The 57,126-nt window shown below is 64.4% G+C and carries 50 protein-coding genes, 2 tRNA genes and 4 pseudogenes (1 of these 56 only partly in view); 37 read left to right on the top strand and 19 right to left on the bottom strand.

Going from position 1 to position 57,126, the window contains the following annotated elements; translation table 11 throughout:
• Positions 1-1,158: the 5' portion of a polyhydroxyalkanoate depolymerase gene (gene phaZ, locus PI86_RS05335; protein ID WP_039319520.1), read on the bottom strand. It extends 66 nt beyond the left edge of the window; only the first 1,158 of its 1,224 coding nucleotides appear in the window; its start codon is at positions 1,156-1,158; its stop codon lies off the left edge, out of view.
• A 192-nt stretch (positions 1,159-1,350) separates the two neighbouring features.
• On the opposite strand from phaZ, the gene PI86_RS05330 reads away from it, so the two are divergent.
• Together PI86_RS05330 and PI86_RS05325 are read left to right on the top strand one after the other, a co-directional pair.
• Positions 1,351-1,980 (top strand): glutathione S-transferase family protein, encoded by a 630-nt coding sequence (locus tag PI86_RS05330; RefSeq protein WP_039319518.1) that lies wholly within the window; start codon positions 1,351-1,353, stop codon positions 1,978-1,980.
• Positions 1,981-2,300: 320 nt separating this feature from the next.
• The gene (locus PI86_RS05325) at positions 2,301-2,501 is read left to right on the top strand and encodes a hypothetical protein (RefSeq protein WP_039319539.1); all 201 of its coding nucleotides are present in this window, start codon (positions 2,301-2,303) and stop codon (positions 2,499-2,501) included.
• 109 nt (positions 2,502-2,610) lie between these two features.
• Here PI86_RS05325 and proP read toward each other — a convergent pair whose 3' ends face one another.
• Complete coding sequence (gene proP / locus PI86_RS05320; protein WP_039319515.1) at positions 2,611-4,095, bottom strand: glycine betaine/L-proline transporter ProP; 1,485 nt, start codon at positions 4,093-4,095, stop codon at positions 2,611-2,613.
• A 530-nt stretch (positions 4,096-4,625) separates the two neighbouring features.
• Here proP and PI86_RS05315 point away from each other — a divergent pair.
• Positions 4,626-4,958 (top strand): YnfA family protein, encoded by a 333-nt coding sequence (locus tag PI86_RS05315; protein ID WP_014897441.1) that lies wholly within the window; start codon positions 4,626-4,628, stop codon positions 4,956-4,958.
• A 33-nt stretch (positions 4,959-4,991) separates the two neighbouring features.
• Here the strand turns inward: PI86_RS05315 and dnaQ are convergent, their stop codons facing one another.
• Genes dnaQ through PI86_RS05300 form a run of 3 tightly spaced genes read right to left on the bottom strand, consistent with a single transcriptional unit; the run spans position 4,992 to position 7,026 of the window.
• Positions 4,992-5,726 (bottom strand): DNA polymerase III subunit epsilon, encoded by a 735-nt coding sequence (gene dnaQ, locus PI86_RS05310; protein ID WP_014897440.1) that lies wholly within the window; start codon positions 5,724-5,726, stop codon positions 4,992-4,994.
• Between the two features lie 38 nt (positions 5,727-5,764).
• Complete coding sequence (rnhA, locus tag PI86_RS05305) at positions 5,765-6,217, bottom strand: ribonuclease HI (RefSeq protein WP_014897439.1); 453 nt, start codon at positions 6,215-6,217, stop codon at positions 5,765-5,767.
• Positions 6,214-7,026, bottom strand: coding sequence for a class I SAM-dependent methyltransferase (locus PI86_RS05300; RefSeq protein WP_014897438.1), 813 nt, complete (start codon positions 7,024-7,026; stop codon positions 6,214-6,216). Before PI86_RS05300 ends, rnhA begins: the two co-directional genes overlap by 4 nt.
• Before the next feature lie 18 nt (positions 7,027-7,044).
• Between PI86_RS05300 and gloB the strand changes: the two genes are divergently transcribed.
• From gloB to PI86_RS05260, 8 genes are all read left to right on the top strand, one after another.
• Positions 7,045-7,851: a hydroxyacylglutathione hydrolase gene (gloB, locus tag PI86_RS05295; protein ID WP_039319510.1), complete on the top strand. Its 807-nt coding sequence runs from the start codon at positions 7,045-7,047 to the stop codon at positions 7,849-7,851.
• A 151-nt stretch (positions 7,852-8,002) separates the two neighbouring features.
• A complete protein-coding gene (locus PI86_RS05290) occupies positions 8,003-9,562 on the top strand; it encodes a transglycosylase SLT domain-containing protein (protein ID WP_039319507.1) in 1,560 nt (519 codons plus the stop codon).
• Between the two features lie 168 nt (positions 9,563-9,730).
• Complete coding sequence (locus PI86_RS05285; protein ID WP_039319504.1) at positions 9,731-10,963, top strand: MFS transporter; 1,233 nt, start codon at positions 9,731-9,733, stop codon at positions 10,961-10,963.
• Positions 10,964-11,324: 361 nt separating this feature from the next.
• Complete coding sequence (gene carA / locus PI86_RS05280; RefSeq protein ID WP_039319502.1) at positions 11,325-12,470, top strand: glutamine-hydrolyzing carbamoyl-phosphate synthase small subunit; 1,146 nt, start codon at positions 11,325-11,327, stop codon at positions 12,468-12,470.
• 37 nt (positions 12,471-12,507) lie between these two features.
• Positions 12,508-13,179: a leucine efflux protein LeuE gene (gene leuE / locus PI86_RS05275; protein ID WP_039319500.1), complete on the top strand. Its 672-nt coding sequence runs from the start codon at positions 12,508-12,510 to the stop codon at positions 13,177-13,179.
• A gap of 49 nt (positions 13,180-13,228) precedes the next feature.
• Positions 13,229-16,483: a carbamoyl-phosphate synthase large subunit gene (gene carB / locus PI86_RS05270; protein ID WP_039319498.1), complete on the top strand. Its 3,255-nt coding sequence runs from the start codon at positions 13,229-13,231 to the stop codon at positions 16,481-16,483.
• A gap of 118 nt (positions 16,484-16,601) precedes the next feature.
• Positions 16,602-17,078: a transcription elongation factor GreA gene (greA, locus tag PI86_RS05265; RefSeq protein WP_014897431.1), complete on the top strand. Its 477-nt coding sequence runs from the start codon at positions 16,602-16,604 to the stop codon at positions 17,076-17,078.
• Between the two features lie 14 nt (positions 17,079-17,092).
• Entirely contained in the window at positions 17,093-17,551 is a 459-nt protein-coding gene (locus PI86_RS05260) for a DUF4149 domain-containing protein (protein WP_014897430.1), read from the top strand.
• 49 nt (positions 17,552-17,600) lie between these two features.
• Here PI86_RS05260 and PI86_RS05255 read toward each other — a convergent pair whose 3' ends face one another.
• Positions 17,601-18,128: a YhbY family RNA-binding protein gene (locus PI86_RS05255; protein WP_014897429.1), complete on the bottom strand. Its 528-nt coding sequence runs from the start codon at positions 18,126-18,128 to the stop codon at positions 17,601-17,603.
• A gap of 193 nt (positions 18,129-18,321) precedes the next feature.
• Here PI86_RS05255 and PI86_RS05250 point away from each other — a divergent pair, with 193 nt between their 5' ends.
• The 11 genes from PI86_RS05250 to phoR all read left to right on the top strand — a co-directional run bounded on the left by PI86_RS05250 (position 18,322) and on the right by phoR (position 30,567).
• Positions 18,322-18,984: an RlmE family RNA methyltransferase gene (locus PI86_RS05250; RefSeq protein ID WP_039319496.1), complete on the top strand. Its 663-nt coding sequence runs from the start codon at positions 18,322-18,324 to the stop codon at positions 18,982-18,984.
• A gap of 166 nt (positions 18,985-19,150) precedes the next feature.
• Positions 19,151-21,046: an ATP-dependent zinc metalloprotease FtsH gene (ftsH, locus tag PI86_RS05245; protein WP_014897427.1), complete on the top strand. Its 1,896-nt coding sequence runs from the start codon at positions 19,151-19,153 to the stop codon at positions 21,044-21,046.
• Between the two features lie 76 nt (positions 21,047-21,122).
• On the top strand, positions 21,123-22,016 hold the full coding sequence (gene folP / locus PI86_RS05240) for a dihydropteroate synthase (protein WP_039319494.1): 894 nt from the start codon (positions 21,123-21,125) through the stop codon (positions 22,014-22,016).
• Between the two features lie 35 nt (positions 22,017-22,051).
• The gene (glmM, locus tag PI86_RS05235; RefSeq protein WP_039319492.1) at positions 22,052-23,407 is read left to right on the top strand and encodes a phosphoglucosamine mutase; all 1,356 of its coding nucleotides are present in this window, start codon (positions 22,052-22,054) and stop codon (positions 23,405-23,407) included.
• A 455-nt stretch (positions 23,408-23,862) separates the two neighbouring features.
• Positions 23,863-24,897, top strand: a complete 1,035-nt coding sequence (gene pstS / locus PI86_RS05230; protein ID WP_039319490.1) for a phosphate ABC transporter substrate-binding protein PstS — start codon at positions 23,863-23,865, stop codon at positions 24,895-24,897.
• A 94-nt stretch (positions 24,898-24,991) separates the two neighbouring features.
• On the top strand, positions 24,992-25,978 hold the full coding sequence (gene pstC, locus PI86_RS05225) for a phosphate ABC transporter permease PstC (protein WP_014897423.1): 987 nt from the start codon (positions 24,992-24,994) through the stop codon (positions 25,976-25,978).
• Entirely contained in the window at positions 25,975-26,868 is an 894-nt protein-coding gene (gene pstA / locus PI86_RS05220; protein WP_039319488.1) for a phosphate ABC transporter permease PstA, read from the top strand. Before pstC ends, pstA begins: the two co-directional genes overlap by 4 nt.
• Positions 26,869-26,883: 15 nt before the next feature.
• On the top strand, positions 26,884-27,732 hold the full coding sequence (gene pstB / locus PI86_RS05215) for a phosphate ABC transporter ATP-binding protein PstB (protein WP_039319486.1): 849 nt from the start codon (positions 26,884-26,886) through the stop codon (positions 27,730-27,732).
• An 18-nt stretch (positions 27,733-27,750) separates the two neighbouring features.
• Positions 27,751-28,455 carry a phosphate signaling complex protein PhoU gene (phoU, locus tag PI86_RS05210; protein WP_014897420.1) on the top strand — a complete coding sequence of 235 codons (705 nt, stop codon included), beginning with the start codon at positions 27,751-27,753 and terminating at the stop codon, positions 28,453-28,455.
• A 33-nt stretch (positions 28,456-28,488) separates the two neighbouring features.
• On the top strand, positions 28,489-29,190 hold the full coding sequence (gene phoB, locus PI86_RS05205; RefSeq protein ID WP_006750313.1) for a phosphate regulon transcriptional regulator PhoB: 702 nt from the start codon (positions 28,489-28,491) through the stop codon (positions 29,188-29,190).
• Positions 29,191-29,247: 57 nt separating this feature from the next.
• The gene (gene phoR, locus PI86_RS05200; RefSeq protein ID WP_014897419.1) at positions 29,248-30,567 is read left to right on the top strand and encodes a phosphate regulon sensor histidine kinase PhoR; all 1,320 of its coding nucleotides are present in this window, start codon (positions 29,248-29,250) and stop codon (positions 30,565-30,567) included.
• A 114-nt stretch (positions 30,568-30,681) separates the two neighbouring features.
• Here phoR and ppk1 read toward each other — a convergent pair whose 3' ends face one another.
• Positions 30,682-32,745, bottom strand: a complete 2,064-nt coding sequence (gene ppk1 / locus PI86_RS05195; RefSeq protein WP_039319476.1) for a polyphosphate kinase 1 — start codon at positions 32,743-32,745, stop codon at positions 30,682-30,684.
• A 280-nt stretch (positions 32,746-33,025) separates the two neighbouring features.
• Between ppk1 and ppx the strand changes: the two genes are divergently transcribed.
• A complete protein-coding gene (gene ppx / locus PI86_RS05190) occupies positions 33,026-34,543 on the top strand; it encodes an exopolyphosphatase (protein ID WP_039319474.1) in 1,518 nt (505 codons plus the stop codon).
• Between the two features lie 54 nt (positions 34,544-34,597).
• Here the strand turns inward: ppx and PI86_RS05185 are convergent, their stop codons facing one another.
• Complete coding sequence (locus tag PI86_RS05185) at positions 34,598-35,020, bottom strand: hypothetical protein (protein WP_039319472.1); 423 nt, start codon at positions 35,018-35,020, stop codon at positions 34,598-34,600.
• Positions 35,021-35,180: 160 nt separating this feature from the next.
• Positions 35,181-35,257 (bottom strand) — tRNA-Pro (locus tag PI86_RS05180).
• Between the two features lie 160 nt (positions 35,258-35,417).
• On the opposite strand from PI86_RS05180, the gene sixA reads away from it, so the two are divergent.
• Entirely contained in the window at positions 35,418-35,879 is a 462-nt protein-coding gene (gene sixA / locus PI86_RS05175; protein ID WP_014897415.1) for a phosphohistidine phosphatase SixA, read from the top strand.
• A 159-nt stretch (positions 35,880-36,038) separates the two neighbouring features.
• Complete coding sequence (locus PI86_RS05170; protein WP_014897414.1) at positions 36,039-36,845, top strand: GNAT family N-acetyltransferase; 807 nt, start codon at positions 36,039-36,041, stop codon at positions 36,843-36,845.
• 208 nt (positions 36,846-37,053) lie between these two features.
• Here PI86_RS05170 and PI86_RS17440 read toward each other — a convergent pair whose 3' ends face one another.
• On the bottom strand, positions 37,054-37,224 hold the full coding sequence (locus PI86_RS17440; protein ID WP_014897413.1) for a hypothetical protein: 171 nt from the start codon (positions 37,222-37,224) through the stop codon (positions 37,054-37,056).
• A 135-nt stretch (positions 37,225-37,359) separates the two neighbouring features.
• Here PI86_RS17440 and PI86_RS05165 point away from each other — a divergent pair, with 135 nt between their 5' ends.
• Positions 37,360-37,539, top strand: coding sequence for a hypothetical protein (locus PI86_RS05165; protein WP_039319470.1), 180 nt, complete (start codon positions 37,360-37,362; stop codon positions 37,537-37,539).
• A gap of 24 nt (positions 37,540-37,563) precedes the next feature.
• Here the strand turns inward: PI86_RS05165 and PI86_RS05160 are convergent, their stop codons facing one another.
• From PI86_RS05160 to PI86_RS05140, 5 genes are all read right to left on the bottom strand, one after another.
• Positions 37,564-38,934, bottom strand: a complete 1,371-nt coding sequence (locus PI86_RS05160) for an MATE family efflux transporter (RefSeq protein ID WP_014897411.1) — start codon at positions 38,932-38,934, stop codon at positions 37,564-37,566.
• A gap of 10 nt (positions 38,935-38,944) precedes the next feature.
• On the bottom strand, positions 38,945-39,271 hold the full coding sequence (locus PI86_RS05155; protein ID WP_014897410.1) for a DUF2288 domain-containing protein: 327 nt from the start codon (positions 39,269-39,271) through the stop codon (positions 38,945-38,947).
• An 83-nt stretch (positions 39,272-39,354) separates the two neighbouring features.
• A complete protein-coding gene (locus PI86_RS05150) occupies positions 39,355-40,974 on the bottom strand; it encodes an acyl-CoA synthetase (RefSeq protein ID WP_039319466.1) in 1,620 nt (539 codons plus the stop codon).
• 375 nt (positions 40,975-41,349) lie between these two features.
• Complete coding sequence (locus PI86_RS05145) at positions 41,350-42,042, bottom strand: peptidoglycan DD-metalloendopeptidase family protein (RefSeq protein ID WP_039319464.1); 693 nt, start codon at positions 42,040-42,042, stop codon at positions 41,350-41,352.
• Between the two features lie 133 nt (positions 42,043-42,175).
• The gene (locus PI86_RS05140; protein ID WP_039319461.1) at positions 42,176-43,087 is read right to left on the bottom strand and encodes an aldose epimerase family protein; all 912 of its coding nucleotides are present in this window, start codon (positions 43,085-43,087) and stop codon (positions 42,176-42,178) included.
• 485 nt (positions 43,088-43,572) lie between these two features.
• On the opposite strand from PI86_RS05140, the gene PI86_RS05135 reads away from it, so the two are divergent.
• Together PI86_RS05135 and PI86_RS05130 are read left to right on the top strand one after the other, a co-directional pair.
• Positions 43,573-44,403, top strand: coding sequence for an undecaprenyl-diphosphate phosphatase (locus PI86_RS05135; RefSeq protein ID WP_039319458.1), 831 nt, complete (start codon positions 43,573-43,575; stop codon positions 44,401-44,403).
• Positions 44,404-44,574: 171 nt separating this feature from the next.
• Positions 44,575-44,651: transfer RNA gene (locus PI86_RS05130), tRNA-Arg, on the top strand.
• Positions 44,652-44,741: 90 nt separating this feature from the next.
• Here the strand turns inward: PI86_RS05130 and PI86_RS16090 are convergent.
• The 3 genes and pseudogenes from PI86_RS16090 to PI86_RS05120 all read right to left on the bottom strand — a co-directional run.
• Positions 44,742-44,858: pseudogene (locus PI86_RS16090) on the bottom strand (IS3-like element ISBcen23 family transposase); the annotation flags it as partial.
• A gap of 354 nt (positions 44,859-45,212) precedes the next feature.
• Positions 45,213-45,479: a hypothetical protein gene (locus PI86_RS05125; RefSeq protein WP_039319455.1), complete on the bottom strand. Its 267-nt coding sequence runs from the start codon at positions 45,477-45,479 to the stop codon at positions 45,213-45,215.
• Positions 45,469-46,218: a DNA/RNA non-specific endonuclease gene (locus tag PI86_RS05120; protein ID WP_039319451.1), complete on the bottom strand. Its 750-nt coding sequence runs from the start codon at positions 46,216-46,218 to the stop codon at positions 45,469-45,471. Before PI86_RS05120 ends, PI86_RS05125 begins: the two co-directional genes overlap by 11 nt.
• 122 nt (positions 46,219-46,340) lie before the next feature.
• On the opposite strand from PI86_RS05120, the pseudogene PI86_RS05115 reads away from it, so the two are divergent.
• Together PI86_RS05115 and PI86_RS05110 are read left to right on the top strand one after the other, a co-directional pair.
• A pseudogene (locus PI86_RS05115) lies at positions 46,341-46,736 on the top strand (peptidylprolyl isomerase); the annotation flags it as partial.
• A gap of 91 nt (positions 46,737-46,827) precedes the next feature.
• A complete protein-coding gene (locus PI86_RS05110; RefSeq protein ID WP_051137977.1) occupies positions 46,828-47,298 on the top strand; it encodes a DUF2846 domain-containing protein in 471 nt (156 codons plus the stop codon).
• Between the two features lie 192 nt (positions 47,299-47,490).
• Here PI86_RS05110 and PI86_RS17650 read toward each other — a convergent pair.
• Positions 47,491-47,628, bottom strand: a pseudogene (locus tag PI86_RS17650) (preprotein translocase); the annotation flags it as partial.
• A 472-nt stretch (positions 47,629-48,100) separates the two neighbouring features.
• On the opposite strand from PI86_RS17650, the gene PI86_RS05105 reads away from it, so the two are divergent.
• The 7 genes and pseudogenes from PI86_RS05105 to PI86_RS17645 all read left to right on the top strand — a co-directional run.
• On the top strand, positions 48,101-50,632 hold the full coding sequence (locus PI86_RS05105; RefSeq protein WP_039319447.1) for a type VI secretion system Vgr family protein: 2,532 nt from the start codon (positions 48,101-48,103) through the stop codon (positions 50,630-50,632).
• A 4-nt stretch (positions 50,633-50,636) separates the two neighbouring features.
• Complete coding sequence (locus tag PI86_RS05100; protein ID WP_039319443.1) at positions 50,637-51,647, top strand: DUF4123 domain-containing protein; 1,011 nt, start codon at positions 50,637-50,639, stop codon at positions 51,645-51,647.
• Between the two features lie 27 nt (positions 51,648-51,674).
• Positions 51,675-54,536: a T6SS effector BTH_I2691 family protein gene (locus tag PI86_RS05095; protein ID WP_152608049.1), complete on the top strand. Its 2,862-nt coding sequence runs from the start codon at positions 51,675-51,677 to the stop codon at positions 54,534-54,536.
• A gap of 2 nt (positions 54,537-54,538) precedes the next feature.
• The gene (locus PI86_RS05090) at positions 54,539-55,282 is read left to right on the top strand and encodes a putative type VI secretion system effector (protein ID WP_039319440.1); all 744 of its coding nucleotides are present in this window, start codon (positions 54,539-54,541) and stop codon (positions 55,280-55,282) included.
• A 50-nt stretch (positions 55,283-55,332) separates the two neighbouring features.
• Entirely contained in the window at positions 55,333-56,070 is a 738-nt protein-coding gene (locus PI86_RS05085; protein WP_039319437.1) for a putative type VI secretion system effector, read from the top strand.
• Between the two features lie 50 nt (positions 56,071-56,120).
• Entirely contained in the window at positions 56,121-56,864 is a 744-nt protein-coding gene (locus PI86_RS05080; protein WP_039319434.1) for a putative type VI secretion system effector, read from the top strand.
• Positions 56,865-56,914: 50 nt separating this feature from the next.
• A pseudogene (locus PI86_RS17645) lies at positions 56,915-57,126 on the top strand (putative type VI secretion system effector); the annotation flags it as partial.

Genomic DNA, 57,126 nt, shown 5'->3' with positions numbered 1-57,126 from the left:
CTGCAGCACCGGATGGACGTCGCCGCGCCAGCGCGCGCCGGTGAACAGCCCATAGTGGTCGCAATCGCCGATATCGGCGCGGTGACGCTGGCCGGCCGCGAGGCCGCGGCACATGTCGAGCGCCGCATGCGTCTGGCCGGCGCCCGTGACCGCGTCGCACGCCCCTTCGACGGTCAGCAGCGCGACGCCGCGCAGCGCGGCCGGCTCGACGCGCCGGCCGCCCACGTCCCACGTGCCGTTCGCGAGGCACATCCGCTGGAACACGATATCGACGGTATCCAGGAAGTATTCGGCCGGCATGTCGAGCAGCGCCGTGTATTCGCGCAGCGCACGCCGCGCGTCGGCCAGCGCCGCCATGTCTAGATGCGACGCGGCCCGCGCGTAGTCCTCGATCAGCACCAGGAAGCGCTGCGGATACAGCAGCGCGATCTCGCCTTGCTGAAGATAGGTCGGGAACACATGCCGGCCGCGGCCAGCGAAGCAGGGCGGCACGATGTCGATCAGGTGGCGGCGGCACCACGCGAGCGAGCGGGATGCGGCGGTGGTGCCGAGCGTGGTCGGGTTGACGCGCGCGTCGAGCGGCCCGCCGATCAGCGTGACGCTCGCGGGCGGCGGCAGGCCGCGCGCGGCGCGCAGCGCGAGGGCGCCGAGCGCGGGAACGGTCGCCTGGCACACCGCGACGACGTGCAGCGGCCGATCGTCGCAGGTGAGCGCGTCGACGAAGCCGTCGAGCGTCGCCACGTACTCGTCGAGCCCGAAGCGGCCCGACGCGAGCGGGACGTCACGCGCATTGACCCAGTCGGTCACGCCGACGTCGCCGTCGGCGAGCAACACCTCGACGGTTTCCCGCATCATCACGGCCGCGTGGCCCGCGAGTGGCGCGCACAGCAGCACCGTGCGCCGTGCGTCGCCGCGCGTGAAGCGGCGCAGGTCGCAGAACGGCGTGCGCGCGACGATCCGCTCGTCGACGGCGGGGCGCTGGAGATCGAAGCGCGGCGGCCCGGCGGCCGGCCCGAGCAGCGGTTCGAACAGGTCGTCATAGCAGGAAGACGCGGCGTACGGCAGCGTCGCGGCGGGCCACACGTCGAACGCGTGGCGCGTTGCCGCGCGCCAGGCGCGCATCCATTCCCGCTGCTGCTCGACGACGGCATACCACATGGCGAACCTTGGTACGGAAGGGGCGTGAATCTGCATTATGGTCACTCTGGCCGCGCAGCGGGTGTCGGATACGTGACCGAGTGACGTGCATCAAGCGCGCATCGAGCACGCGGCGACGCCGCGCCGCGCTAGGCGGCGGCGCGCGGCGCTGCTACAGTCGTCGGTCCCATTCTTTCAAGCGGAGCGTTTGCGATGAAGCTGATCGGCATGCTGGATTCCCCGTTCGTCCGTCGTGTCGCCATTTCGGCGAAGCTGCTCGACCTGCCGTTCGAACACGAGTCGATCTCGGTGTTCCGCCACTTCGACCGATTCCGCGAGATCAACCCGGTGGTGAAGGCGCCGACGCTCGTGACCGACGACGGGACGACGCTGATCGATTCGTCGCTGATCGTCGACTACCTCGACCACTGCGTCGCGCCGGAGCGGCGCCTGCTGCCCGACGCCGCCGATGCGCGACTGCGCGCGCTCGTGCCGGTCGGCTTCGCGCTGGCGGCGGCCGAGAAGACGGTGCAGGTCGTGTACGAGCAGGCGCTGCGGCCGGCCGAGAAGCAGCATGCACCGTGGCTCGAGCGCGTGCTGAGCCAGCTCGAGGCCGCGTACGGCGAACTCGAGCCGCGCGTCGCGGCCGCGAACGGCTGGTTCGGCGGCGCACGGCTGCTGCAGTCCGACGTGAGCGTCGCGGTCGCGTGGCGCTTCACGCAGTTCATGGCCGCCGATTACCCGCCGCTCGGCCGGATCGATCCGGCCCGTTATCCGGCGCTCGCCGCACATTCGGCGCGCGCGGAAGTGCTGCCGGCGTTTGTCGAGACGCCGCTCGACTGAAGGCGCCGGCCGCTTCGGCCGCCCGGGGCGGCGCGACCGGTCCGACCCCACCGGTGCCGACATCCGGCGCGCATCGGTCCGGCCGGCGGTAATCGGACGCCCGGCCGGCCATTTTCGTGCGGCGCGGCGTCCGGAAAACCCCCTCGCGTCGATCCGTGCGCGCTCCCGCGGCGCTGCTCGCCACCCGCCCAGGCCCGCCCGGCAAGGCGCAGCCGATTGTTCGCAACCGCTGACAAGTGACTTCGCATTCGCGGTGTTTATCCGGATACCGGCCATCCCTAGAATCCACTCCATCGAATATGCATTACCTGATGGAGCCGATGATGAGAGCGCTGATCGAATCGAGCCTGTACCACCCGTCCGTCGTGTTGCCGCTTGCCGCGCTGACGCAGCTGATGGTCGAGCGCGATTTCAATCTCGGCCAGGTCGGCTTGATCGTCGCCGCGCGCGGCGCGCAGGCGGCCGTGTCGCGGTCGCGCGCGCTGATCTTCTGCCGTCACTGCGAAGCGCACCACGCATGAGCGCGCGTATGGCGCGCAGATAATAAAAAGCCCGGCCGGCGCAAGCCGGTCGGGCGGATCGGGTTCGATCGAGCCCCGGCTTCGGCCGGGGCTTTTTCATGTGCGACGCTCAGGCGCGTGCGGTCGACACGACGCCGTAGATTTCCGTGTCGTCTTCCTCGCGCAGCTGGCGCACGAGCTGGTGTGCCTCGCGACGCGACGCGACGGCCGGCGGCGAGCCCTTGAGCGGCTGGCGCGCGGTTTCGGCGAGCGCGACGACCGACACGATGCCGATCACGGCCGCCCCCATCATGTAGTACGCGGGCATCATCAGATTATTGGTCACGTCGACGAGCCACGCGGTCATCAGCGGCGTCGTGCCGCCGAACAGTGATACCGATACGTTGAAGCCGATCGCGAGCGCGCCGCAGCGGATCTCGGTCGGGAACAGCGCCGGCAGCGCCGACGGCATCACGCCGGTGAAGCACGACAGCAGCACGCCGAGGATCAGCAGGCCGCCGAACACCGACGCGGTGCTGCCCGCATGGATCAGCATCATCGACGGGATCGCCAGCACCAGCAGGCCGACGCAGCCGGCCAGCATCACGGGCTTGCGGCCGATCCGGTCCGACAGGCGGCCGGCGGCGAGCGTCAGCGGCATCATCAGCACCATCACGATCAGCACGAGCACGAGGCTGTGCGACTCGTCGAAGTGCAGCGTCGACGACATGAAGCTCGGCAGGTACGACAGCACCATGTAGTCGGTCACGTTGAAGATCAGCACGAGGCCGACGCAGAGCAGCAGCGCGCGCCAGTTGGCGAGCAGCGTCTCGCGGAAGCGCACCTTCGGCACGGCCTTGTCCTGCGCTTCGCGCGCTTCGGCCTGGCGCTTGAACGCCGGCGTTTCCTCGAGCTTCATCCGGATGTACAGACCGATCAGGCCGAGCGGACCCGCGATCAGGAACGGCACGCGCCAGCCCCATGACAGCAGCGCTTCCTGCGACAGCGACGCGGTGAGCAGCGCGACGACGCCTGCACCCATCACATAGCCGATCAGCGTGCCGAACTCGAGGAAGCTGCCCATGAAGCCGCGGCGCTTGTCGGTCGAGAATTCGGCGATGAAGGTGGCGGCGCCGCCGTATTCGCCGCCGGTCGAGAAGCCCTGCACGAGGCGGGCGACGAGCAGCAGCACGGGCGCCATGATGCCGATCGACGCGTAACTGGGGATCAGGCCGATCGCGAAGGTGCCGACGGCCATCATGATCATGGTGGCGGCGAGCACGCGCTGGCGGCCGATGCGGTCGCCGAGCGGGCCGAACACCATGCCGCCGAGCGGGCGCACTAGGAACGCGGCGGCGAACGTGCCGAAGGTCGCGAGCAGCTGCGCGGACGGGCTGCTGGACGGGAAGAACACTTTGCCGAGCGTCACGGCGATGTAGCTGTAGACGCCAAAGTCGAACCATTCCATCGCATTGCCGATGGCCATTGCGCTGACGGCGCGCTTGAGCAGGCTCTGGTCGACGACGGTAATGTCGTCCGCGGCGAGCGGGGCCTCGCCGGACGACGTGGAGGAAGCAGCAGCGGTCGGGCTGACGTGTGTTGCGGTCAAGGTCATGCACTCCTTTGACTGCGCCGGAACGGGCGGGCCGTCCGACACGGTTTGCCGGCGAGCGCGATGTCGTGTGCTGCGCGTCGGGGCAGGCCATTAAGCACTTACGGAATAAAGGGCTGTAAGGGACTGCTTCGACGCGGGCCCGATGGGCCGTCGCGACGGTGCGCTCATGAAGAATGGGCCGCGTGATGCGAGCGGCAGATGCCGGTGCGGACTGGGTCCGGCGTTCCGGCAAGCGCCCCGGAGGGGCAACGAAACGAGAAAAGCGGGCCTGTCGGGCGGGCTTTCCTGTGGGTGCAATTTCGGTCGAAGCACCGGCCCGCAACGCGCGGACGGACTTCTTGCGAAATCGAATAGACAGAGATTGAATGTTGAAACAGGCGACATGATAGCACGATGACGGAAGATCGTGCAAATTGCCCGGAATCCCCCGTGTAGCGGGGCTTCCGGCGGGGCCTGCTCCGGTATGATCGGCGGCGCGCGGCGGGGTCGCGCTGCCCCCCGTGACTGGCGGGGAATCCACGAGGAACCGGATGACCGAACTGATGAAGATCGCGGCGCTGTTCGCCGTCACTGCGCTGGCCGAAATCGTCGGCTGCTACCTGCCGTGGCTCGTGTTGAAGGATGGGCGGCCCGGCTGGCTGCTGGTGCCGGCCGCGCTGTCGCTCGCGCTGTTCGCATGGCTGCTGACGCTGCACCCGAGCGCGGCGGGGCGCACGTACGCGGCGTACGGCGGCGTGTATATCGCAGTGGCGCTGATCTGGCTGCGGGTGGTCGACGGCGTCGCGCTGACCCGCTGGGATGTGGCCGGCGCGCTGCTCGCGCTCGGCGGGATGGCCGTCATCGCGCTGCAGCCGCGCGTGTAGGCGCGGCTGCAGGCGTAGTCGCTGCGTAGCGCGTCAGGCGGCGCCGGCAGCGTCCGCGTCGGCGGACTTGCGCCACACGCAGGTGCCCTTGACCGACTTGTCGAGTTCGTCGAGCTGGGTCTGGTGCGCGGCGAGCTCGTCGTCGCTCGCCGCGACGACCGGCAGGTCGAGCGACGCGAGCGCCACACGCTGGCCGTTCGCCGCGCCGCCGTCGGCGAGCGCGTCGTCCAGCATGTCGATCACGAGGCTGTCCTGGCCGCGCGTCATCGCGAGATAGACCTCGGCGAGCAGTTCCGAGTCGAGCAGTGCGCCGTGCAGCGTGCGGTGCGCGTTGCTGATGCCGAAGCGGTCGCACAGTGCGTCGAGCGAGTTGCGCTTGCCGGGGAACATCTGCTTGGCCTGCACGAGCGTGTCGATCACGCCGCCGCAATGCTCGGTGAACGGCGGCAGGTCGAGCCGCGCGAATTCGGCGTCGAGGAACCCGAGGTCGAACGGCGCGTTGTGGATGATCAGCTCGGCGTCCTTCACGAAGTCGCGGATCTGGTCGGCGACTTCCGCGAACTTCGGCTTGTCGCTCAGGAATTCGGTCGTGAGGCCGTGCACCGCCAGCGCGCCCGGATCGCTGTCGCGCTCGGGGTTCACGTAGATGTGCAGGTTGTTGCCGGTGAGCCGCCGGTTCAGCAGCTCGACGCAGCCGATTTCGATGAGGCGGTCGCCCGTGCGGGGATTCAGGCCGGTGGTTTCGGTATCGAGAATGATCTGGCGCATGTCGGATAAATCGGGAAAGACAGGAGGGCGGCCTGCGTTCAGGCCACCAGCGATTCGACGCCGCGATTTGCGAGCGCGTCCGCGCGTTCGTTTTCGGGATGGCCGGCGTGGCCCTTCACCCAGCGCCACTCGACCTCGTGTTGCGCGACGAGCGCGTCGAGCCGCTTCCACAGGTCGGCGTTCTTCACCGGTGTTTTCGATGCGGTGATCCAGCCTTTCTTCTTCCAGCCGTGGATCCACTCGCTGATGCCTTTCTGCACGTATTGCGAGTCGGTATGGACGATCACGCGGCACGGCCGCTTCAGCGCCTCGAGCGCGGCGATCACGCCCATCAGTTCCATCCGGTTGTTGGTCGTGTTGGGTTCGCCGCCGAACAGCTCCTTTTCGCGGTCGCCGTAGCGCAGCAGTGCGCCCCAGCCGCCGGGGCCGGGGTTGCCCTTGCAGGCGCCGTCGGTATAGATGTCGATGGTGTCGGTGGTGTCGGTAGTCATGAGTGTTCTTGATGGGTAGTCGGGGTGGCTGCCGGCGTCAGGCCCGGTGCGAGCACGGGCTTCTTCATCTTGATCTGGCCGACGAGGCGCATGCCGCGCACGCGCTTGACGGCCGTGACCATGTAGACGGCGCCGAAGATCGGCCACCAGCGGTCGCCGGCGGCTTCCATGAAGCCGTAGCGGGCCAGCCATTTGTCGGTGATGAGCGGTGGCCGGTAGCAACCGAAGCGGCCGCGCTCGAGATCGAAGCCGAGCAGCTTGATCCAGTCCTTGAGCCGGATGAATGCGATCTGGTCGCGCGCGGCCGGCACGAACGGGCGGTTGGCCATGCGCCCGAACGACTGGCGCATCCCCCACAGGCTGAGCGAATTGAAGCCGGTGATCACGAGCTGGCCTTCCGGCATCAGCACGCGTTCGGCTTCCCGCAGCAGGCGGTGAGGGTCGGACGTGAATTCCAGCGTGTGCGGCATCACGATCAGGTCGACGCTCTGCGACTCGAACGGCAGGTCGAGCAGATCGCACCAGGTCGTGCTGCGATCGGCCGGCGCATGCTCCGGCGCGCGCGCTTCGCGCGCCCACGGGTACTGGTAGGGCGCACTCGCGCCGCTCGCCGGATCGAGCACGAGGCCGCGATACGGCATGCGGTTCTCGCGCAGCGCGTCGAGCTGCGGCAGGCCGAGCTGCAGCGCATGAAACCCGAATACGTCGGACACGATCCGGTCGAGCTGCGCCTGCTCCCAGTCCAGCACGTAGCGGCCGGGCGGCGAGTCGGTCCAGGCGGGCCAGTCTATAATTTGACGATCGGACATAACGATGATTGCGCGCCCATGAACGAGCTGGAATACGTGCCGGTACCGGCATTCGAAGACAACTACATCTGGCTCGTCTCGGACGGCCGCGATGCGATCGCCGTCGATCCGGGTGAAGCCGCGCCGGTACGCCGTGTTCTTGCCGAACGCGGCTGGCGGTTGACCGCTATTTTACTCACGCACCATCACGCCGACCATGTCGGCGGTGTCGCCGCGCTGCAAGATGGCCAGCCGGACGATGCGCCGCTCGTGGTTTACGGCCCGGCGGCCGAGGCGATCGGCGTGGTCACGCGGCCGCTGGCGGGTGGCGATCGCGTGACGCTCGACGCGCCGGCGCTCGCCTTCGACGTGCTCGACGTGCCCGGTCACACGCGTGGCCACCTCGCCTATTTCCAGGCGGCCGGGCAGGGCGCCGCCACCCCGCATGTGTTCTGTGGCGACACGCTGTTCTCGTGCGGCTGCGGTCGCCTGTTCGAGGGTACGCCTGCGCAGATGCTCGCGTCGCTCGACGCGCTCGCGGCGCTGCCGGGCGACACGCACGTGCATTGCGCACACGAATACACGCTGTCGAACATCCGCTTCGCGCTCGCGTGCGAGCCGGGCAATGCGGCGCTCGCCACCTGGCGCGACGATGCGCAGGCATTGCGCGCGCGCGGCGTGCCGACCCTGCCCACCACGATCGCGCACGAGCGTGCCGTCAACCCGTTCATGCGGGCGGACAGCGTGGCGATTCATGCGACGCTCGAGGCCGAGCTGCACGAAACGGTGCCGGATCGTTTGGCGGCGTTCACGCTGATGCGCGAGTGGAAAAACCGGTTCCGATGATGATTTCCGGAGGACTCCAAAGCTCAAGCGGAGTCTGTAAAAATTGCTCCAAATGTAGGATTTCGCTGAGTTTTCGGTGTTTTTATTGACGTGAAGCACGCACTTCCGTAGTATCGCCAGCAATTTCCAGCCGTCGGAAGCCGAGATTTTCATGCGACTTATATTGAGTGCGATGGTGGTCCTGCTGCTCGCCGCTTGTGCGAGCCAGGCTCCTGTCGCCAACAACGCCGCCGATTCGCAGGCGGCGTCCAACTACCTCCGTAAATCAGCCACCGCTAAAGAAACCGTCGACGTCGACAAGCAATCCGTCGGCGACCTGACCAGCGCAGACACCGATCTCTGGGGGCGCATTCGTCGCGGCTTCCAGATGCCTGACCTGCAGAGCGACCTCGTCGACATGCAAACGACGTGGTACACGCAGCGTCCCGATTACGTGCAGCGCATGACCGAGCGCTCGCAGAAGTACCTGTACCACATCGTCGAGGAGCTCGAGGCGCGCCACATGCCGACCGAGCTCGCGCTGTTGCCGTTCATCGAATCCGCGTACAACCCGCAGGCGCTGTCGGTCGCGAAGGCGGCCGGCATGTGGCAGTTCATGCCCGGCACGGGCCGCACGTACAATCTGAAGCGCAACATGTGGCAGGACGAGCGCCGCGACGTGCTCGCGTCGACGAGCGCCGCGCTCGACTACCTGTCGCGCCTGCATGACATGTTCGGCGACTGGTATCTGGCGCTGGCCGCGTACAACTGGGGCGAGGGCAACGTGCAGCGCGCGATCGCGCGCAACCAGGCGGCCGGCCTGCCGACCGACTACCAGAGCCTGCGGATGCCGAACGAGACGCGCAACTACGTGCCGAAGCTGCAGGCGGTGAAGAACATCATCGCGAGCCCGCAGCAGTATGGCCTGACGCTGCCGGACATCCCGAACCACCCGTATTTCGTGACGGTCACGACGTCGCGCGACATCGACGTGGCGGTGGCCGCGAAGCTCGCGAACCTGCCGCTCGACGAATTCCGCTCGCTGAACCCGTCGTTCTCGAAGCCGGTGATCCTCGGTGCGACCGAGCCGCAGATCCTGCTGCCGTTCGACAACGCGGCGGCGTTCGAGAAGAACCTGAAGGCCTATAACGGGCAGCTGTCGACGTGGACGACCTACACGGTCAGCGAGCGCGCGCGTCCGGCCGCGATCGCCGAGAAGATCGGCGTCGACGCCGATACGCTGATGTCGGTCAACAAGATTCCGGCCGGCATGCGCCTGAAACCGGGTTCGACGATCGTCGTGCCGCGCGGCGATGACGACGACGAGGACATCAGTGCGGACGTCGCGGAAAACGGCGCGCTCGCGATGGAGCCCGACGTCCCCGACACGCGCAAGATGCTGATCCGCGTGCGCCGCAAGCAGTCGATGGCGGCGCTCGCCGGCCGCTACGGCGTGTCGGTCGGCCAGCTGAAGGCATGGAACCGCACGCACCGCGATCTCGTGATGCCGGGCCAGACGCTCGTGCTGCACGTGCCGGTCGGCCGTACGGTGCCGGCAGAGCCGGGCCCCGAGCGGATCGCGACGTCGGTCGGCAGCGCGCATGTCGAGCGTGCGAGCCTGGCGGTGGGCGGCAAGTCGCGCGGTGCGAAGCACGCCGCCGCGAAGCCCGCGGCCCGGGGCGCGAAGGCGGCGCCGGCCAAGGCCGCCGCGCACAAGGGCAAGAAGAAGTAACACTCGCGCGGTCATGATGGCGTCGCGTCGGTCCGGACGGGCCACGCGAATGGGTTATCATCCGATGAAACGCGAAGCAACGCCGTCACCGAGGTGACGGCGTTTTCATTTGCGCGGGCAGTGGGGCCGCTGCTTCGTGGGCCTGGGGCAACCACGCAAGGAGAAGCGATGTCGTCGGTGCAGGTGAGGGTGCTCGCGCTGTTTGCGATCGGGTATTTCGTGTCGTATGTGTTCCGCGGCGTCAATCTCGGCTTTGCGCCGTTCGTCACGCACGAGCTCGGGCTGTCGGCCGCCGATCTCGGGCTGCTTACCAGTCTCTATTTCCTCGGCTTCGCCGGCGCCCAGATTCCGGCCGGCGTGCTGCTCGACCACTTCGGCCCGCGTCGCGTGGCGGCCGGCATGCTGGTGTTCGCGGCCGCCGGCGCCGCGGTGTTCGGCGTCGCGCACGACCTCGGCACGATGATGATCGGCCGGCTCCTGATCGGCGTCGGCGTATCGGTGTGCCTCGGTGCGGCGTTCAAGGCGCTCGCGCAGCATTTTCCGGTCGGCCGGCTGCCGCTCGTCAACGGTCTCGTGATGGCCGTCGGCGGCCTCGGCGGCGTCGCGGTCGGCTCGCCGCTGACCTGGCTGCTCGGCTTGACCAGCTGGCGCGTGATCTGCGGCGGCCTTGCGGTGCTGACGCTCGTCGTCGCGGCCGCGATCGGTTTCGGCGCGCCCGAGGCCGAGCGGCCGCGCCACCAGGGTGGCCTCGTCAGCCAGTTCAAGGGCACCTGGCACATCCTGGGCAGTCGCGCGTTCTGGAAGATCTCGTCGTTCTCGATCGTCACGCAGGGCGTGTTCTACGCGATGCAGTCGCTGTGGGTCGGGGCCTACCTGCGCGATGTCGCCGGGTTCGATGCGCAGCACGCCGCGCGGCTCGTATCGGTGCTCGGCTTTGCGATGATGGCCGGCTGCGTCGGCTTCGGTGCGGCGGCGCGCGTGCTCGAGCGGCGCGGCGTGTCCGTCCAGGCATTCTGCGGCGTCGGCATGGCGCTGTTCGTCGCGACGCAGGCTGCGATCGTCGCGCGCGTGCCGCTGCCGCCGGCCGTGCTGTGGGCGGCCTACGGGATGTTCGGCGGGGTCGGGATCCTGACCTATGCGGTGCTGGCCGGCCACTTTCCCGCTCATCTGATCGGCCGCGTGAATACGACGCTGACGCTCGTGATCTTTGTGCTGATCTTTGCGATCCAGATCGGCATCGGCGCGGTGCTGTCGCACTGGCCGGCGCTCGACGGCCATTACCCGGTCGCCGCGCACGTCACCGCGTGGAGCGTGCTGATCGCGCTGCAGCTCGCGAGCGCGGCCTGGTGCGCGTGGCCCGCGCGCGACGCTGGCAAGCAGGTTGATCCGGCGGTACGCTGACGGGTAGGGCGGTCGCGGAAACGGGGCCGCAGCAGGGAATGCCGCATGCGATGCCACGGCGTCGCGGGCGCCGCATGCGCGATCGGATGGCCATGTCGATTGAAGATAAGGCCATTTTCGGGCTATAATTTGAAAGTTTGTGCTGATCAACCTCGCACCCTAGCGCCTACCTCACTCATCCCGTTCATCCGCCGCACGCCGCCTGTCGGGCGCTGCCGCGAAGCCTCGTGCGCCACGCGCCGGGTTCGCGTCTCGACAACGCAGGTCGCGTCCAGCTAGCGATTCCGCGCGCCTACGCAGCGCGGCGCTCGCGCGGCAGGGTAAACAGGTCGGCAGCAGGGTGTTCCCCAAGGAGCCTCCCGTGTTGCCGTCTTTTTCTCCCGCCTTGCTTGCACTCGCCGACGGCACGGTCTTTCGTGGTTATTCGATCGGGGCCGAAGGCCATACGATCGGCGAAGTCGTGTTCAACACCGCGATCACCGGCTATCAGGAAATCCTGACTGACCCGAGCTACGCGCGTCAGATCGTCACGCTTACCTACCCGCATATCGGCAACGTCGGCGTGAACGCCGAAGACGTCGAAGCCACGAAAGTCCATGCCGCCGGCCTGATCATCCGTGATCTGCCGACGCTCGCATCGAACTTCCGCATGGAGCGCACGCTCGGTGATTACCTGCGCGACGAAGGCATCGTCGCGATCGCCGGCATCGATACCCGCAAGCTGACCCGTATCCTGCGCGACAAGGGCGCGCAGAGCGGCTGCATCCTGGCCGGCTCGGACGACGCGGAGAAGGCGATCGAGCTCGCGCGCTCGTTCCCGGGCCTCGCGGGCATGGATCTCGCGAAAGTCGTGTCGACCACCAAGTCGTTCGAGTGGAAGCAGACCGAATGGCGCCTCGAAAGCGGCTACGGGATGCAGGAAGCACCGAAGTACCGCGTCGTCGCGTATGACTTCGGCGTCAAGTACAACATCCTGCGCATGCTCGCGGAGCGCGGCTGCCACGTGACGGTGCTGCCGGCCGAGGCGAGCGCGGAAGATGCGCTCGCGCTGAATCCGGACGGCATCTTCCTGTCGAACGGCCCTGGCGATCCGGAACCGTGCGACTACGCTATCGCGGCCACCAAGGAATTCATCGAACGCGGCGTGCCGACGTTCGGCATCTGCCTTGGTCACCAGATCATGGGTCTCGCGGTCGGCGCGAAGACGCTGAAGATGAAGACGGGCCACCACGGCGCGAACCACCCGGTGAAGGATCTCGGCGACGGTCGCGTGGTGATCACGTCGCAGAACCACGGCTTCGCGGTCGACGCGGATTCGCTGCCGGCCAACGCGCGCGTGACGCACGTGTCGCTGTTCGACGGCACGCTGCAGGGCTTCGAGCTGACCGACAAGCCGGCATTCTGCTTCCAGGGCCACCCGGAAGCGTCGCCCGGCCCGCACGACATCGGCTATCTGTTCGACCGTTTCACCGCATTGATGGACGCGGCGAAGCAGCGCAACGCCTGACGCAACTGAAGCAACCGAAGAACGGGAGATTCGCATCATGTTCGGCCACGCACTCGGCATCACGGATATCTGGACCTACGTGTTCGGCGTGATCTTCATCATCCTGCTGCCGGGGCCGAACTCGATGTACGTACTGTCGCTCGCGGCGCAGCGCGGCGTGAAGGCCGGCTATCGCGCGGCCTGCGGCGTGTTCGTCGGCGACACGGTGCTGATGGTGCTGTCCGCCGCGGGCGTCGCGTCGCTGCTGAAGGCGAATCCGCTGCTGTTCTCCGTCGTGAAGTACGGTGGTGCCGCGTACCTTTTGTACATCGGCACCGGGATGCTGCGCAGCGCGTGGCAAAAGCTGCGCGCGCGTGCCGATGCGTCGGCTGACGCGCCGCCTGCGGTCGACGGCGAGCGGTCTTTCGACAAGCCGTTCCGCAAAGCGCTGGTCGTGAGCCTCCTGAATCCGAAGGCGATCCTGTTCTTCATCTCGTTCTTCATCCAGTTCGTCGACCCGGCATTTCCGCATCCCGCGCTGTCGTTCGTCGTGCTCGGGGCGATCGCGCAAGGCGCGAGCTTCCTGTACCTGAGCACGCTGATCTTCGCGGGAGCACGGCTCGCCGAGCATTTCCGCCGTCGCCGCAAGCTCGCGGCGGGCGCGGCGAGCAGCGTGGGTGGCCTGTTCATCGGTTTCTCGGTGAAGCTCGCGCTCGCCACCATGAGCTGAGCGCAGCCGGCCGACCCACGACAACGATTACTTACTGAATTCACAAGCCATGCCAAAACGCACAGATATCAAGAGCATCCTCATCATCGGCGCCGGCCCGATCATCATCGGCCAGGCGTGCGAGTTCGACTATTCGGGCGCGCAGGCTTGCAAGGCGTTGCGTGAGGAGGGCTACAAGGTCGTTCTCGTCAACAGCAACCCGGCGACGATCATGACCGACCCGAACACGGCCGACGTGACCTACATCGAGCCGATCACGTGGGAAGTCGTCGCCCGCATCATCGAGAAGGAGCGCCCGGACGCGATCCTGCCGACGATGGGCGGCCAGACCGCGCTGAACTGCGCGCTCGACCTGCACCACCACGGCGTGCTCGAGAAGTTCGGCGTCGAACTGATCGGCGCGTCGCCGGAAGCGATCGACAAGGCGGAAGACCGCCAGAAGTTCAAGGAAGCGATGACCAAGATCGGTCTCGGTTCCGCGAAGTCGGGCATCGCGCACTCGATGGAAGAAGCGACCCAGGTGCACGCCGAAATCATGGCCGGCACCGGCGGCAGCGGCTACCCGGTCGTGATCCGTCCGTCGTTCACGCTCGGCGGCTCGGGTGGCGGCATCGCGTACAACCGCGAAGAATTCGAAGAGATCTGCAAGCGCGGTCTCGACCTGTCGCCCACGCGCGAGCTGCTGATCGAAGAGTCGCTGCTCGGCTGGAAGGAATACGAGATGGAAGTCGTGCGCGACCGCGCCGACAACTGCATCATCGTGTGCTCGATCGAAAACCTTGACCCGATGGGCGTGCACACCGGCGACTCGATCACGGTCGCGCCGGCGCAAACGCTCACCGACAAGGAATACCAGATCCTGCGTAACGCATCGCTCGCGGTGCTGCGCGAGATCGGCGTCGACACCGGCGGCTCGAACGTGCAGTTCTCGATCAACCCGAAGGACGGCCGCATGGTCGTGATCGAGATGAACCCGCGCGTGTCGCGCTCGTCGGCGCTCGCGTCGAAGGCGACCGGCTTCCCGATCGCGAAGGTCGCGGCGAAGCTGGCGGTCGGCTATACGCTCGACGAGCTGAAGAACGAAATCACCGGCGGCCAGACGCCGGCGTCGTTCGAGCCGACGATCGACTACGTCGTCACGAAGATCCCGCGTTTCGCGTTCGAGAAGTTCCGTGAAGCCGATTCGCGCCTGACCACGCAGATGAAGTCGGTCGGCGAAGTGATGGCGATCGGCCGCACGTTCCAGGAATCGTTCCAGAAGGCGCTGCGCGGCCTCGAAGTCGGCGTCGACGGTCTCGACGAAAAGTCGACCGACCGCGACGAGATCGCGATCGAGATCCACGAGCCGGGCCCGGACCGCATCTGGTACGTCGGCGATGCGTTCCGCATCGGCATGACGGCCGAAGAGATCTTCGCGGAAACCGCGATCGACCCGTGGTTCCTCGAGCAGATCGAACAGATCGTCCTGAAGGAAAAAGCGCTGTCGGGCCGCACGCTCGCGTCGCTGTCGTTCGACGAACTGCGCTACCTGAAGCAGAGCGGTTTCTCCGACCGTCGCCTCGCGAAGCTGCTCGGCGCGACGCCGGAAGACGTCCGCAGGCGCCGCGTCGAACTGAACGTGCGCCCGGTCTACAAGCGCGTCGATACCTGCGCGGCCGAGTTCGCGACGAAAACCGCGTACATGTACTCGACCTACGAGGAAGAGTGCGAGGCGCAGCCGACCACCAACAAGAAGATCATGGTGCTGGGCGGTGGTCCGAACCGGATCGGCCAGGGTATCGAGTTCGACTACTGCTGCGTGCACGCGGCCCTCGCGATGCGCGAGGACGGTTACGAAACGATCATGGTCAACTGCAACCCGGAAACGGTGTCGACCGACTATGACACGTCCGACCGCCTGTACTTCGAGCCGCTGACGCTCGAGGACGTGCTCGAGATCGTCGACAAGGAAAAGCCGGTCGGCGTGATCGTCCAGTACGGCGGCCAGACGCCGCTGAAGCTCGCGCTCGACCTCGAGGCGCACGGCGTGCCGATCGTCGGCACGTCGCCGGACATGATCGACGCGGCGGAAGACCGCGAACGCTTCCAGAAGCTGCTGCAGGACCTCGGCCTGCGCCAGCCGCCGAACCGCACCGCGCGCGCCGAAGACGAAGCGCTCGCGCTGGCGGCCGAAATCGGCTATCCGCTCGTCGTGCGTCCGTCGTACGTGCTGGGTGGCCGCGCGATGGAAATCGTCCACGAGCCGCGCGACCTCGAGCGCTACATGCGCGAGGCCGTGAAGGTGTCGAACGATTCGCCGGTGCTGCTCGACCGCTTCCTGAACGACGCGATCGAATGCGACGTCGACTGCATCTGCGATGGCGACGCCGTGTTCATCGGCGGCGTGATGGAGCACATCGAGCAGGCGGGCGTCCACTCGGGCGACTCGGCATGCTCGCTACCGCCGTACTCGCTGTCGAAGGAAACCGTCGCCGAGCTGAAGCGCCAGACGGGCGCGATGGCAAAGGCGCTGAACGTGGTCGGCCTGATGAACGTGCAGTTCGCGATCCAGCAGGTGCCGCAGGCGGACGGTTCGAAGCAGGACATCATCTACGTGCTCGAAGTGAACCCGCGCGCGTCGCGCACGGTGCCGTACGTGTCGAAGGCGACCAGCCTGCCGCTCGCGAAGATCGCGGCGCGTGCGATGGTCGGCCAGAAGCTCGCGCAGCAGGGCGTGACGAAGGAAGTCGAGCCGCCGTACTTCAGCGTGAAGGAAGCGGTGTTCCCGTTCGTCAAGTTCCCGACCGTCGATCCGGTCCTCGGGCCTGAAATGCGCTCGACCGGCGAAGTGATGGGCGTCGGCCAGACGTTCGGCGAAGCGCTGTTCAAGTCGCAGCTCGCGGCCGGTTCGCGCCTGCCGGAGTCGGGCACGGTGCTGCTGACCGTGATGGACGCGGACAAGCCGAAGGCCGTCGAAGTCGCGCGCATGCTGCACGACCTCGGCTACCCGATCGTCGCGACCAAGGGCACGGCTGCCGCGATCGAAGCGGCCGGCGTGCCGGTGAAGGTCGTGAACAAGGTGAAGGACGGCCGTCCGCACATCGTCGACATGATCAAGAACGGCGAGATCGCCCTCGTGTTCACGACGGTCGACGAGACGCGCCAGGCGATCGCCGATTCGCGTTCGATTCGCATGAGCGCGCAGGCGCATAAGGTCACGTACTACACGACGATGTCGGGCGCGCGCGCGGCCGTCGAAGGCTTGCGCTACCTGAAGGATCTGGAAGTCTATGATTTACAAGGTCTTCACGCTCGCCTAAACTAAGCAGTCAGTTACCTGTCGAAGCAACACGTGCCGCGGTTAAGCGGTGTTTCCGGTTCGCCGGAAACGCGCTTAATCGCGGTGATTTTTTTTATAGCCGTTTTTAGCGATTGAGCCGTTTATGAGCACCATTCCGTTGACAAAGCGTGGCGCGGGGCAACTGCGCGATGAATTGCAGCGCCTCAAGTCCGTCGAGCGGCCGGCCGTGATCAACGCGATCGCGGAGGCCCGCGCACAGGGCGATCTGTCCGAAAACGCCGAATACGACGCCGCGAAGGAAAAGCAGGGCTTCATCGAGGGTCGCATCGCGGAACTCGAATCGAAGCTGTCCGCCGCGCAAGTCATCGATCCGACGGTGCTCGACGCCGACGGTCGCGTGGTGTTTGCCGCGACGGTCGAACTCGAGGATCTCGAGTCGGGCGACACCGTCAAGTATCAGATCGTCGGCGACGACGAAGCCGATATCGATCACGGCCTGATCTCGGTCAGCTCGCCGATCGCACGTGCGCTGATCGGCAAGTCCGAAGGCGACGTCGCGGCCGTGCAGGCACCGAGCGGCGTGCGCGAATACGAAATCATCTCGGTCAGCTACATCTGAAGCGGGGCGACGTGATGCCGCATCGGGTGTTCCGTCTGCTGTCGGCCGTGTGGGTCGGCAGCCTGCTGACGATCGGGTATGCGGTCGCGCCCGTGCTGTTCAAGATGCTGGAGCGGATGACGGCCGGTTCGGTCGCCGCCCAGCTGTTTCGCATCGAGGCGATCCTCGGTGTCGTGTGCGGCGTGCTGCTGCTCGCGTTGTCGAACCAGCAGGTACGACGTGGCAGCGGCGACTATCGTCGCGTGCGCTGGATCGTCGCGGCGATGGTCGCGTGCGTGCTGGTCGGGTATTTTGCGCTGCAGCCGTTCATGAACGCGCTGCGGGTGGCCGCGATGGATGCGGGCACCGATATCGCGAACTCGCCGTATGCGAGCCGCTTCGGGATGCTGCACGGTGTCTCGAGCCTGTTCTATCTCGTCGAGAGCGTGCTGGGGCTGATGCTGATCTGGCGTCTGCCGGCGCGCGACGCCTGAGCGCCGCGCGGGCAGGGCGGCACGGGATGCCCCGTGCCGCGCAGCAGGATTACTTGTCCTGGTGCGGCCGCTTCGTGCTGGCCTGACGCTTTTTCGCACGCTTCACCGTGCCGCCTGCCGTCACGCGCTCGTTGCCGCGCACCGTGACTTTCACCGGCCTCGGACGGCGCACGGGGCTCGCGTTCGGCGACACCTTGACGACCTTGACGGTGCGCGGTGCACGGCCTTTCTTGTCGTCGATGGCTTCGGCCGCGCTCGGCAGCGTGCCGGCACGACGGCCGCGGGCCGGGGCCGCTGCGGCAGCCTCGGGCTTCCAGATCACCAGCAGCTTGCCGATGTGCTGGATCGGCGCCGCGCTCAGGCGGTCGCAGATCTCGTCGTAAATGGCGACGCGCTCGTCGCGCTCGTCGCCGAACACGCGAATCTTGATCAGCTGGTGCGCGGCGAGGTGCACCTTGATTTCCTTCAGCACGGCGTCGGTCAGCCCTTCGGCGCCGATCAGCACGACGGGCTTGAGCGCATGGGCCTGGGAGCGCAGCGCGGAGCGCTCGGCGGGGGAAAGCGAAAGGGCGGGCATGGAAATGTCGAAATCTAAATAGGGGCGCGCTGCGTCAGAAGCGAATCGCGGGAAGTTACCGCGTCAGCCGCGCGCCGAAACCACGTAAAATCGCGGCATGGGCCCGGAAGGGGCCGCAGCCGCGCGAAGAAGACGCGTATTATCCGCCAAAAGCACGGCTTCACGAAGCAAATAGCAGCAATCTCTCTCTCGAATGGCAAAAAACCGCTTTAACCAGCACTGGCTGCACGACCACATCAACGACCCGTACGTCAAAATGGCGCAGCGGGAGGGCTATCGCGCGCGTGCCGCGTACAAACTGAAGGAAATCGACGAGCAGGACAAGCTGATCCGTCCGGGCCAGGTGATCGTCGACCTCGGCGCGACGCCGGGCAGCTGGAGCCAGTATGCCCGCAACAAGCTCGCGCAGGGCAAGAAGCGCGACGCGGAGCGCGAGGGCGGCATCGACGGCACGATCGTTGCGCTCGACATCCTGCCGATGGAGCCGATCGCCGACGTCCATTTCCTCCAGGGCGACTTCCGCGAGGACACCGTCCTCCACCAGCTCGAAGAAGTGCTCGAAGGTCGCTCGGTGGACCTTGTTATTTCCGACATGGCCCCCAACCTCTCCGGCGTGGCCTCGGCGGACGCGGCGCGCATCGAGCATCTGTGCGATCTGGCGCTCGAATTCGCGCAGAACCATCTGAAGCCGGACGGTGCGCTGCTCGTGAAGTGTTTTCACGGCAGCGGCTACAGCCAGATCGTTGAAAAGTTCAAACAGCAGTTTAAGATCGTCGCGCCGCGCAAGCCGAAGGCGTCCCGCGACAAATCGTCCGAAACGTTCATTTTGGGTCGGCAACTGAAGCATCCGCGGTGACGCGGGGCGGGGTGCCGCAAACGGGCTCCGGCCCTTGCCTGGCAAGCGAATCGCTATCGCGGCGGTTGTCAATGCTTATGGCGGGGGTGGTCGGACTGGATTAGAATGACCGAGGAGCGCCGCAAGGAAAATGTAGGCGCTCGTCTACGAGTGAAGGAGTGGTGCTTTGAACAACAATATGTTTTCGAAGGCAGCAGTGTGGCTGGTGATCGCACTGGTGCTGTTTACGGTGTTCAAGCAGTTCGACAAGCCCCGCGTCCAGGAAGGTGTGTCCTATTCGCAGTTCATGGACGACGCCAAGAACGGCAAGGTCAAGACTGTCATCGTGCAGGGGCGCAACCTCACCGTCACTCCGGCTGATGGCCAGAAATACCAGATCGTGTCGCCCGGCGACATCTGGATGGTCGGCGATCTGATGAAGTACGGCGTGCAGGTCAGCGGCAAGGCCGACGACGAGCCGAACGCGCTGATGTCCGCGCTGTACTACCTCGGGCCGACGATCCTGATCATCGTGTTCTGGTTCTACATGATGAGGCAGATGCAGGGGGGCGGCAAAGGCGGCGCATTCTCGTTCGGGAAATCGCGCGCGCGGCTGATCGACGAGAACAACAACGCGGTGAACTTCTCCGACGTCGCGGGCTGCGACGAAGCGAAGGAAGAAGTGTCCGAGCTCGTCGACTTCCTGCGCGATCCGCAGAAATTCCAGAAGCTGGGCGGTCGCATTCCGCGCGGCGTGCTGCTCGTCGGCCCCCCGGGTACCGGCAAGACGCTGCTCGCCCGCGCGATCGCGGGTGAAGCGAAGGTGCCGTTCTTCAGCATCTCGGGTTCCGACTTCGTCGAAATGTTCGTCGGTGTCGGTGCGGCCCGTGTGCGCGACATGTTCGAGCAGGCGAAGAAGCATGCACCGTGCATCGTGTTCATCGACGAAATCGACGCGGTCGGTCGTCATCGCGGCGCCGGCATGGGCGGCGGCAACGACGAGCGCGAGCAGACGCTGAACCAGATGCTGGTCGAGATGGACGGCTTCGAGGCGAACTCGGGCGTGATCGTGATTGCCGCGACCAACCGTTCCGACGTGCTCGACAAGGCGCTGCTGCGTCCGGGCCGTTTCGACCGCCAGGTCTATGTCGGCCTGCCGGACATCCGTGGCCGCGAGCAGATCATGCGCGTGCACCTGCGCAAGGTGCCGATCGCGAACGACGTCGACGCAGCGGTCATCGCGCGCGGCACGCCGGGCTTCTCGGGTGCGGATCTCGCGAACCTCGTGAACGAAGCGGCGCTGTTCGCTGCACGCCGCGGCAAGCGCATCGTCGAGATGCAGGATTTCGAGGACGCGAAGGACAAGATCTTCATGGGTCCGGAGCGCAAGTCGGCCGTGATTCGCGAGGAAGCGAAGCGCGCGACGGCTTACCACGAGTCGGGCCACGCGGTGATCGCGAAGCTGCTGCCGAAGGCCGATCCGGTGCACAAGGTCACGATCATCCCGCGCGGTCGCGCGCTGGGTGTCACGTGGCAGCTGCCGGAGCATGACAACGAGACGTACTCGAAGGACTACCTGCTCGACCGCCTGGCGATCCTGTTCGGCGGCCGCGTGGCCGAGGAGCTGTTCCTGAACCTGATCAGCACCGGCGCATCGGACGACTTCAACAAGGCGACGCAGACGGCGCGCGCGATGGTGGCCCGCTTCGGCATGACCGACGCGCTCGGACCGATGGTCTACGTCGACGACGAGAGCGACAACGGTCCGTTCGGCCGCGGCTTCACGCGCACGATCTCGGAAGCGACGCAGCAGAAGGTCGACGGCGAAATCCGCCGCGTGCTCGACGAACAGTACGGCCTTGCGCGCCGCCTGCTCGAAGAGAACCGCGACAAGGTCGAGGCGATGACGGCCGCACTGATGGAGTGGGAGACGATCGACGCCGATCAGATCAACGACATCATGGAAGGGCGCCCGCCGCGCTCGCCGAAGAGCTCGCCGGCTGTCGGCGGCGATTCGTCGGGTGGCGGTACGGCCGCCGAAGTAAAGCCGGGCAACGCACCGGCGCCTGCTTCGCCGGCATAACCTCCGCTGTAGCACCGTTCACGGGCTGGTGTGGCTTCACACCGGCCCGTTTTGCTTTCATCAACGCCTCCTGCCCGTGTCCGATTCCGCTGTTTCCGCGTTCATTCCCGCGCCGCTCCAGTGCGGCCGCTTCTCGCTGACGTTCGAGCGCCCGCTCGTGATGGGCATCCTCAACGCCACCCCCGATTCGTTTTCTGACGGCGGCCGTTTCCTCGCGCGCGACGATGCGCTGCGCCAGGCCGAGCGGATGATCGCCGACGGCGTCGACCTGATCGACATCGGCGGCGAGTCGACGCGCCCAGGCGCGCCGCCCGTGCCGCTCGACGAGGAGCTCGCACGCGTGATTCCGCTCGTCGAGGCGCTGCGGCCGCTGAACGTGCCGCTGTCGATCGACACCTACAAGCCGGCCGTGATGCGCGCGGCGCTCGCGGCGGGCGCGGATTTGATCAACGACATCTGGGGGTTCCGCCAGCCGGGCGCGATCGACGCGGTGCGCGAAGGCAACAGCGGGCTGTGCGCGATGCACATGCTCGGCGAGCCGCAGACGATGCAGGTCGGTGAGCCCGACTACGGCGACGTCGTGACCGACGTGCGCGACTTTCTCGCCGCACGCGCGCAGGCGCTGCGCGACGCCGGCATCGCGCCGGAACGGATCTGCGTCGATCCGGGGTTCGGGTTCGGCAAGGCGGTGGTCGACGACAATTACGCGCTGCTTGCCGCGTTGCCGGACACGGCGCCCGCGCGGCCCGACGGGCGCGCGTATCCGATTCTCGCGGGGATGTCGCGCAAGTCGATGCTCGGCGCGGTGATCGGCGGCAAGCCGCCGATGGAACGCGTCGCGGCGAGCGTGGCCGCCGCGTTGTGTGCGGTCGCGCGGGGTGCCGCGATCGTGCGCGTGCACGACGTCGCGGCGACGGTCGATGCGCTGAAGGTCTGGAACGCCGTGCGCGAAGCCGCGCGGCAACAATAAGTCAGAACTCGGAAAGACGAAGGAGGAAGGTTCACATGGGGCGTCGATATTTCGGCACGGACGGCATTCGCGGTACGGTGGGCGATGCGCCCATCACGCCTGATTTCGTGTTGCGTCTCGGCTACGCAGCCGGCAAGGTACTGGCCGGCACGTCCGACGTCGCGGCCGGCGCGCGTCCGACGGTGCTGATCGGCAAGGACACGCGCGTGTCGGGCTACATGCTCGAGGCCGCGCTCGAAGCCGGCTTCTCGGCGGCCGGCGTCGACGTGATGCTGGCCGGCCCGATGCCGACGCCGGGCGTCGCATACCTGACGCGCGCGCTGCGCCTGTCGGCCGGCGTCGTGATCAGCGCGTCGCACAACCCGTATCACGACAACGGCATCAAGTTCTTCTCCGCGGACGGCAACAAGCTGCCCGACGATACCGAAGCCGCGATCGAAGCGTGGCTCGACAAGCCGCTCGAATGCGCACCGTCGGACGGGCTGGGCAAGGCCCGCCGCCTCGACGACGCGGCCGGCCGCTACATCGAGTTCTGCAAGAGCACGTTCCCGGCCGCATACGACCTGCGCGGGCTGAAGCTCGTGATCGACTGCGCGCACGGCGCCGCGTACCAGATCGCGCCGCACGTGTTCCATGAACTCGGCGCGGACGTGATCCCGATCGGCGTCGCGCCGAACGGCTTCAACATCAACGACGGCGTCGGCGCGACGGCGCCCGACGCGCTGGTGCGCGCGGTGCGCGCGAACCACGCGGATCTCGGCATCGCGCTCGACGGCGATGCGGACCGCCTGCAGGTCGTCGATTCGACGGGCCGGCTGTTCAACGGCGACGAACTGCTCTACGTGCTCGTGAAGGACCGGATCGCCACCGACGGCAAGGTCGACGGCGCGGTCGGCACGCTGATGACGAACCTCGCGGTCGAGGTTGCGTTGCAGCGCGAGGGCGTGGCGTTCGTGCGCGCGGCGGTCGGCGACCGCTACGTGCTCGAACAGTTGCGCGAGCGCGGCTGGCAGCTCGGCGCGGAAGGCTCGGGCCACATCCTGTCGCTCGACCGGCATTCGACCGGCGACGGCATCGTGTCGGCACTGCTCGTGCTGGCCGCGCTCAAGCGCAGCGGCCGCACGCTCGCGCAGATGCTCGACGGCGTCACGCTGTTCCCGCAGAAGCTGATCAACGTGCGGATGAAGCCGGGCGCCGACTGGAAGGGCAGCGCATCGATTCGCGCGGCGATCGACGCGGCCGAAAGCGCGCTCGCCGGCCGCGGCCGCGTGCTGATTCGCGCGTCGGGCACCGAGCCGGTCCTGCGGGTGATGGTCGAGGCGCAGCACGCGGCCGACGCGACCCGCCATGCGGAGGCGATCGCCGACGCGGTGCGCGTGGCGACGAGCTGAGCCGAAGCAGCGACGGCGCGCGCCGGTTCGGCCGCGTGCGCGCCGGCGCTCCGGTGAATCGACATGCGGCGCCTGCGGGCGCCGCAATTCTTCATACGCAAAGGTTTGCGTTATTAACGGACGGTGCCTGCGACGCGCATTTCGTCTGTCCAGGAAAACCTCCCGCCCCTGAATCGTGGCAGCCAGTTGCAAGGGGCTTTGCGGCCGGTGCCGGCTGCGATACGATCCGCTCGCAGCCCGCGTCGGCGCGTGCCTCCACCATCCCTGCCGGGCCGGCAATCCTTGCCGCCATCCCCGGCGCGCCGCGCCTCCGCGGCGGTCCGCCGGACGCCCGCTACTCCCTTTCAACCAGTCATGTTACTGTCACGCCAGTTTCATCGATTGTCACATTAACGTCATGAGGAGCCCCTAACCTTCGCGGTGCCGTAGTCATCCGCTCACACACTGGAGGTCTCATGAAATTGATGCAAACCGCGATTGCCGGCCTGGCTGGCGCGCTTTTCGCCGTCGCCGCTCAAGCTGCCGACATCACGGGCGCAGGCAGCACGTTCGCGATGCCGATCTATACGAAATGGGCCGCTGACTATCAGCAGTCCGGCGGCGCGAAGGTGAACTACCAAGGTATCGGCTCGTCGGGCGGCCTGAAGCAGATCAATGCAAAGACGGTCGATTTTGCCGGCTCGGACGCTCCGCTGAAGGATGAAGAGCTCGCGAAGGAAGGCCTGTTCCAGTTCCCGACGGTGGTCGGCGGCGTGGTGCCGGTCGTCAACGTGCCGGGCGTGAAGGCCGGTGAACTGACGCTGTCGGGCCCGGTGCTCGGCGACATCTACCTCGGCAAGATCAAGAAGTGGAACGACCCGGCGATCGCCGCGCTGAACCCGAAGGTCAAGCTGCCGGATACGGACATCGCGGTCGTTCGCCGCGCTGACGGTTCGGGCACGAGCTTCATCTGGACGAACTACCTGTCGAAGGTCAACGACGAGTGGAAGTCGAAGATCGGCGAAGGCACGACGGTCAACTGGCCGACGGGCACGGGCGGCAAGGGCAACGACGGCGTCGCAGCCTTCGTGCAGCGCCTGCCGGGCGCGATCGGCTACGTCGAATGGGCGTACGCGAAGAAGAACAACATGATCTACACCGCGCTGAAGAACTCGACGGGCACGGTGGTCGAGCCGAAGACCGAAACGTTCAAGGCTGCTGCCGCGGGCGCGAACTGGTCGAAGTCGTTCTACCAGATCCTGACGAACCAGCCGGGCAAGGAAGCATGGCCGGTCGTCGGCGCGACCTTCGTGCTGCTGCACGCGAAGCAGGACAAGCCGGAGCAGGGCGTCGAAACGCTGAAGTTCTTCAGCTGGGCGTTCAAGAACGGCGAGAAGGCAGCCGACAGCCTCGACTACATCTCGCTGCCGCCGGCGGTCGAGACGGAAATCCGCAAGCAGTGGAAGACGAAGGTGACGGACGCATCGGGCAAGCCGGTCGCCGCCGAGTAAGTATTGCAGCGGTTCGCTGCCCGGCCGTGCCGGTCGGGCAGTGTGTGCGGTAAGGCCGGGCGTCACGGCGCCCGGCGATCCAGAACAGGCGCCCATGTCTGATATTTCCTACACGTCCTCCCGACCCGCCGACGCCGCGCAGCAGCGCGCGCCGAGCCGCCTCGGAGACGTTCTGTTCGGCGGCCTCGCACGGCTTGCCGCGATCGTGACCCTGCTGCTGCTGGGCGGGATCATCGTTTCCCTGATCATTGCGTCGATGCCGACTATCCAGAAGTTCGGCCTCGGCTTCCTGTTGCAATCCGAGTGGGATCCCAATTCGGATGTCTATGGCGCACTCGTGCCGATCTACGGCACGATCGTGACGTCGATCATTGCACTCGCCATCGCGGTGCCCGTCAGCTTCGGCATCGCGCTGTTCCTGACCGAGCTGTCGCCCGTGTGGCTGCGCCGTCCGCTCGGCATTGCGATCGAACTGCTCGCCGCGATTCCGTCGATCGTGTACGGCATGTGGGGGCTGCTCGTGTTCGCCCCGATCTTCGCCGAATATTTCCAGAAGCCGATCGGCCACCTGTTCGCGAACGTGTGGGTGCTCGGCCCGCTGACGGCCGGCCCGCCTATCGGCATCGGCATTCTCGCGGCCGGCGTGATCCTCGCGATCATGATCATCCCGTACATCGCGTCGGTGATGCGCGACGTGTTCGAAGTCACGCCCGTGCTGCTGAAGGAATCGGCCTACGGGATCGGCTGCACGACGTGGGAAGTGATGTGGAAGGTCGTGCTGCCCTATACGAAGACCGGCGTGATCGGCGGCGTGATGCTCGGCCTCGGCCGCGCGCTCGGCGAAACGATGGCCGTGACGTTCGTGATCGGCAACACGAACCTGCTCGACAGCGTGTCGCTGTTCGCGCCGGGCAACAGCATCACGTCGGCGCTCGCGAACGAATTCGCGGAAGCGCAACCGGGCCTGCATACGTCCGCGCTGATGGAACTGGGCCTGATCCTGTTCGTGATCACGTTCATCGTGCTGTCCATCTCCAAACTGCTGCTGCTTCGTCTCGAGAAGGGAGAGGGCAAGAAATGAGCGAGCCCATCATGAATTTCCCGGGGCCGGACGGCGCCGTCCTCGAGGCGATGCGCAACCGGCTGCAGCGCAAGCGCAAGGTCACCAACGCGATCGCGCTCACCGCGTCGCTCGGTGCGATGGCATTCGGCCTGCTGTGGCTCGTGTGGATTCTCTACACGACGGTGCATCTCGGCATCGGCGGCCTGTCGCTGCAGCTGTTCACCGAATCGACGCCGGCACCGAACACGGAAGGCGGCGGTCTGGCGAACGCGATCGTCGGCAGCCTGCTGTTGTGCGGTTTCGGTACGCTGGTCGGCACGCCGATCGGCATTCTCGCGGGCGTCTATCTCGCCGAATACGGCCAGAAGAACCTGCTGGCGAGCACGATTCGCTTCATCAACGACATCCTGCTGTCGGCGCCGTCGATCGTCATCGGCCTGTTCGTGTACGCGATCGTCGTCGCGAAGTCGGGGCGCTTCTCGGGCTGGGCCGGCGTGATTGCGCTTGCACTGCTGCAGATTCCGATCGTGATCCGCACGACCGAGAACATGTTGAAGCTCGTGCCGAACGCACTGCGTGAAGCGGCCGTCGCGCTCGGTACGCCGAAGTGGCGGATGGTGCTGAAGATCACGCTGCGTGCGTCGGTCGGCGGGATCGTGACGGGCGTGCTGCTCGCGGTCGCACGGATTGCCGGCGAAACGGCGCCGCTGCTGTTCACGGCACTGTCGAACCAGTTCTTCTCGTGGGACATGAGCCAGCCGATGGCGAACCTGCCCGTCACGATCTACAAGTTCGCGATGAGCCCGTTCGCGGAATGGCAATCGCTCGCATGGGCAGGCGTGTTCCTGATTACGCTCGGGGTGCTCGGACTCAACATCCTGGCGCGCTCGATCTTCTCGAAAAAGTAACGGCGGAGCAATCCGATGAATATGGCAGAAAGCCACCTGAATCCCGTCGAGCGCACCGCTGCGCCCGCCGGCACGCACGATGCGGCACATGGCCGTCCGCTGGCGCCGCTGAACGCGAAGATCGAGGTCAACAACCTCAACTTCTTCTACAACAAGTTCCACGCGCTGAAGAACATCAACCTGCGCATTCCCGAAGGGAAGGTGACGGCGTTCATCGGCCCGTCGGGCTGCGGCAAGTCGACGCTGCTGCGCACCTTCAACAAGATGTTCGCGCTCTATCCGGAGCAGCGCGCCGAAGGCGAAATCCTGATGGACGGCGAGAACCTGCTGACCACCAAGCGCGACATCTCGCTGCTGCGCGCGCGGATCGGCATGGTGTTCCAGAAGCCGACCCCGTTCCCGATGTCGATCTACGACAACATCGCGTTCGGCGTGAAGATGTTCGAGAAGCTCACGCGCTCCGAAATGGACGACCGCGTCGAATGGGCGCTGACCAAGGCGGCGCTGTGGAACGAAGTGAAGGACAAGCTGAACCAGAGCGGCTACGGGCTGTCCGGCGGCCAGCAGCAGCGTCTGTGCATTGCGCGCGGCATCGCGATCCGACCGGAAGTGCTGCTGCTCGACGAACCGTGCTCGGCGCTCGACCCGATCTCGACGGGGCGCATCGAAGAACTGATCGCCGAGCTGAAGAGCGACTACACGGTCGTGATCGTCACGCACAACATGCAGCAGGCCGCGCGCTGCTCGGACTTCACGGCCTACATGTACCTGGGCGAGCTGATCGAATTCGGCGAAACCGAAAAGATCTTCATCAAGCCGGTGCGCAAGGAAACGGAAGACTACATCACCGGCCGTTTCGGCTGATGACGGAGAATCACAACCATGTCGGATAAACATCTGTCGAGCCAGTTCGACGCGGACCTGAATGCCGTGTCGTCGAAAGTGCTGGAAATGGGCGGGCTCGTCGAGTCGCAGATCGTGGGCGCGATGCACGCGCTCAACGAATTCGACCGCGATGCGGCCGAGAAGGTGATCGCGGCCGAGGAAACGCTGAACGCGATGGAAGTCGACATCGACCAGGAATGCGGCAACATCATCGCGCGGAGGCAGCCTGCCGCGCGTGACCTGCGTCTTCTGATGTCGATCTCGAAAACGATTACGAACCTCGAGCGCGCCGGCGACGAGGCCGAGAAGATCGCGAAGCGCGTGCGTCGCCTGGTCGACGAACCGGCCGCGCGCACGGTGAACATCGCCGAGATCAAGGTGTCGGGCGAGATGGCCGTGACGATCCTGCGCCGCGCGCTCGACGCGTTCGCGCGCCTCGATACGGTGGCCGCCGCGCAGATCGTCAAGGACGACAAGGAAATCGACCTGGAATTCCGCGCGTTCGTGCGCAAGCTCGTGTCGTACATGCAGGAAGATCCGCGCACGATCTCGGTCGGCCTCGAATACCTGTTCATCGCGAAGGCGATCGAACGGATCGGCGACCACGCGAAGAACATCGCCGAGTTCATCATCTACATCGTGAAGGGCACCGACGTGCGGCACCAGCCGCGCGACACGCTCGACCGCGAAGCCAACAGTTAACGCCACCACGTACAGGAAAAAACAGAGGTGCCGATGCCCAGCAACATTCTCGTCGTTGAAGATGAGCCAGCGATTTCCGAACTGATCTCGGTGAATCTCCAGCATGCCGGCCACTGCCCGATCCGGGCGTACAACGCGGAGCAGGCGCAGAACCTGATCAGCGATGTGCTGCCCGATCTCGTGCTGCTCGACTGGATGCTGCCGGGCAAGTCCGGCATCGCGTTCGCGCGCGACCTGCGCAACAACGAACGGACCAAGCATATCCCGATCATCATGTTGACCGCGCGCGGCGACGAGCAGGACAAGGTGCTCGGCCTCGAGATCGGCGCGGACGACTACGTGACGAAGCCGTTCTCGCCGAAGGAACTGATGGCGCGGATCAAGGCCGTGCTGCGCCGCCGCGCGCCGCAGCTGACCGAGGACGTCGTGTCGATCAACGGGCTGCGTCTCGATCCGGCCACGCATCGGGTCGCCGCACACGGCGACGGCAGCGAGATCAAGCTCGATCTCGGTCCGACCGAGTTCCGCCTGCTGCATTTCTTCATGACGCATCCGGAACGCGTGCACAGCCGCACGCAACTGCTCGACCAGGTGTGGGGCGATCACGTGTTCGTCGAGGAGCGCACCGTCGACGTGCACATCAAACGATTGCGCGCGGCCTTGAAACCGGCCGGCTGCGATGCGATGATCGAGACCGTGCGCGGCAGCGGCTACCGGCTCGCGAAGCACGCGTAACGTATCCGGACATGCCGTGTGCCACGGCATGCCGTTCCTTCTTTCGGGCGCTGAATCATGAACATCATCTGGGCGCGCTTTCTCGTGTCGCTCGTGTTGCTCGTGCTGCTCAGCGTATTGGTCGGCGTGTTCGCCGGCCCGATCGCGGGCTTGGGGTTCGCGGTCGTGATGCTGGTTGCGCAGGGCTTCTTCAGTACCTTCCATACGCAACGCCTGTGGCGTCTGCTCGATGCCCCCGTCTATGGCGAGGTGCCGAGCGCGCCGGGCATCTGGGGCGAAATCTACTACCGGCTGCACAAGCTCGCGAAGCAGTGGCATGCGCAGGTGCGTCAGGTCGAGCAGCAGCATTCGCGCTTCATCCAGGCGATCCAGGCGTCGCCGAACGGTGTGGCGATGCTCGACGACCACGACCAGATCGAGTGGTGCAACGCGATCGCCGAGGTGCATTTCGGCCTCGATGCAAAGCGCGACCTGCGCCAGCACATCACGAACCTGGTGCGTCATCCCGATTTCGTCCGCTATCTGAACGCGCAGCATTACGACGAAACGCTCGTGATGCACGGGATGGGCGACTCGCGGCAAAACGTGCTGGCCGTGCAGGTGTTTCCGTACGGCGAGAACCGCAAGCTGCTGCTCACGCAGGACATCACGGAGCTCGAGCGCACCGACGCGATGCGGCGCGACTTCGTCGCCAACGTGTCGCACGAGCTGAAGACACCGCTCACCGTGCTGTCGGGCTTCCTCGAGACGATGCGCGAACTGCCGCTGAACGAGGAAGATCGCGCGCGCTATCTCGAGATGATGGAGCAGCAGGCGTCGCGGATGCGGCACATCGTCACCGACCTGCTGGTGCTCGCGAAGCTCGAGGGCGAGAGCAAGCCGCCGCTCGATCGCGCGATCGACATGCGCGCCGTGTTCGACCATCTGAAGGAGGACGCGCAGACGCTGTCGAACGGGCATCACGAGATCGCGTTCTCGATCGACGAGACGCTCGGCGTCACGGGCGCGCAGACCGAGGTGTTCAGCGCGTTCGCGAACCTCGTCACCAATGCGATCCGCTATACGCCGGACGGCGGCAAGATCGTCGTGTCGTGGCGGCGCGAGGGCGCGCAGGGCGTGTTCTCCGTCACCGACAGCGGCTTCGGCATTCCAGCCGCCGACCTGCCGCGGCTGACCGAGCGCTTCTACCGCGTCGACCGCAGCCGCTCGCGCGATACGGGCGGCACCGGGCTCGGGCTCGCGATCGTCAAGCACGTGCTGCAGCGGCACGACTCGCACCTGTATGTGCAGAGCGAGGAAGGACGCGGCAGCACGTTCACCGCGCGTTTCCCGGCAGCGCGGATCATCGCGATCCGGCCGGCCACGTTCGAGGCGTGAGCGCGTGACGCGGGTCGGGTGCCGCACTGCGGCGCTCCACCTGAAATAAAAAAGCACAGCCCGCGGGCTGTGCTTTTTTGTTTGGCGTGCGGCGCGAAACCGTCCGCCGTGTGTTTACGTACAGAACTTCGCGAGCAAGCCGAGCTGCGCGTTGCGAATCGTCTTGCCTGCGCGGCGCCGGCGGTAGTGGCCGTCGCTTTGCATTTGCCATGCCAACTGGTTGTCGCCGAGGCAGACCGACAGCCCTTCGGCGATCACGCGGCGCTTCAGCTTGCGCTCGCGGATCGGGAACGCGACTTCGACGCGGCGGAACAGGTTGCGGTCCATCCAGTCGGCGCTCGACAGATAGACATCCTCGGCGCCGCCCGCGTGGAAATAGTAGATCCGGTGGTGTTCGAGGAAGCGGCCGACGATCGAGCGCACCGTGATGTTTTCCGACAGCCCCGGCACGCCCGGCTTCAGCGCGCACACGCCGCGCACGATCAGGTCGACCTTGACGCCGGCCTGCGACGCCTCGTACAGCGCGGCGATCACCGACGGCTCCAGGAGCGCGTTCATCTTCGCGACCACCCGCGCACGCTTGCCGGCGCGCGCATTGTCGATCTCCGCCTGGATCGATTCGATGATGCGCGGATGCAGCGTGAACGGCGACTGCCACAGCTCGTGCAGCGTGAGTTCGCCGCCGATCCCGGTCAGTTGCTGGAACACGTGGTGGACGTCCTCGCAGATCTTCTGGTCGGCCGTCATCAGCCCGAAGTCGGTGTAGAGGCGGGCGGTGCGCGGGTGATAGTTGCCGGTGCCGAGGTGCACGTAGCGGCGCAGCGATGCCTTGCCGTCCTGCACGACGCGCCGCACGATCAACATCATCTTCGCATGGCACTTGTGGCCGACTACGCCATACACGACATGCGCGCCGACGGCTTCGAGCTGCGACGCCCAGTTGATGTTGGTTTCCTCGTCGAAGCGCGCGAGCAGTTCGACGACGACCGTCACTTCCTTGCCGTTGCGCGCGGCTTCCATCAGTGCGTCCATCAGCGGCGAATCGGTGCCGGTGCGGTAGATCGTCTGCTTGATCGCGACGACGCTCGGGTCCTTCGCGGCCTGCTGCAGCAGTTCGAGCACCGGCTGGAAGCTCTCGTACGGATGGTGCAGCAGGATGTCGCCGTCGTCGATCGCGTCGAACATCGTCGGCGCGCTCACGATCGCGGTCGGGATCGATGCGGCGAACGGCGTGAACTTCAGGTCGGGGCGGTCGACGAGATCGGGGATCTGCATCAGGCGCACGAGGTTCACGGAGCCGGCCACGCGATAGCAGTCCTTCTCGTCCAGCAGGCTTTCCTCGAGCAGGCGCCGCACGATGTGCTGCGGCGTGTCGGCCGACACTTCGAGCCGCACCGCGTTGCCGAGGTGACGCGCGGGCAGTTCGCCCTGCAGCGCGACGCGCAGGTTCGTGATTTCGTCCTCGTCGACGAACAGCTCGCTGTTGCGCGTGATGCGGAACTGGTTGCAGCTCTTGACGACGAGTTGCGGGAACAGTTCGCCGACGAAGCGCTGCATGAACGAGCTGAGCAGGACGAAGCCGTGCTCGAAGCCCGACAGCGCCTGCGGCATGCGCACGACGCGCGGCAGCGCGCGCGGCGCCTGCACGATGCCCATGACCGCCTGTCGGCCGAACGCGTCGCGGCCTTCGAGCTCGACGACGAAGTTCAGGCTCTTGTTCAGCACGCGCGGGAACGGGTGCGCGGGATCGAGGCCGATCGGCGTCAGCACCGGCAGCAGTTCATCGAGGAAGTAGCGGCGCGCCCAATCGAGCTGCTCGTCGTTCCACGTGTCGCTCGCGTGGAAGTAGATGCCTTCCTGTTCGAGCGCGGGCAGCACGGTCTCGTGCAGCATCGTGTACTGACGGTGCACGAGCCGCTGCGCGCGTTCGACGACGAGATCGCTGGCGTGCTGCAGCGACATGCCGTCGGGCGTCAGTGCGCCGGGGTTGTCGCGAATCTGTTCCTGAAGGCCGGCCATGCGGACTTCGAAGAATTCGTCGAGGTTGCTGCTCGTGATGCAGATGAAGCGCAGGCGCTCGAGCAACGGAACTTGCGGGTCGGCCGCTTGGGCCAGCACGCGCTCGTTGAAACCGAGGATGCCGAGTTCACGATTGAGAAGCGGATAACGGACGGACATCGGCAGAGTAGGGGGTGATTCGGGCGATGATTCGAAAGGACGCTCGGAAACTCTCACGGTACGATGACGTTCTGATGACGGTGGTGTATTTATATCGGGAAATTCTACGCCGGAACCGTTTTGTCTCATAAATGTTTCCGCTATATACAATCTACCGGGGTACATGCCCGTGGAGCGTGGCAACGGCAAGCGTTCCACGCTTAAAATGTCGCCTTTGATTGATCGCCTTGCGCGCGCCGGACCGGCTGCCGAGGGCGAACGCGCACGGAGCCCCCTTCTGATGGTTACCTCTCCCCACTTGCTGGCTGCCGTGGATCTCGGCTCGAACAGCTTCCGGCTGATCGTCGGGCGCGTCGAGGAGACGCCGGCGGGCAGCCAGATCTATCCCGTCGATGCGCTGCGCGAGCCCGTTCGACTGGCCGCGGGCCTGTCGAGCGACAAGATGCTCGATCGCGCGTCGCAGGAACGTGGCTGGGATGCGCTCAAGCGGTTCGGCGAGCGCCTGCGCGATTTCCATCCCGATCACGTGCGGGCGGTGGCGACCAACACGCTGCGTGTCGCGAAGAACGCGGGCGAGTTTCTCGGCGAGGCCGAAGCGGCGCTCGGTTTTCCGATCGAAGTGATCGCGGGCCGCGAAGAGGCGCGTCTGATCTACGCGGGCGCCGCGCATTCGGTGCCGGCGAGCGCCGGCAAGCGGCTCGTCGTCGACATCGGCGGCGGCTCGACCGAATTCATCATCGGCTCGCACTACACGCCGATCGTGATGGAGAGCCTCTATATCGGCTGCGTGAGCCATAGCCGGGCGTTCTTCCCGGCCGGCAACGTCGACGAATACACGATGCGGCAGGCCGAACTCGCGGCCAAGCGCGAGATCCAGATCATTTCGAGCGAATACAAGAAAGCCGGCTGGGACCAGGCGATCGGTTCGTCCGGCACCGCGCGGGCGCTCGCGGAGCTCGTCGAGGCGAACGGCTTCAACGATGCGGGCATCACGCACGGCATTTCGCGCGGCGGGCTCGAACGCCTGAAGCGCGCGCTGATCAAGTCCGAGAACGTGAACCGGCTGAAGCTGGTCGCGTTGAAGCCCGATCGCGTGCCGGTGCTCGCCGGCGGCCTCGCGATCATGCTCGCGGTGTTCGAGGAACTGGGCATCGACTATGTCGATACCACCGACGGCGCGCTGCGTCTCGGCGTGCTGTACGACCTGCTCGGCCGGACCCAGCACGAGGACATGCGTGCGGTGACCGTCGAAGGCTTCACGCGCCGTTATGGCGTCGATCGTGCGCAGGCCGAGCGGATCGCCGGGCTGGCCGTGCGGTTCTACGACGAGCTCGAGGACTCCGACGACGACGAGCAGCGCGAGGAAGGCCGGATGTTCCTCGGCTGGGCTGCCGCGTTGCACGAGATCGGCCTGTCGATCTCGCACAGCTCGTATCACAAGCATTCCGCGTATATCGCGAGCAATGCCGACATGCCGGGTTTCTCGCGCACCGACCAGGCGCGCCTGGCCGCGCTCGTGCTCGGGCACGCGGGCAAGCTCGGCAAGCTGTCGCAGGCGCGGGAGGTCGAATGGCCGCTGCTGTTCTGTCTGCGGCTGGCGGCGCTGCTGTGCCGGCGCCGGACCGATGCCGGGCTGCCGGAGATTTCCGTGTCGCAGATGAAGAAGGGCGGGTATGAAGTGCGCCTGCCGGGCGCGTGGGTCGAGCAGAACCCGCTGACCGACTACAGCCTCAGCCAGGAAGCGGCCGAGTGGGAGAAGGTCGGTATTCCGTATCGCGTGGTTTATACGGGCGCGTAACGCGCCGGTACCGGGGCGGCGCGCTCGCGCCGCACGGCCTTCCTTGCGACGCGCTCAGTCCGAGCACACGATCGCGGTCAGGAACGGGAACGCCTGCTTGACGGTGGCATCGCTGCCGGCCTTGCGCACGGCCTGTTCCACCGCGTTCTTCGTACCGCGCACCACGACGCCGTACGCCCATTCGCCGATCGGCGTGCCGTCGCCCGGCTGGAAGATCGGGTCGTTCGCCTGGTAGCCGAGCACGACATAGACGCCGAAGCCGTACGCGGTCAGCGGATGGTTCGTGCGGAACGCATTCACGGAATTCGATTCGACGTGCATCGGCTCCGACTGGATGTCGCCGGCCGCGAGCAGCGGCGCGACGAACTTGTGGCCGTTCGAGTGGCAGTCGAGCGCATTGTCGAGCGACTTGGCCGGCGCGGCGCCGGAGGCGAGCAGCGCGCCGAGCAGGGCGATCTTGAGAGCGTGTTTTTTCATGCGCGGTTGCGGGTTGGTCACGGATATTATCGTGTGTTCCCGCAAGATTCGTGCGCGGGTGGCGGACGGAACGCCAGCGCGTGGCGGCGAACGGCGCGCGGCGGACCAAACGAAAAAGGGCTGCAAGCGCGATGGCTTGCAACCCTTATCGTGTATCTCGTGGTCGGAGCGATAGGATTCGAACCTACGACCCTCTGATCCCAAATCAGATGCGCTACCAGGCTGCGCTACGCTCCGACGAGCCAAAGATTCTATCGCCTAATGGGGGGCGGGGTCAACCACGTTATGCATACGATGTATGTGATGGCGAAACGGCCGCGATCGACGACAATTTGCAGATGGGCGACCGGCGCGCATGCATGTGCCCGGATCGTGCACCGACGCATGGAGAGACATCATGATGAACCTGATCCTGTGGCGCCACGCCGAAGCCGAAGACTACGCGGCAAGCGACCTCGCGCGCCAGCTGACCGCCCGCGGGCGCAAGGAAGCGCAGGCGATGGCCAAGTGGCTGCGTAGCCGGCTCGAATCGAGCAGCGTGATCCTCGCGAGCCCGGCCGCACGCACCGTGCAGACCGTCGAGGCGCTGACTGACCAGTACCGGACCATCGAGGCGCTCGCGCCGGGCGGCAGCGTCGAAGACGTGCTGACGGCCGCCGGCTGGCCCGACGGCATCGCGCCGACGGTCGTGATCGTCGGGCACCAGCCGACGCTCGGCAGCGTCGCTGCGCAGTTGATCGCCGGCAACGACGACAGCTGGAGCGTCAAGAAGGGCGGCATCGTGTGGCTCGCGAGCCGCACGCGCGACGGCAGCCGTCAGGCCGTGCTGCGCGCGGTATTGACGCCGGACCTTGTGTGAAGGGGGTTGAAGGCATTCTTCATACGGTTTCGCAAGCTTTCTGCTAAAGTCAATTCGGCGACACGTCATTGAAAGGACACGGTCGTGCCACAGAACGGTAACGGCCGGTTACTACATTGGCTGGCATGTCGTCCTATTCCTTACGACCAGGAAAGCCTAATGCGAGAACTGCCGACGCCTACGCTCCCTTTTGCCTCGCTGCCCCTCGACACGACGCGGCGTCACCTGCCGCGCGCTGCCGAAACCGTCACATCCGAGTACCGTCTGCGTGCCGCCTGGGCGCGCACGGAAGACGAACTGCGCGAGGCCCAGCGCCTGCGTTACACCGTGTTCGCCGAAGAGATGGGCGCACAGGTCAGTGGTCCCTCCGGTCTCGACGTCGATCCGTTCGACGCCTATTGTGACCACCTGCTGGTGCGCGATCTGGACACCCTGAAAGTGGTCGGCACGTACCGCGTGCTGCCGCCGCACCAGGCCGCGCGCGTCGGCCGTCTGTATGCGGAAGGCGAATTCGACCTGTCGCGCCTGACGCACCTGCGCGGCAAGATGGTCGAGGTCGGCCGCTCGTGCGTGCACAGCGACTACCGCAGCGGCGCCGTGATCATGGCGCTGTGGGGCGGTCTCGGCGCGTACATGATGCAGAACGGCTACGAGACGATGCTCGGTTGCGCGAGCGTGTCGATGGCCGACGGCGGGCACTATGCGGCAAACCTGTATCAGTCGCTGCCCGCGAACTCGCTGACGGCGCCGGAATACCGCGCGTTCCCGCATACGGCGCTGCCGGTCGACGAGCTGCAGACCGGCACCGTCGTCGCGCCGCCGCCGCTGATCAAGGGTTATCTGCGCCTCGGCGCGAAGATTTGCGGCGCGCCGGCGTGGGATCCCGACTTCAACTGCGCGGATTTCCTGACGCTGTTCCGGTTGTCGGACATCAACGCGCGCTACGCCCGGCATTTCCTGGGCTGACCCCCGAATCGCGGTGCGCCGGTCACGGCGCGCACGCAAACGAACGCCGTCGCGCGGCAGGCTGCCACGCGACGGCGTTCGGCTATTCGGATCGAGCGGATGTATCCGGCCCTGTTAATTTCAGCGGTACGCGGCTGCCACCGCGCCGGGACGGCACGTTTGCGCGCGGGCCGCGCATCGGGTGGCCCGGACGCCGCCGGCGGCTCGGCTAGTGCTTGCGCCGCCAGTCGAGCAGGTGGTGTTCGGCCATCCAGTGATGGATCATCCCTTCGCCGCCGTGGTTGCGCTTGTATTCGCGCGACTCGAAATAGGACAGGGCGACGAGCACCATCAGACCGATGAATAGGCCGATCAGGCCAGCGATCTCTTCAGACGACATGGCAGCCTCCTTTCAACGGTACAGCGCCATGCGTACATGTTAGAACATACGCGGGGCGACCCCTAACCCGGAATTCCGCTAGACTCGGCGCGGTCCTGGCGCGCGATGGGCGCGCCGTTTTCAGGAGCCTTCCCGATGAGCCGTTTCATGCTGGCCGTGCTGGCCGCGTCCATTCTTGCCGGTTGTGGCAGCGATCCCCAACAGGCCCGCCGCGGCCACCCGCCGCAAGATCCGGCCGATTACCACGGCGTGCAGACCGACATGACGCCGCCGTCGATGCTCGGCGAGCCGGCGCCGTCGGCACCCGCGCAATAACGAAACGGCCGGCCCGCGCGGCTGTCAGGCGCGGGCCGCGGGCGCGTCGGTGCCGATCCGCCGCAGCAGCGCCGGCAGGTAGCGTGCGAGCGTTGCGCCGCGCGCGACCATGAAGAGCAGCAGCGCGAACCACAGCCCGTGATTGCCGAACGGGCCGACGGCGACGAGCGTCGCGGCGATGAAGACCGCGAACGACGCGACCATCGCGCGCATCAGCGACTGCGTCTGCGTCGCGCCGATGAACACGCCGTCGAGCAGGAACCCCCACACCGACACGATCGGCGAGATCGCCGCCCACGGCAGGTAGCGCAGCGCGACCGCGCGAATCTCGGCCTGGTCGGTCAGTTGCGCGACGATCCAGCCGCCGGCCGCCCAATAGACGAATGCGAACAGCAGCGCACCGAGCGCGGACCACAGCAGCGTGACGCGCACGGCCTGCCGGAAGGCGGCGCGGTCGCGCGCACCCGCTGCGGCGCCGACGAGCGCCTCGGCCGCATGCGCGAAGCCGTCGAGCCCGTACGCCATGAAGGTCTGGAAATTCAGCAGCAGCGCGTTGGCCGCGAGCGTCGCGTCGCCTTGTTTCGCGCCGAGGTGCGCGAACCAGCCGAACGCGCCGAGCAGGCACAGCGTGCGCAGGAAGATGTCGCGATTGAGCGCGATCAGCCGCTTGAGCGCCGCGCGGTCGGCCAGCGCACGCGCGGCAAGCGGCGCCAGGCCGCGCGGCCGCAGCCGCCACAGCATCCACGCACCGAGCGCGAAGCCGCACGCGTCCGCGGTCGCGGTTGCCGCACCGATCCCGGCAATGCCCCAGCCGAAGCCGTACACGTAGAGCAGCACCGCGCCGATGTTCACCGCGTTGATGAAGACCTGCGCGACGAGCGCGAGCCGCACCCGCTGCACGCCGAGCAGGTAGCCGAGCACGACGTAGTTCGCGAGCGCGAACGGGGCGCTCCAGATCCGCGCGTGGCTATAGGCCAGCGCCGTCGTACGGACGGCCTCGCTGCCGCCCAGCGCGCTCAGCGCGAACGACAGCAGCGGCACTTGCAGCGCGAGCACGGCGGCGCCGAGCGCGAACGCGACGATCAGCGCACGCAGCACGTTCAGCCGGATGCCGGCGGCGTCGCCGGCGCCGTGCGCCTGCGCGACGAGGCCGGTCGTGCCCATGCGCAGGAAGCCGAAACCCCAGAACACGAAGTTGAAGAACAGCCCGCCGAGCGCCACGCCGCCGAGATACTGCGCACCGTCGAGGTGGCCGGCGACGGCCGTGTCGACCGCGCCGAGGATGGGCTGAGTCAGGTTCGCAAGGACGATCGGGAATGCGAGCGCGAGCACGCGCCGATGCGAGACGGCAGCCGACCCGGCGTCGGCCCCGTGCGGTAATGCGGATTCGGACATGGCGGACGCGTCAGGCGCGTTCCTGCACGCACACCCACGGCGACACGACGACCGCCCACAGTTCCGGATTGCGCGCCGCGTAGTCGGCGGCGGTTTCCGCCGGCATGCGCGCGACGATGCCGGCCGAGAGCCAGCGCGTGACCTGTTCGGCGTCGTCGCCGGCAATGGCTTCCGCGACGCTGACGAGGTCGAGGTCGCGCGCGACGGACAGCAGCTTGCCTTGCGCGAAGAAGCGTTCGAGATCGCACCAGTCGATCTTGGCGGTTTCGCCGAGGAGTTTGGCGTAGAGCGGGCTGTGCGACGCGCCCGCGGCAGATTCGTGTTGGTCGGAGGACATCGGATATGCGTTGGATAGACTGCGTGGCGCCACTATAAACCATCCGGGCGACCGGCCGGCCGCCCGGCGCGGCTGCGCCCGGCTCACGCGTCGCGCAGCGCGCGTCGCACGATCTTGCCGGTTGCCGTCATCGGCAGCCCGTCGACGAACGCGATCGCGCGCGGGTATTCGTGCGCGGCCAGCCGCGTGCGCACGTGTGCCTGCAGTGCCTGGACCAGCGCGTCGTCGCCGACATGGCCGGGGTTCAGCACGACGAACGCCTTGACGATTTCGGTGCGCGTCGCGTCGGGCACGCCGACCACGGCCGCCATCCGCACCGCCGGATGCGTGAGCAGGCAGTCCTCGATCGGGCCTGGGCCGATCCGGTAGCCGGCGCTTGTGATCACGTCGTCGTCGCGGCCGACGAAGCGCACGAAGCCATCTGCGTCGATCGTGCCGGTGTCGCCCGTGAGCAGGTAGTCGCCCGCGAACTTGTCGTGCGTCGCAGCGGGATTGCGCCAGTATTCGAGGAACATCACCGGGTCGGGGCGGCGCACCGCGATGCGCCCCTCGACGCCGGGCGGCAGCGGCGTGCCGTGCGCGTCGACGATCGCGACCGTGTGGCCGGGCACCGCCTTGCCGATCGCACCGGGCTGCGCATCGAACAGTGCCGCGCACGACGACAGCACCATGTTGCATTCGGTCTGCCCGTAGAACTCGTTGATCGTCACGCCGAGCGCTTCGCGTCCCCAGGCCGTGAGTTCGGTGCCGAGCGATTCCCCGCCGCTCGCGACCGACTTCAGCGCCAGCGTGTGGCGTTCGCGCGGCGCGGGCACCGCACGCATCAGCTTCAGCGCGGTGGGCGGCAGGAACGCGTGGGACACGCCGTGCCGGGCCATCAGCGCGAACGCGGCTTCGCCGTCGAACTTCTCGAAGCGGTGTGCGAGCACGGGCACGCCGTGATGCCATGACGGCAGCAGCACGTCGAGCAACCCGCCGATCCACGCCCAGTCGGCGGGCGTCCAGAACAGGCGCGCGTCGCGCGGGAAGCATTGCTGCGACATCTCGACGCCCGGCAGGTGGCCCAGCAACACGCGGTGCGCATGCAGCGCGCCTTTCGGCTTGCCGGTCGTCCCCGACGTGTAGATGATCACCGCCGGATCGTCGGCTGCGGTGTCCGCCGGCACGAAATCCGGCGATTCGGCGGCGAGTGCGGCGTCGTAGCGCAGCACGCCCGGCGCGTCGGGCGCATCGCCGCCGATGCAGTAGCACGTGTGCAGCGCCGGCAGTTGCGCGCGCAGCGGCGCGATCTTCGCGTAGCCGGCCGCATCGGTGACGAGCGCGGCGGCTTCGCTGTTCGCCAGCCGGTATTCGAGCGCATCGACGCCGAACAGCGTGAACAGCGGCACCGCGATCGCGCCGAGCTTGTACGCGGCGAGATGGGCAATCGCCGTTTCGGGGCCCTGAGCGAGAAAGATGCCGATCCGGTCGCCGCGTTGCAGGCCCGCACGCGCGAAGCTGTTCGCGAGCCGGTTAGAGGCATTCCTCAGGTCGTCGAAGGTGAGACGCGACACATCGCCATGCGACGTTTCGTGGATCAGCGCGAGCCGTCCGCTGCCGTCGGCCCACTTGTCGCAGACGTCCACGCCGATGTTGTAGCGGGCCGGAACGTCCCACGCGAAGCGGGAGAGCAGGTCGTCGTAGCGGTTTGCGGCGGGCAGCATCGCAGGTCTCCTCGGTGTCGAACGGCGGGATTCGTCCGCGGATTACATCTGCATTTCACGTGACCGAATCCACAATGGCGCCTGATAGATAGGGAATGTTCGGGCTCGTGCAACGGGGGCGCCTCAGTGCACGATTCCGCAATGATGCATAAGATCATGACAAAACAGTGATGTGACCATGGATTTGCTTCTGATAGCTGCGGGGTTCAGCCTGTTCGGAATCGGTGTGCTGGTGGCGTTTGCCCGCCGCGTCGATCCGTTGTCCGGCCGTTTCACCGGACGTCTGCGCAGGCGCTGACACAACCTTCCCGATGTTCCGCGCGACGACACGCGATGCGTGCCGGGATCGCGTGTCGCCTGTCGCTCGCGGCGCGCTCAGCGCGCGGGCAGGTAGCGTGCAGGATCGATCGAGCGGCCGCCGTAGCGCAGCTCGAAATGCAGCGCGACGCGATCGCTGTCGCTGTTGCCCATCTCGGCGATCGTTTGCCCTTGCGTGACCGACTGGCCTTCCTTCACGAGCAGCGCGCGGTTGTGCGCGTAGGCCGTCAGGTAGTCGGCATTGTGCTTCAGGATGATCAGGTTGCCGTAGCCGCGCAGGCCGTTGCCGGCGTAGACGACGACGCCCGGCGCCGCGGCCATCACCTGCGTGCCCGTCGAGTTCGCGATATCGATGCCCTTTGATTTCGAGCCGTCGAAGGTCCGCACCACGTTGCCGGCGGCCGGCCAGATCAGCGCGATGCTGGTGGCCGGCTTGACGGCCGATTCGACCGGCGCGGAAGGCGCGGGGCGACTGCGGCCCGCGCTGCCGGTGCCGGTGGTCGACGCGGTCGTCGTGCCGGGCGGCGGTGCGACGCGCAGCACCTGGCCGACCTCGATCGCGTCGGGGTTCGTGATCTGGTTCCAGCGCACGATGTTCTGCGTCGACGTGCGATTCTCGCGCGCGATCTTGTAGAGCGTGTCGCCGCGCTCGACGCGGTAGAACCCGGGGCCGACGGGTGCGGAGCCGCACGCGACGAGCAGCGCGGCGCAGGCGGCCGCGAACAGCCGCTTCGTTGTTGTTCCGAACATTGAACCTCGCAAAACCCTGCCGCGCGCGACGCGGCAGGCAATACAAAACGTCAGAGTTTAACGGGTTCGACCCGCGCACCGCAGTTTCGGGCCGCGGGCGCGGCCGGCGCGCACCGGTTCGGGGCGGCCGATATCAGCCGGCGAGCGGGAGCACGCGAATCCGTAGCGTGGCCGTTTCAGTCGCGCCCGGTGCGAGCATGCGCAGCCCGAGGCCGTTGTGGATGGCGTCCGGCAGGCCGAGCCACGGTTCGACACAGTAGAAGTCCGATTCCGGCTTTTCGGTCCAGGTCGTGACCGCGTACCACGGGATCGAGCCCGGCACGTCGAGCTCGATCTCGATCGTGCGGCGGCGGCCCGGCATTACGATGCGCACCGGCGTGGACGGCGCGCCGTCGAGGCAGTGGAAGCGGTCGAGGATGTCCGGGTCGCCGAGGCTGTACGAGGCTGCGCCGGGTTCGAGCGGGCTGATCGAGCCGTCCGCACGCTGCATGCAGCGGCGCGTCGGCGGCAGCTCGAGCGCGGTGTCGGCGCGTTCGCCGTGCGGCAGTGCGAAATAGAAATGGTGGCCCGCGTAGTACGGCAGCGGCGTGTCGCCGCGGTTGGTCGTGGTGAGCGCGACGTCGAGCGTGTGCGAGTCGGCGAGCCGGTAGGTCGTTTCGAACCGGAAGTCGAACGGGTAGCTGTCGCGCAGCGTGTCGTTTGCATCGAGCGTCATCGACAGCGCCGTGCCGTCGGCCGACGGCTGCGCTGCGAACGGCAGGTCGCGCGCGAAGCCGTGCATCGGCAGGTCGCGGACCACGCCGGCGGCATCGCGCCAGCGGCCGAGTTCGCCGTCGACGCGGTGGCGGCCGAGGAACGGGAACAGCAGAGGATTGCCGCCGCGCACGCGCGCGAGGTTGGTCCAGTCGGCCGTTTCCGGCCAGAAGATGACCGGCTCGCCGTCCACGTGCCAGGACAGCAGGCGGCCGCCGAATTGCGGGGCGACCCGAACGAGCGACGGGCCGGCGTGAAGTTCATGAATGTCGTGCTGCTGGAAGGTCGGCATGGCGAATCGGTATGAACGGGTGGGCAGGGTGCGCGCTGGCGCGCTCCATTATCGGGCCGCGATGCGGTCGGGGAAAACCCTTCTCGGGAAATTGCGAGTTTTTCGGAGGGTCGGCGGTCCGGATAATGCAACTAAACCGGTGATGTTGCCGGGTCATGACACTTTGTGGAGAGGCCATGGATCTGGCAATGGCAATGGGAATCGCACTGTTCGGCATGTTCACCGGCAGCACGGTACTATTTTTCTACCAGCTCGGCCGCTGACTGCAATTTGTGCCGGATTCGAAAGGCCCGCCATGCAAATGGCGGGCCTTTTGCTTTCTGTAAGCTTACATGTTGCAAGCGTTTGTGTGCATTGCCGCAATAACCTGCCAAATGCCTTGGCGCGGTAATCCTGGCTGGGCATAATCGGGGCGCGTTTTTTTCGGACGCGCACTGCGTCGTCCGCTTTTCTACCCGATTGATCTCCACTAAAAGGACCGACGCGTGAGTCTCTGGTTTCTGGTATTCCTGAGCGTCCTGCAGGGCGTCACCGAACTCTTCCCCGTCAGCAGTCTCGGCCACACGCTGCTCGTGCCGGCGCTGTTCGGCATGCACATCGACAAGCATGCGCCGCAACTGCTGCCGTTCCTCGTCGCGCTGCACCTCGGCACCGCGCTCGCGCTGCTGTGGTATTTCCGGGCACGCTGGATCGCGCTGATCAGCGGCTTCTTCGCGCAGCTCGGCGGCCGCAAGAACGACGACGGCCACCTGATGTGGGCGCTGATCATCGGCACGATCCCGACCGGCATCGTCGGGCTGCTGCTCGAAAAGCGCATCGAGCACATCTTCCACGACCTGCGGATCGTCGCGATCGCGCTGATCATCAACGGCGTGCTGCTGTGGGTCGGCGATCGTATCCAGCGCAGCCGTGCGCACCAGGCGCCGGAGAAGATGACGTTCAAGCAGGCGTTCTTCGTGGGCCTCGCGCAGATCGGCGCGCTGATTCCGGGTTTCTCGCGCAGCGGGCTGACGATGATCGCCGGCAATGCGGCCGGGCTGACGGCGGAGAAGGCGGCGGAGTTTTCGTTTCTGCTCGGCACGCCGATCATTTTCGCGGCGGGCGTGCTCGAATTGCCGAAGCTGTTCCACGCGCGCGACCAGCTCGCGGATGCGCTGCTTGGCGGCGTGCTGACGGCGATCGCCGCTTATCTGAGCGTGCGGTTCCTGATGCGCTATTTCGAAGGGCGCGGGCGGCTGGCGTCGTTCGGCGTGTATTGCGTGATCGCCGGGGTGTTCTGTCTCGGGTGGTTCATGCTGCATGCGCAGCCGGTTTGACGGCTGCAGCGCCGGTCGCGCGTGATATGGCGCGATGATCGGGTATAATTTCGGGCTCGGCTTCATGCCGGGCCCGTTTCGTTTCGGGGCTTTGAGCCGGTGGTTGTGGTGGTGCTCGAAGCCTCGCGCGTCAAATGCGGTCCGGGTTGTGGCCGTGTCTTTTCTCCTCGACCGCCCTTAGCTCAGTTGGATAGAGCAACGGCCTTCTAAGCCGTAGGTCACACGTTCGAATCGTGTAGGGCGGGCCATTCCGAGCACTTCCAGGCATTCCGGGGTTACGCCGGGGTTACACAAAACTCAAACGATCAAGCTGACCTGAGGCGGAATTTTGTAGCCAATCAGGCAGCGAGTCTCGCGTCGATATTATCGGCATCCAGCCAGGCTCGACGGACCGTGGCGGGAGGTTGATAGTGATGCGCGCTGTGGGGCCGGCGCTCGTTGTAGAACTGCCGCCAGCATCCCGCTGTTGCCGAAAGCCAATCATGTCGCGTACTGGCGGTGCCTCAAAAGACCCCATCGTTACGGGTCGTCCAAAATCGGCGATCTCGATCGCTGAGCTGTTGCCAGATTAGGTCTTTCTCTTGCGCGTCGTAGACCGCTTGGAACGACTGGATACCCGTCAACGCAAATGCGATGAGCAACGAGGTACGCTCGGACACTGCGGGCGGATCTGAAGGACTGTAATGTCGAGCTTTGGTGGCCATGGCGTGCTGGTGCACTGCAATCCATAACCACCTACTTGCTGCTCATTGCTTCATCTTTAACGGTATGGGTGGCCAGTGGACTCAGCTGTCGGACGAGGAGTCCGTCTATCCAGTGAAGGGGTTCTTGATTTTACCCTTCGGTGCGGTGGGCGCATCGCGGACGTGTTGGGGCAGTGCGGGATCGTGCTGAAGTACGTCTACGATGCTCGCGACGGCCTGCTGTAGTGCAAGTGCGGCGGCGAGGCCTGCTTTGTCGCGCGTCAGTTCTAACGTGCCTGACAATACGATCCGCTCAGGATCGTTGGTGATGGTGAACGCGTCGCCGTGAATATTCACGACGGTCGAGTCGTCTGCAAACGCCTTAAACTCCATTTAGACCTCCGATGCGTGTGTCCTTCAGCGATTCCGGAATGCCGGGGAATCGCAGGCCACTTTGCGCCTCGACCTCGTGTACCGTCGCAATCGTGTAGCGCTTGGTTGCGGTGTTATTAGCCACGACTGCGAACGCGAGCCGCTTCTGAGGTACATAGACTACCTTGAAAATCTGGGTTGGAACGATGACGCCAGATTTGCCGATCGTCGTCAATTCTGCACCCTTGAACATCGGCCCCGTGACAACGTATGTGTCCGTCGCGCGCAGACCGATCCGGCGAACCGCTTCCTCGACGTGTGCCCACAGGTGACGATTGTTCGTCGGATTCTGCGGCACCATGTTTGCAAGCGTAAACGATTCGGCCATTGCCCGATCATTCCAGCGATCACCAGCTGGGCTCATGTGCCCGCGATCGTAGCCACTTTTGCGGTAGTCCGTCAGTCGCGCGCCTTCTCCGTTCGGTAACCGCGACTCCTCGAAGAATCGGTTCGTGCGGATCTCGTTCTTCGCCGCCGCGAGGTGCGAACGGGTCAGGTGTTCGGCTGACCAAAGCGGTCCGTGCGTGATGCTCGAGTGCAACACCTCAAAATCTGAATAGCACAGGAGGCGCGTCTTCGCTGCTATCCGAGGATTGGTGACGACCGGAGATTTTCCTTTCGGACTGAACTGCGGGCAGGAGCTGGAAGCAAAGGCGTGAGTGGCAAGGGCCATTAGCGCGCACGCGAAGATTTGTCGCATAGGAGTTGCGTCGTGTGTGGGGCTCGAAGTATACGGCTGAACCCTCCGCTGATCGCCGTATCGGCGCGCAATTTCCGTTGGGCAATTCCGCGACGGCAATACAGCAGCCGTGACGCGAGGGGGCGACCGTGGTGGCACAACTTATATCGGGGCAGTCGTTCGAGGCACTGGCGCGTCAGTACAGCCAGGCGCCTACTGCTGCGGCCGGTGGTGAACTCCCGTGGGTAAGTTTCAAGACGCCGGTGGTGGAAGGGAAGACGCAGGGCTTGCCACTTGCGGTTGCGCAGGCAATCATTCAGTTGCCGGCGGGTGGCATAACGCCGCAATCGATTGCATCGGGTAACGATGCCAATGGACCGCGCGCAATCGTCAAGGTCGATGCGAAGCGGCCTACACAGGTGCCGTCATTCGACACGACGAAGGCGACGATCCAGCAGCAGTTGCAGGTACTCGCGCTGGAGACGGCCACAGCTGAGTTTGTTGGTGGATTAATGAAGGACGCGAAGATCCAGCAGTGAGTAGTGTGGCAGCGAACGTGTTGCGCGATATATCGCGTTATGCGCGGCACTTCGATTTTTAGATTCGCAGTAAGATAAACGGGGTTTTAAAATGAAACTGCATCTGCGATCTTTTTTTGTTCTCGGGTTGACCGCTGGCACTCTGGTGGGATGTGCCTCGGTGCCAATGGGCGATCCACAGCGCGACGCTGAACTTAAGACGTTCAGCGCTCCGCATGAGAAGGCGGCAATTTACGTCTATCGAAACGAAAGCATGGGCGGAGCCGTCAAGATGCCGGTGATACTGGACGGGAAGATTTTGGGCGACACGGCCGCGAAAACTTACCTGTATAGCGAGGTAGAGCCTGGCCATCATCAGTTGGTCTCGAAGGCGGAAAACGACTCAACGCTGGACGTGGACACGGTTGCCGGAAAGATCTACTACGTTTGGCAGGAGGTCAAGATGGGTATCATGTACGCTCGCAGCAAGCTACAACTCGTCGACGACACTACCGGGCGGGACGGGGTGAAAGAATCGAAACTGACGGTTCTGAAATCTGATCAGGCTGACGCTGCAAAGTGACGATGTGTTGTTGCTAGCGCTTGTACCGACGCCCGCGTAAGTGGGCGTTATTCCTGGTGCCTGCAACGTTAGAAAAGCTTCTTTTCGACACGTCGGTACTCGTCGCGCATCGATCTGCGTTACGCAGACTCCGGCGATCGCGCAAGGCAGCTACCAGGGCGACTGTCCCCGGGTCTCCAAGGGGCAGCCACCGTCGTGGGCTTTTCTGGGCTCAGCAATCTTTCCGTCCTCGGATCTGTTACTAGCGAACTCCCATTCAGAGGGCGCCCATGACTTTCCTTGTTCGGTTAGGTTAGCCAGCTGCCGCCTGTTCGGCGGTGTCTCGTTCATCAGCTCATGGAAGTAGATCCATCTCGATCACGCGTGACGGTGGCGCCGGGAGCCGGTGGCGGAGCGACGAGGGAATGTGGGCGTGTCGGCTGGTCGTTGGTGGCGAGCCAATAGAAACCCACCGGGAACATGGCGACGAGTGTGGGGCCCAGCCCGATCAGCACGAAGGTGGGGGCAGAGATCACGAAAACTCCTGAGCGAAGTGCGCCGGCGTGGAAATGCATCGGCGGAGCGGTCGTAGCTGGCCGTGTTCAGATCGGTAATATGTTATTTAAAAAATCTGGCTCACGGTGAAATCGGAAATTTTTCCTGAAAGATTGTGAGATTCCGGCAATTGCACGCACGAACGTGTGGTCGCCAATTTATTTGAGATAGGTCAGTATGTGAGGTCCACTATCGTCTTGTTCTAAAAGGCATTTATAATCAGCCCTCGGCAGAAACCCCACCTGAATACCAACCAAGGGAAAGCTGCATGGGCCACACCGCACTTTATAAGACGTTGCGTCTGGGCGACGCGCAATACAACCGTCTTGTCAAACTCGACACGCCGCTTGGCGTCGACTGGTTATTGCCGCTGTATGTGAAAGGATCGGCTCGACTCGGTCGCGATTACGAATTCGTGATTGATGCCGTTTCGCCACGCGGCAGCCAGATTGAACTAAGTGCGCTACTCGCCAAGCCGGTCACGCTCTGGATCCAGCAGACGGACGGCTCATACATGCCGATCCATGGCTACGTTCACCGATTCAGCAGGCTGGGCGCGGATGGACCGTTGACCTTTTACAAGCTGGCGTTCTCGTCTTGGCTCTATTTCTTGCGCCTGCGCCGCGACATGCGTGACTGGCAGGAGCAGAACGGCGAGCAGATTCTGACCGACGTATTCAACGAACACTCGCAAGCGCGCGGAGCATATCGCTTCGATCTACATAAGCCGCTGCCATCGTATTCGAACCGTGTGCAGTGGGAATACGACTTGAACTTTGTTCATCGTAGTCTCGAAGAGGTGGGGGTGTTCCCGTACTTCGAACAGGCGGACAACGGCCGGTCGCACACGATGGTTCTGACGGACGACGTTTATTTCGTCCCGCAACTGAAACAGCCCGTTGTCGAGTTCGGCCCCACGGAAATCAGCGGGGAACTGGACGGGTTTGCGCAATGGAAGGAGCAACTTCAGATCGACAGTGCGCAACTGACGTCTCGCTCGTTCGACTATAAGCGCCCCGATCTTCCTCGGCAGGTGCAGGGCGTGACCGACGTGAACGGCCAGTTGCCGACCGATGGGGAGATCTACGACTACCCTGGCGCGTACATGTGGTCGGACCGTGAGCAAGGCGAGCGTCTTGCCCAGATTCGGCTTGAAGAGCGCAAGTCGCGGATGAAACGCTTTCACGGGATAGGCGGCTTGCGCTGCGCGATGCCGGGGCGGCGCTTCGAACTTCGCGGTCATCCGGTGCATGATGCGGGCAGTCAACCGGATCGTGAGTTTGTTTTGCTCGAAGTCGAATGGTTGATTTGCAATAACTTGCCCGGTCTGGACGAAGCGGAGCAATTTCCCGACGGGCTGGCTGCGGAAGTTGCGCAAGCGAAGGCTGGCGCGACGGTTCGCCATGCAGATGGCAGCGAAGGTTTCTTTCAGGTGATGGTCGAGGCGCAGCCGCGCAACGTCCCGTTCCGTAGCCCGTTCGAACACAAGAAGCCGGTGATGCAGTTGCAGAATGCAATCGTCGCCGGGCCGAGCGGGGAAGAGGTGTATACCGATTCGCTGAACCGGGTGAAGGTGTGGTTCCACTGGAATCGCCGCAATGGCCAGGACGAGCGTGCGTCGTGCTGGGTGCGTCCGACATTCCTTGATGCAGGCTCGAACCGTGGTGGGATTCAGCCGCTACGCAAGGGCGACGAAGTCGTCATCGGCTTCATGGAAGGTGACTGTGACCGGCCCGTCATCATCGCGAGAATGTACGGGGGGGCTACGCAGCCGGTGTGGCACACGAACGGCTTGCTGTCCGGTCAACGCTCGCGTGAGTACGGCGGCACCGGCTACAACCAGCTCGTGATGGACGACTCGACGCAGCAGAATCGGGTTCACCTTTACTCGAGCAGCTATCAGTCTCACTTGCACCTGGGGTATCTGATCCAGCAGACCGACAATACGCGCGGTGCGTTCCTTGGGAGCGGGTTCGACCTCAAATCAGACGCCTATGGCGCCATTCGGGCGGGGCAGGGCTTGTTCGTATCTACCCACCCGACAGCGACGAACCAGCCGTTGAACGTAACGGCTGCGTCTGAGCAGTTGGCCAGTGCGGAAACCGTTGTTGATTTGACGTCGCAGGCAAGTTCGGCGAACCAAGCCGAAAGTTTGCAGGAGGGGCAGGACGCGCTCAAGAAGTTTACCGACGCAACGCACTACAGCGTGAGTGGCGGTGCCGGCAGCGGTGGTCGTACGGGCGGCGGTGGCACGGGCAACGCGAATGGCTTTTCGACGCCGATCATGCTGATGGCGAGTCCTGCAGGCTTGGGGCTGTCGACGCAGGAGTCGGCGCAGGTCACGGCGAACCAGCAGGTCAATATCGTCAGTGGCAAGAGCGTGCACGTAGCGGCCGGCAAATCGCTGATCGCGAGTGTGATGGAGAAGATTAGCCTGTTCGCGCAGAACGCAGGGATCAAGCTGTTTGCGGCGAAGGGCAAGGTCGAGATCCAGGCGAAAAGCGATGCCATGGCGTTGACCTCGCAGCAGGATCTGAACATCACCAGTGTCGACGGTCGGGTCGTGATTTCGGCGGACAAGGAGATCTGGATTGGAGCAGGCGGGTCGTACATCAAGATCACGCCGGACCTGATCGAGAACGGGACAACCGGCCGAATTCTTGAGAAGGGCGCATCGTGGAGTAAGCAGGGGGCGTCGTCCATGCGCTTGCCCGCACAGATTACGAGCGTCACGAAGGGATGTTCGTGGCAGACGGCGTCGGCATCCGCCAATAGCGCGTCAACCGTCGTGCTGGAGTAAGTCGATGTCATACATGCAGACACAGCAAGGGCGCGATGGAAGTAAAGCGGACGATTCCGTGGCGGAGGAGGTCAGAATTCGCGAGCAGGTCGGTGCATTAAAGAGTTGGTTCAACCAGCATCCGGACATGCGTTGCCTGCTGCTTGTCGATCCCAGCCAGCGGGATCCGCTGGCCGACGATGGTGGCGACAACCCGTTACGCGCGGACCTACCCAAAACCGACGTGGTAATAGATCACGAGGCGGTCTCGCCGGCACATTATCCCTACCTTCTCGAACTGGATCTCAAAACTGAATCTGGTGTCGCCGCGCTGGAAGAAAGCGCGCGACTGGCTCTTGAGGACAGGCGCCCACAATCGATGGCCGAGGGCCTGGGGCAGCGCATTGGTGGCTGGCTGGCCAGTTCGGCATCTGCGGGGGAGGTCGCGGCACATTGCTCGCGTCTCGCGCTTCAGAACGACGATCGGGGTCGTCTTTGCCTGCTGAGATTTTACGACCCGCGTTCGCAAGCACTGCTCTGGCCTCTGCTGGCACCGGTGCAGCAGCACGCCTTGTTGGGTCCCATTCAAGCATGGCATACCCTCGACGCCGGAGCGGTGCCCATCACCCGCATGAACACCATGGGGCGGCGAGACGACTTTGCGCTCGATGCCGTACAGTGGCAGGCCATCCATTCCCATGGCGTTGTCAATCGCGCGCTTGCACTGCATGCGTACGATCTCGACCGTCAACCGAAGCAACATGAGGTCGATGCAGCCGTGGCAGCGGTGCTGAAGGCTCGACGCTATGGCCTGACCGACGAGGAAGATGAGGTGGCGTTTGTCGGTCACGCGCTCACGTGGCATCCGGAGTTTGACCTGCATCCGCGGGTTCTACAGATACTGGGGAGCAGGGCTGACGGGGATCTTTATGTCGAACGGATCGACGAGCTCACTTCGGACGAAATTGCGGAAATTCGGAATGGCGTTTGGCATGAGCGCTTGCGTGTCTCGGATAACGCTGGCGGCCGCGCCTGAACCCTATAACGAATAACGAAACAGATCATGGCAAACACTCCTCTGACTTGTACCGCGACCTGCCCGAACTGTATGAAATCGGGTCTCGCGATTCTGCCGGTGCGATATGCCGTTGTGCCGAAAACCATGTCGAATGCGATGCCTCCCGGCATTGTTGGTCCGGGTGTCACGGACATCGCACTGAGCGCGCATCACTACAGCCTGAGGACGCTCCGAGAGGGTTGGCTTTACCTTTTCTACGAGAAGGGTGCCCGTGGCAGCAACTACTGGGAAGCCTACCGGGTGACCGAAGACGGACGGCTCTGGAAGCAGACGATCCCTTTGCCGTCGGTACCCAAGACGGATCCGGCTTGCGCGCAGGGCGGTGGTGCCGTGCCTATGGATGTTATCTCCATCGAGAAGCCAGAGAAGGCGACGCGTGTCTTCATCGCCTTCTCCGAATATCCATGGATCAAAGAGGTGTTCCAGAAGTACGCGACGTCCTCGAAGCTGCGCGGCGAACGCATGCAGGTCATCATGCCAGCGACATGGATCCAGACGGGAAGCGGCATGTTCGGCATGAATAAAGGCGAGGCCGGGCATGCGACCGTCGCTACACCGGCCGGGATAGATCAGATCGTCGAGTACCAGCCAGGCCTGAAGGCTGACTTGCTCGCCCCGCCCGCCAAACCGATCGTGACTGATGAGTATGGACGTGCGACCGACAACACCATTTGGGAGCAGGAGGCCACGCGTTATCCGTTGCATATCCGTCAAACTTCGCCGTCGGGCTCAGCCAGTGAAGGTCTGGTCAAGCTGATGAATGACATTGGCGAGAATGCTGGCGGCGCGCCCCATAAGCCGATGCTGCTGGCGTTGTGGGATGGGATCGGTATCGCGCACGAACTTGCCGGGTTTCACAACGATCCCGCCGGTACGCTGATGCGCTTCACCAGCATGCAGCCGCTTCGCGTGGATGCCACGCAGTCCATCGAAGCGGCCGAACGGTCGGTTCGCAGTGGCGCGGCATTGAGCGAGAGTCTCCTGCGCAAGGGCATGATGAGTGCTGCGCTTGGTGCTGGTGATGGCGGCATTATGGCGCCCACCGCATTGGAGATGATTGACAACGCGGGAGAACTCACACCCGCGGAAAAACAAACCGCAGGTGACAAGGCCTGGCGCAAATACCAGGCTAGCCTCAAGGGCGGGAAATGGCCAAACAACTTCAGTACATGGTTTGACCAAGTCACAGCCAAGTGCGAGCAGTTGCAGAAGCAACGTGTGCCCGACCGCGACGCCTGGCTTGCCGCCGATGCGTTCCGGCATGCGCTCAACGACTATCATCCGGATGACGCAGGTGACGGCATGGCGTTTCACGGTGTGATCGACGAAGCGTATGCCGGATTGTCTGCGACCGATGCGGGGCTGCGTATTGTCGAGAAGCTCATCAACAACATGGACCCGACCGATGAGCGCAGCTACTATTGGCGCGCATTCTCATATAACCAGACGGATATTCGTCAGGAAATGAAGACGTTCCTGACGAGGGTACAGGCCACAAAAAATGAATCGATCGTGGATCAGGCCGCGTCGTGGTACGAGACGAAGCAGGCGTCGCTCTATATCGATCTTGCCTACCTGAAGTCGTTCGTGAAGTTCTACGAAAAGGTCGAGGACATCTTCAAGCACGAGCGCGCCGGGTCAGCGACCGAGCGACCGCTCAAGGCTCTGGGGATCGAGCGATTGACGCTGTGGTCGGGGCGCGCGTTGCTGAATGTCTTCGGGCCGATTTCTCGTTCCGTTGGCGGCATGCTGATCAAGGGAGCGTTGATGGTTCGTGGGGGCCTCGTACTGGAAGACGCGAAGCGAATCGTGGTGAAGCTGGCTGCTTGGGAAGGCCAAATGGACACCGTGATGAGCAAAACGATATGGGAAATCAAGGCGAAGAATCCGAGCTTGAATCCCATGCAGGTTCGGGCACAAGCATACGCAACGTTGGCGAATGATGATCGTGGCGCGCTCGTACGCAAGCTGTATGCGGAGGCGCGGTTTACACCGAACGCCGCGCGGGACAAGGCCGCCGCGTCGGTCAAGATCTCCGGGGCGCTGTTCATCATCGAGATGATGAATTATTTCCTGCTCTGGACAAAGCCGAACAAGACGGCTGCTGACGAATTGGCTATTGCCAGTGGGACCTTGTCGTTGGTTGGGGCCGGGCTTAACGTTTACAACAAATGGCTCAACGGTTTTGGGAAGTCTGCGGCGAGCGCGACGCTCGCGAGCATGAAAGTCGCGGCGAGCTGTTTGGGTGGGATTTCATCGTTTATATCAGTCACGACTGATGGGATGAAAGTTGCATCTGGCGTATCGTCGGCAAATTACAAGCAGACTATCTTCTATGGCTTCAAGGGGGTGCTGGACCTTGGATCTGGTGTCGCTACGGTTCTAACGGCTATTAGCTCCTCTGCACCGTTGCTAATGCGATCAGCCAGCCTGTCTCCTGGAACGGTGCGGTTCGTTGGGCGCCTTTCGGCAGGCGTGGCAGGAGCTCAGGCTCGGATCGAGGGCCGGGCCGTTGGTCTTGCGGGAGAGAAACTGGAAGCATATGTCGCGAGTACGGTACTCAAGGGGGCAAGAGCCTACGCGGGCGAAACCGTTGCACTCGGGCTTGCGACTGAAGTATCCGCAGGAGGATGGCTAATGCTAAGCGGGCGTCTGATCCTGATCGCAACTGGCTGGGAAGTGGCAGTGATCTTGACCGTAATTACGCTGATCTACAACTATTTTACGCCGGATGACCTTGAAAACTGGCTATCGAGTTCGCCGTTCGGAACTGCACCAGACAAGGGGCGCACATTGGAAAAGCAGCAGGCTGCTTTTGAGGCGGCGCTTGCTGCAACGGGAAATTGACGATGGAAAATAAGCAGGCTACTGCCCCTGTGCTTCTGCGAGGAACCATCACGGGACTGACAAAGCGCCGTGCCTCCTATGAAACCATTTTCACGGAGGCGGATAAGCAGGCAATGGAGCGCACGGCGATCGTCGCAGCGTTGGCTGGCTTGAACGACATTGCACTCAACCTCAGTACATCCACGCAGTTCACAGATACGGTGGGGGATCTCGTGACCTTCATGCTGAACGGTGAGGAAGTCCGTGCATGGATTTGGCTGTCCGTCTTCGAAAATGGTGATGAGGTCGAGGTCGTCGCGGAGCGGGCGGGAGCTGGATGGATGGGGTATGCAATTAGACGCTGTAGTGATGGCATTTTGTCCGTTCACCCTCATTGCGAACGCGGTAGCCGAGCACTATTTAAATTTTTCATGAAATTCTCGGTGCTATTCTGGAGTGGGTGTGCGTTGGTCATGACGCTGCTGGTGGCGTCGATGATGCTGTACAACGAATTGCATAATAGATGGGATTTCTTTCTGAAATCTTTTTCTGTTGTTTGGATTGCAATTGAGGCAATGGCTATTTTTATTGCCTACAGAATAAGTTCTAGATTCAAGCGACAATTGCCAATGGCTAATCGAATATTCGCAACATTCGGATGGAAAGATCCTCCCAATGTTAGTTTGCCGAAGACGTCAAAGAGGCTGCGACAACCCGAAGATACGTGGCAAATGGGTAAGCTTATTTTTCGTTATGAAGAGTCTTGATTCTTCATCGAGTGGGGACATGGGGACGTTAGCTGCAACCGGATACAAAGATGGAACCTAAGCAGGCTACTGCCTCAGTGCTCCTGCGTGGAGTCATCACGGGACTGGCGAAGCGCCGAGCCTCCTATGAGACGATCTTCACGGACGCGCATAAGCAGACAATGGAGCGAACTGCGGTCGTGGCGGCGCTGGCAGGCTTGAACGACATTGCACTGAACCTCAGTACGTCCACGCAGTTCACGGATACAGTGGGGGACCTAGTGACCTTCACGCTGAACGGTGAGGAAGTCCGTGCATGGATTTGGCTGTCTGTCTTCGAAAACGGCGACGAGGTCGAGGTTGTCGCGGAGCGGGCGGGAGCCGGATGGATGGGGTATGCAATTAGGCGCTGCAGTGACGGAATTTTGTCCGTTCACCCTCATTGTGAACGCGGTAGTAGAGCGCTTGGTAAGTTTTTCCTAAAATGGTCAGTGCTATTTTGGAGCATCTGCGCGTTAGTCCCGACATTTTTTTTAATGCAGCCGCTGCCTCATGATCGAGATCAGTGGGTTTTCTTGGGGAAAGCACTGTTTGGTATCTGGCTGGCGGTGGAGGTATTGGCAGTTTTCGTCGCGCTTAGGATCGGTGGTAGATTCAAGAGGCAGTTGCCGATGGCTAATAAGATTTTTTCAACATTTGGTTGGAGAAATTCCCCCGACGTTGATTTGCCTAAAGTGTCAAAAAGGCTAAAGCGACCTGATGATACGTGGCAGATGGGAAAGTTGATCTTTCGTTACAGCGAGTCCTGATTTTTAATTGAGTGGGAAGATGAGGGCGTTGACAGCAATCGGATACAAAGATGGCAAATAAGCAAGCTGCCGCGCCGGTGCTCCTGCGTGGGGTTATCACGGGAATGACGAAGCGTCGCGCCTCTTATGAAACCATCTTCACGGACGCGGACAAACAGGCAATGGAGCGAACCGCGATCGTCGCAGCGCTGGCTGGCCTGAACGATATTGCGCTCAATCTCAGTGCGTCCACGCAGTTCACGGATACGATGGGGGATCTAGTGACCTTCAGGCTGAACGGGGAGGAAGTCCGCGCGTGGATTTGGCTGTCTGTCTTCGAGAATGGTGATGAAGTCCAGGTCGTCGCGGAGCCGGCAGGATCCGGTTGGATTGGATACGCAATCAGGCGGTGTAGTGATGGCATTTTGTCTGTTCACCCTCATTGTGAGCGTGGGAGTAGAGCGCTATTTAAATTATTCCTGAAACTCTCGATGCTATTCTGGAGCGGTTGTGCGATGGCGGTGACGCTACTGGTGGCGTCGATGATGTTATACAACGGCTTGCATGACCGATGGATGTTTTTTATTAAATCTTTTATCGTTTCGTGGGGTGCGGTTGAAGTAATGGCGATTTTTATGGCCTGTAGGCTAAGTCGTAGATTCAAGAGGCAATTGCCAATGGCCAATCGGATATTCTCGACATTCGGATGGAAAGACCCTGCCAATGTTAGTTTGCCGAAGACGTCAAAGAGGCTGCGGCAACCCGAAGATACGTGGCAAATGGGTAAGCTTATTTTTCGTTACGAAGAGTCTTGATTCTTCATCGAGTGGGGACGTGGGGGCATTGGCTGCAACCGGATACAAAGATGGAACCTAAGCAAGCTACTGCCCCGGTGCTCCTGCGTGGAGTCATCACGGGACTGACGAAGCGCCGAGCCTCCTATGAGACGATCTTCACAGACGCGGATAAGCAGACAATGGAGCGAACTGCGATCGTCGCAGCGCTGGCTGGCTTGAACGACATTGCACTGAATCTCAGTACGTCCACGCAGTTCACGGATACGGTGGGGGACCTAGT

This window comes from Burkholderia sp. A9 (assembly GCF_000801975.1).
The sequence above is the reverse complement of the archived record's forward strand: the minus strand, read 5'-3'. Positions and strand labels throughout refer to the sequence as shown.

Coding starts and splice junctions, on each gene's coding strand:
- PI86_RS05330 (WP_039319518.1), top strand. CDS start 1,351: ATGAAGCTGATCGGCATGCTGGATTCCCCGTTCGTCCGTCGTGTCGCC.
- phoB (WP_006750313.1), top strand. CDS start 28,489: ATGCCCAGCAACATTCTCGTCGTTGAAGATGAGCCAGCGATTTCCGAA.
- phoU (WP_014897420.1), top strand. CDS start 27,751: ATGTCGGATAAACATCTGTCGAGCCAGTTCGACGCGGACCTGAATGCC.
- gloB (WP_039319510.1), top strand. CDS start 7,045: ATGAACGAGCTGGAATACGTGCCGGTACCGGCATTCGAAGACAACTAC.
- PI86_RS05250 (WP_039319496.1), top strand. CDS start 18,322: ATGGCAAAAAACCGCTTTAACCAGCACTGGCTGCACGACCACATCAAC.
- PI86_RS05155 (WP_014897410.1), bottom strand. CDS start 39,271: ATGTCCTCCGACCAACACGAATCTGCCGCGGGCGCGTCGCACAGCCCG.
- PI86_RS05110 (WP_051137977.1), top strand. CDS start 46,828: ATGAAACTGCATCTGCGATCTTTTTTTGTTCTCGGGTTGACCGCTGGC.
- PI86_RS05125 (WP_039319455.1), bottom strand. CDS start 45,479: ATGGAGTTTAAGGCGTTTGCAGACGACTCGACCGTCGTGAATATTCAC.
- PI86_RS05090 (WP_039319440.1), top strand. CDS start 54,539: ATGGAAAATAAGCAGGCTACTGCCCCTGTGCTTCTGCGAGGAACCATC.
- pstA (WP_039319488.1), top strand. CDS start 25,975: ATGAGCGAGCCCATCATGAATTTCCCGGGGCCGGACGGCGCCGTCCTC.
- PI86_RS05185 (WP_039319472.1), bottom strand. CDS start 35,020: ATGAAAAAACACGCTCTCAAGATCGCCCTGCTCGGCGCGCTGCTCGCC.
- dnaQ (WP_014897440.1), bottom strand. CDS start 5,726: ATGCGCCAGATCATTCTCGATACCGAAACCACCGGCCTGAATCCCCGC.
- PI86_RS05080 (WP_039319434.1), top strand. CDS start 56,121: ATGGCAAATAAGCAAGCTGCCGCGCCGGTGCTCCTGCGTGGGGTTATC.
- PI86_RS05325 (WP_039319539.1), top strand. CDS start 2,301: ATGATGAGAGCGCTGATCGAATCGAGCCTGTACCACCCGTCCGTCGTG.
- rnhA (WP_014897439.1), bottom strand. CDS start 6,217: ATGACTACCGACACCACCGACACCATCGACATCTATACCGACGGCGCC.
- ppk1 (WP_039319476.1), bottom strand. CDS start 32,745: ATGTCCGTCCGTTATCCGCTTCTCAATCGTGAACTCGGCATCCTCGGT.
- phoR (WP_014897419.1), top strand. CDS start 29,248: ATGAACATCATCTGGGCGCGCTTTCTCGTGTCGCTCGTGTTGCTCGTG.
- proP (WP_039319515.1), bottom strand. CDS start 4,095: ATGACCTTGACCGCAACACACGTCAGCCCGACCGCTGCTGCTTCCTCC.
- greA (WP_014897431.1), top strand. CDS start 16,602: ATGAGCACCATTCCGTTGACAAAGCGTGGCGCGGGGCAACTGCGCGAT.
- PI86_RS05170 (WP_014897414.1), top strand. CDS start 36,039: ATGCGAGAACTGCCGACGCCTACGCTCCCTTTTGCCTCGCTGCCCCTC.
- carB (WP_039319498.1), top strand. CDS start 13,229: ATGCCAAAACGCACAGATATCAAGAGCATCCTCATCATCGGCGCCGGC.
- PI86_RS05165 (WP_039319470.1), top strand. CDS start 37,360: ATGAGCCGTTTCATGCTGGCCGTGCTGGCCGCGTCCATTCTTGCCGGT.
- PI86_RS05255 (WP_014897429.1), bottom strand. CDS start 18,128: ATGCCCGCCCTTTCGCTTTCCCCCGCCGAGCGCTCCGCGCTGCGCTCC.
- PI86_RS05300 (WP_014897438.1), bottom strand. CDS start 7,026: ATGTCCGATCGTCAAATTATAGACTGGCCCGCCTGGACCGACTCGCCG.
- PI86_RS05095 (WP_152608049.1), top strand. CDS start 51,675: ATGGCAAACACTCCTCTGACTTGTACCGCGACCTGCCCGAACTGTATG.
- PI86_RS05145 (WP_039319464.1), bottom strand. CDS start 42,042: ATGTTCGGAACAACAACGAAGCGGCTGTTCGCGGCCGCCTGCGCCGCG.
- PI86_RS05085 (WP_039319437.1), top strand. CDS start 55,333: ATGGAACCTAAGCAGGCTACTGCCTCAGTGCTCCTGCGTGGAGTCATC.
- PI86_RS05140 (WP_039319461.1), bottom strand. CDS start 43,087: ATGCCGACCTTCCAGCAGCACGACATTCATGAACTTCACGCCGGCCCG.
- ppx (WP_039319474.1), top strand. CDS start 33,026: ATGGTTACCTCTCCCCACTTGCTGGCTGCCGTGGATCTCGGCTCGAAC.
- PI86_RS05315 (WP_014897441.1), top strand. CDS start 4,626: ATGACCGAACTGATGAAGATCGCGGCGCTGTTCGCCGTCACTGCGCTG.
- pstS (WP_039319490.1), top strand. CDS start 23,863: ATGAAATTGATGCAAACCGCGATTGCCGGCCTGGCTGGCGCGCTTTTC.
- PI86_RS05290 (WP_039319507.1), top strand. CDS start 8,003: ATGCGACTTATATTGAGTGCGATGGTGGTCCTGCTGCTCGCCGCTTGT.
- pstB (WP_039319486.1), top strand. CDS start 26,884: ATGAATATGGCAGAAAGCCACCTGAATCCCGTCGAGCGCACCGCTGCG.
- PI86_RS05105 (WP_039319447.1), top strand. CDS start 48,101: ATGGGCCACACCGCACTTTATAAGACGTTGCGTCTGGGCGACGCGCAA.
- leuE (WP_039319500.1), top strand. CDS start 12,508: ATGTTCGGCCACGCACTCGGCATCACGGATATCTGGACCTACGTGTTC.
- PI86_RS05285 (WP_039319504.1), top strand. CDS start 9,731: ATGTCGTCGGTGCAGGTGAGGGTGCTCGCGCTGTTTGCGATCGGGTAT.
- sixA (WP_014897415.1), top strand. CDS start 35,418: ATGATGAACCTGATCCTGTGGCGCCACGCCGAAGCCGAAGACTACGCG.
- pstC (WP_014897423.1), top strand. CDS start 24,992: ATGTCTGATATTTCCTACACGTCCTCCCGACCCGCCGACGCCGCGCAG.
- glmM (WP_039319492.1), top strand. CDS start 22,052: ATGGGGCGTCGATATTTCGGCACGGACGGCATTCGCGGTACGGTGGGC.
- PI86_RS05100 (WP_039319443.1), top strand. CDS start 50,637: ATGTCATACATGCAGACACAGCAAGGGCGCGATGGAAGTAAAGCGGAC.
- PI86_RS05120 (WP_039319451.1), bottom strand. CDS start 46,218: ATGCGACAAATCTTCGCGTGCGCGCTAATGGCCCTTGCCACTCACGCC.
- PI86_RS05150 (WP_039319466.1), bottom strand. CDS start 40,974: ATGCTGCCCGCCGCAAACCGCTACGACGACCTGCTCTCCCGCTTCGCG.
- PI86_RS05260 (WP_014897430.1), top strand. CDS start 17,093: ATGCCGCATCGGGTGTTCCGTCTGCTGTCGGCCGTGTGGGTCGGCAGC.
- PI86_RS05160 (WP_014897411.1), bottom strand. CDS start 38,934: ATGTCCGAATCCGCATTACCGCACGGGGCCGACGCCGGGTCGGCTGCC.
- PI86_RS17440 (WP_014897413.1), bottom strand. CDS start 37,224: ATGTCGTCTGAAGAGATCGCTGGCCTGATCGGCCTATTCATCGGTCTG.